50 protein-coding genes and 3 tRNA genes (2 of these 53 only partly in view) are annotated in these 57,671 nt (G+C 51.2%); 29 read left to right on the top strand and 24 right to left on the bottom strand.

All coding sequences use genetic code 11. The annotated features are described in order from the left end of the window. Together EDI29_RS02300 and wecA are read right to left on the bottom strand one after the other, a co-directional pair. Positions 1-758, bottom strand: partial view of a polysaccharide export protein gene (locus EDI29_RS02300; protein ID WP_137739534.1) — the 5' portion only. The gene continues 379 nt to the left of window position 1, outside the view; 758 of the gene's 1,137 nt are visible here — the first part of the coding sequence; the start codon lies at positions 756-758; the stop codon falls past the left edge of the window. A 117-nt stretch (positions 759-875) separates the two neighbouring features. Then, entirely contained in the window at positions 876-1,973 is a 1,098-nt protein-coding gene (gene wecA, locus EDI29_RS02295) for a UDP-N-acetylglucosamine--undecaprenyl-phosphate N-acetylglucosaminephosphotransferase (RefSeq protein ID WP_137739533.1), read from the bottom strand. Positions 1,974-2,703: 730 nt separating this feature from the next. Here wecA and EDI29_RS02290 point away from each other — a divergent pair. From EDI29_RS02290 to hepT, 3 genes are all read left to right on the top strand, one after another. After that, complete coding sequence (locus tag EDI29_RS02290; RefSeq protein ID WP_137739532.1) at positions 2,704-4,290, top strand: TerC family protein; 1,587 nt, start codon at positions 2,704-2,706, stop codon at positions 4,288-4,290. 97 nt (positions 4,291-4,387) lie between these two features. Beyond that, positions 4,388-4,771 (top strand): type VII toxin-antitoxin system MntA family adenylyltransferase antitoxin, encoded by a 384-nt coding sequence (gene mntA / locus EDI29_RS02285; protein ID WP_137739531.1) that lies wholly within the window; start codon positions 4,388-4,390, stop codon positions 4,769-4,771. Next, complete coding sequence (gene hepT, locus EDI29_RS02280; protein WP_137739530.1) at positions 4,768-5,187, top strand: type VII toxin-antitoxin system HepT family RNase toxin; 420 nt, start codon at positions 4,768-4,770, stop codon at positions 5,185-5,187. Before mntA ends, hepT begins: the two co-directional genes overlap by 4 nt. Positions 5,188-5,230: 43 nt before the next feature. Here hepT and dcuC read toward each other — a convergent pair whose 3' ends face one another. The 5 genes from dcuC to apbC all read right to left on the bottom strand — a co-directional run bounded on the left by dcuC (position 5,231) and on the right by apbC (position 11,376). Then, a complete protein-coding gene (gene dcuC / locus EDI29_RS02275) occupies positions 5,231-6,583 on the bottom strand; it encodes an anaerobic C4-dicarboxylate transporter DcuC (RefSeq protein WP_137739529.1) in 1,353 nt (450 codons plus the stop codon). A gap of 265 nt (positions 6,584-6,848) precedes the next feature. Beyond that, the gene (gene asmA / locus EDI29_RS02270; RefSeq protein WP_137739528.1) at positions 6,849-8,684 is read right to left on the bottom strand and encodes an outer membrane assembly protein AsmA; all 1,836 of its coding nucleotides are present in this window, start codon (positions 8,682-8,684) and stop codon (positions 6,849-6,851) included. A gap of 63 nt (positions 8,685-8,747) precedes the next feature. Beyond that, entirely contained in the window at positions 8,748-9,329 is a 582-nt protein-coding gene (dcd, locus tag EDI29_RS02265; protein WP_005974037.1) for a dCTP deaminase, read from the bottom strand. 108 nt (positions 9,330-9,437) lie between these two features. Beyond that, positions 9,438-10,079 (bottom strand): uridine kinase, encoded by a 642-nt coding sequence (gene udk / locus EDI29_RS02260; RefSeq protein WP_005974035.1) that lies wholly within the window; start codon positions 10,077-10,079, stop codon positions 9,438-9,440. A gap of 187 nt (positions 10,080-10,266) precedes the next feature. Continuing rightward, positions 10,267-11,376 carry an iron-sulfur cluster carrier protein ApbC gene (gene apbC / locus EDI29_RS02255; protein ID WP_137739527.1) on the bottom strand — a complete coding sequence of 370 codons (1,110 nt, stop codon included), beginning with the start codon at positions 11,374-11,376 and terminating at the stop codon, positions 10,267-10,269. A 223-nt stretch (positions 11,377-11,599) separates the two neighbouring features. Between apbC and metG the strand changes: the two genes are divergently transcribed. The 6 genes from metG to EDI29_RS02225 all read left to right on the top strand — a co-directional run bounded on the left by metG (position 11,600) and on the right by EDI29_RS02225 (position 21,267). Continuing rightward, positions 11,600-13,630, top strand: a complete 2,031-nt coding sequence (metG, locus tag EDI29_RS02250) for a methionine--tRNA ligase (protein WP_137739526.1) — start codon at positions 11,600-11,602, stop codon at positions 13,628-13,630. Between the two features lie 280 nt (positions 13,631-13,910). Next, positions 13,911-16,958 carry a formate dehydrogenase-N subunit alpha gene (fdnG, locus tag EDI29_RS02245; protein ID WP_137739525.1) on the top strand — a complete coding sequence of 1,016 codons (3,048 nt, stop codon included), beginning with the start codon at positions 13,911-13,913 and terminating at the stop codon, positions 16,956-16,958. A gap of 12 nt (positions 16,959-16,970) precedes the next feature. Then, a complete protein-coding gene (gene fdxH, locus EDI29_RS02240) occupies positions 16,971-17,879 on the top strand; it encodes a formate dehydrogenase subunit beta (RefSeq protein ID WP_014700652.1) in 909 nt (302 codons plus the stop codon). Further along, complete coding sequence (fdnI, locus tag EDI29_RS02235; protein ID WP_107169863.1) at positions 17,872-18,507, top strand: formate dehydrogenase-N subunit gamma; 636 nt, start codon at positions 17,872-17,874, stop codon at positions 18,505-18,507. The genes fdxH and fdnI overlap by 8 nt, the downstream gene beginning before the upstream one ends. A 418-nt stretch (positions 18,508-18,925) precedes the next feature. Beyond that, positions 18,926-20,002 carry a sugar ABC transporter substrate-binding protein gene (locus EDI29_RS02230; protein WP_137739524.1) on the top strand — a complete coding sequence of 359 codons (1,077 nt, stop codon included), beginning with the start codon at positions 18,926-18,928 and terminating at the stop codon, positions 20,000-20,002. A 14-nt stretch (positions 20,003-20,016) separates the two neighbouring features. After that, positions 20,017-21,267, top strand: a complete 1,251-nt coding sequence (locus tag EDI29_RS02225; RefSeq protein WP_137739523.1) for an LVIVD repeat-containing protein — start codon at positions 20,017-20,019, stop codon at positions 21,265-21,267. A gap of 55 nt (positions 21,268-21,322) precedes the next feature. Here EDI29_RS02225 and pgl read toward each other — a convergent pair whose 3' ends face one another. Together pgl and EDI29_RS02215 are read right to left on the bottom strand one after the other, a co-directional pair. Then, on the bottom strand, positions 21,323-22,321 hold the full coding sequence (gene pgl / locus EDI29_RS02220; protein ID WP_137739522.1) for a 6-phosphogluconolactonase: 999 nt from the start codon (positions 22,319-22,321) through the stop codon (positions 21,323-21,325). Between the two features lie 300 nt (positions 22,322-22,621). Next, positions 22,622-22,709, bottom strand: a tRNA-Ser gene (locus tag EDI29_RS02215). Between the two features lie 271 nt (positions 22,710-22,980). Here EDI29_RS02215 and EDI29_RS02210 point away from each other — a divergent pair. After that, positions 22,981-23,802: a pyridoxal phosphatase gene (locus tag EDI29_RS02210; RefSeq protein WP_137739521.1), complete on the top strand. Its 822-nt coding sequence runs from the start codon at positions 22,981-22,983 to the stop codon at positions 23,800-23,802. A 68-nt stretch (positions 23,803-23,870) separates the two neighbouring features. On the opposite strand, the gene glk is transcribed toward EDI29_RS02210, so the two are convergent. Beyond that, the gene (gene glk / locus EDI29_RS02205) at positions 23,871-24,836 is read right to left on the bottom strand and encodes a glucokinase (RefSeq protein WP_137739520.1); all 966 of its coding nucleotides are present in this window, start codon (positions 24,834-24,836) and stop codon (positions 23,871-23,873) included. A gap of 187 nt (positions 24,837-25,023) precedes the next feature. On the opposite strand from glk, the gene EDI29_RS02200 reads away from it, so the two are divergent. From EDI29_RS02200 to EDI29_RS02185, 4 genes are all read left to right on the top strand, one after another. After that, a complete protein-coding gene (locus EDI29_RS02200) occupies positions 25,024-26,268 on the top strand; it encodes an MFS transporter (RefSeq protein WP_137739519.1) in 1,245 nt (414 codons plus the stop codon). 139 nt (positions 26,269-26,407) lie between these two features. Further along, entirely contained in the window at positions 26,408-27,478 is a 1,071-nt protein-coding gene (locus EDI29_RS02195) for a sugar phosphate isomerase/epimerase family protein (RefSeq protein WP_137739557.1), read from the top strand. Next, entirely contained in the window at positions 27,475-28,626 is a 1,152-nt protein-coding gene (locus EDI29_RS02190) for a Gfo/Idh/MocA family protein (protein ID WP_137739518.1), read from the top strand. Before EDI29_RS02195 ends, EDI29_RS02190 begins: the two co-directional genes overlap by 4 nt. A gap of 124 nt (positions 28,627-28,750) precedes the next feature. Further along, entirely contained in the window at positions 28,751-29,731 is a 981-nt protein-coding gene (locus EDI29_RS02185) for a LacI family DNA-binding transcriptional regulator (RefSeq protein WP_137739517.1), read from the top strand. Positions 29,732-29,809: 78 nt separating this feature from the next. Here the strand turns inward: EDI29_RS02185 and EDI29_RS02180 are convergent, their stop codons facing one another. The 5 genes from EDI29_RS02180 to EDI29_RS02160 form a co-directional block, all read right to left on the bottom strand. Next, positions 29,810-30,673, bottom strand: a complete 864-nt coding sequence (locus EDI29_RS02180; RefSeq protein WP_193555630.1) for a sugar phosphate isomerase/epimerase family protein — start codon at positions 30,671-30,673, stop codon at positions 29,810-29,812. A 254-nt stretch (positions 30,674-30,927) separates the two neighbouring features. After that, positions 30,928-31,986: a molybdenum ABC transporter ATP-binding protein ModC gene (modC, locus tag EDI29_RS02175; protein ID WP_137739515.1), complete on the bottom strand. Its 1,059-nt coding sequence runs from the start codon at positions 31,984-31,986 to the stop codon at positions 30,928-30,930. After that, complete coding sequence (gene modB, locus EDI29_RS02170) at positions 31,986-32,672, bottom strand: molybdate ABC transporter permease subunit (RefSeq protein WP_137739514.1); 687 nt, start codon at positions 32,670-32,672, stop codon at positions 31,986-31,988. Before modB ends, modC begins: the two co-directional genes overlap by 1 nt. A gap of 2 nt (positions 32,673-32,674) precedes the next feature. Continuing rightward, positions 32,675-33,445 (bottom strand): molybdate ABC transporter substrate-binding protein, encoded by a 771-nt coding sequence (gene modA, locus EDI29_RS02165; protein WP_137739513.1) that lies wholly within the window; start codon positions 33,443-33,445, stop codon positions 32,675-32,677. 146 nt (positions 33,446-33,591) lie between these two features. Next, a complete protein-coding gene (locus tag EDI29_RS02160) occupies positions 33,592-33,747 on the bottom strand; it encodes an AcrZ family multidrug efflux pump-associated protein (RefSeq protein WP_010285329.1) in 156 nt (51 codons plus the stop codon). Positions 33,748-33,943: 196 nt separating this feature from the next. Between EDI29_RS02160 and modE the strand changes: the two genes are divergently transcribed. The 13 genes from modE (at position 33,944) to EDI29_RS02095 (ending at position 48,953) form a co-directional block, all read left to right on the top strand. Then, complete coding sequence (gene modE, locus EDI29_RS02155) at positions 33,944-34,735, top strand: molybdenum-dependent transcriptional regulator (RefSeq protein ID WP_137739512.1); 792 nt, start codon at positions 33,944-33,946, stop codon at positions 34,733-34,735. 53 nt (positions 34,736-34,788) lie between these two features. Next, positions 34,789-36,264, top strand: coding sequence for a molybdate ABC transporter ATP-binding protein ModF (modF, locus tag EDI29_RS02150; protein ID WP_107169848.1), 1,476 nt, complete (start codon positions 34,789-34,791; stop codon positions 36,262-36,264). A 198-nt stretch (positions 36,265-36,462) separates the two neighbouring features. Then, the gene (galE, locus tag EDI29_RS02145) at positions 36,463-37,482 is read left to right on the top strand and encodes a UDP-glucose 4-epimerase GalE (RefSeq protein ID WP_137739511.1); all 1,020 of its coding nucleotides are present in this window, start codon (positions 36,463-36,465) and stop codon (positions 37,480-37,482) included. A 369-nt stretch (positions 37,483-37,851) separates the two neighbouring features. Beyond that, positions 37,852-38,898, top strand: coding sequence for a galactose-1-epimerase (galM, locus tag EDI29_RS02140; protein ID WP_137739510.1), 1,047 nt, complete (start codon positions 37,852-37,854; stop codon positions 38,896-38,898). Positions 38,899-39,049: 151 nt separating this feature from the next. Next, a complete protein-coding gene (locus tag EDI29_RS02135) occupies positions 39,050-39,502 on the top strand; it encodes a hypothetical protein (protein WP_137739509.1) in 453 nt (150 codons plus the stop codon). 75 nt (positions 39,503-39,577) lie between these two features. Further along, on the top strand, positions 39,578-39,931 hold the full coding sequence (locus tag EDI29_RS02130; protein WP_137739508.1) for a copper-binding protein: 354 nt from the start codon (positions 39,578-39,580) through the stop codon (positions 39,929-39,931). A gap of 12 nt (positions 39,932-39,943) precedes the next feature. Next, positions 39,944-41,203, top strand: a complete 1,260-nt coding sequence (locus tag EDI29_RS02125; RefSeq protein ID WP_137739507.1) for a TolC family protein — start codon at positions 39,944-39,946, stop codon at positions 41,201-41,203. Beyond that, entirely contained in the window at positions 41,200-42,693 is a 1,494-nt protein-coding gene (locus tag EDI29_RS02120) for an efflux RND transporter periplasmic adaptor subunit (RefSeq protein ID WP_137739506.1), read from the top strand. Before EDI29_RS02125 ends, EDI29_RS02120 begins: the two co-directional genes overlap by 4 nt. Next, positions 42,690-45,827 (top strand): efflux RND transporter permease subunit, encoded by a 3,138-nt coding sequence (locus tag EDI29_RS02115; RefSeq protein ID WP_137739505.1) that lies wholly within the window; start codon positions 42,690-42,692, stop codon positions 45,825-45,827. The genes EDI29_RS02120 and EDI29_RS02115 overlap by 4 nt, the downstream gene beginning before the upstream one ends. Before the next feature lie 137 nt (positions 45,828-45,964). Beyond that, the gene (gene gpmA, locus EDI29_RS02110) at positions 45,965-46,717 is read left to right on the top strand and encodes a 2,3-diphosphoglycerate-dependent phosphoglycerate mutase (RefSeq protein ID WP_005973959.1); all 753 of its coding nucleotides are present in this window, start codon (positions 45,965-45,967) and stop codon (positions 46,715-46,717) included. A gap of 112 nt (positions 46,718-46,829) precedes the next feature. Further along, positions 46,830-47,744, top strand: coding sequence for a LysR family transcriptional regulator (locus tag EDI29_RS02105; protein ID WP_137739504.1), 915 nt, complete (start codon positions 46,830-46,832; stop codon positions 47,742-47,744). Between the two features lie 173 nt (positions 47,745-47,917). Beyond that, entirely contained in the window at positions 47,918-48,532 is a 615-nt protein-coding gene (locus EDI29_RS02100) for an FMN-dependent NADH-azoreductase (protein WP_137739503.1), read from the top strand. A 31-nt stretch (positions 48,533-48,563) separates the two neighbouring features. Continuing rightward, entirely contained in the window at positions 48,564-48,953 is a 390-nt protein-coding gene (locus EDI29_RS02095; RefSeq protein WP_137739502.1) for a DoxX family protein, read from the top strand. 211 nt (positions 48,954-49,164) lie between these two features. On the opposite strand, the gene aroG is transcribed toward EDI29_RS02095, so the two are convergent. Further along, positions 49,165-50,220: a 3-deoxy-7-phosphoheptulonate synthase AroG gene (gene aroG / locus EDI29_RS02090; RefSeq protein ID WP_137739501.1), complete on the bottom strand. Its 1,056-nt coding sequence runs from the start codon at positions 50,218-50,220 to the stop codon at positions 49,165-49,167. A 294-nt stretch (positions 50,221-50,514) separates the two neighbouring features. On the opposite strand from aroG, the gene zitB reads away from it, so the two are divergent. Continuing rightward, on the top strand, positions 50,515-51,477 hold the full coding sequence (zitB, locus tag EDI29_RS02085) for a CDF family zinc transporter ZitB (protein WP_137739500.1): 963 nt from the start codon (positions 50,515-50,517) through the stop codon (positions 51,475-51,477). A gap of 7 nt (positions 51,478-51,484) precedes the next feature. Here zitB and pnuC read toward each other — a convergent pair whose 3' ends face one another. Beyond that, entirely contained in the window at positions 51,485-52,210 is a 726-nt protein-coding gene (pnuC, locus tag EDI29_RS02080; RefSeq protein WP_137739499.1) for a nicotinamide riboside transporter PnuC, read from the bottom strand. 58 nt (positions 52,211-52,268) lie between these two features. Beyond that, the gene (gene nadA, locus EDI29_RS02075) at positions 52,269-53,330 is read right to left on the bottom strand and encodes a quinolinate synthase NadA (RefSeq protein WP_137739498.1); all 1,062 of its coding nucleotides are present in this window, start codon (positions 53,328-53,330) and stop codon (positions 52,269-52,271) included. A 215-nt stretch (positions 53,331-53,545) separates the two neighbouring features. Here nadA and EDI29_RS02070 point away from each other — a divergent pair, with 215 nt between their 5' ends. After that, entirely contained in the window at positions 53,546-53,944 is a 399-nt protein-coding gene (locus EDI29_RS02070) for a YjaA family stress response protein (protein WP_137739497.1), read from the top strand. A gap of 14 nt (positions 53,945-53,958) precedes the next feature. Here the strand turns inward: EDI29_RS02070 and EDI29_RS02065 are convergent, their stop codons facing one another. From EDI29_RS02065 to tolB, 6 genes are all read right to left on the bottom strand, one after another. Next, positions 53,959-54,675, bottom strand: a complete 717-nt coding sequence (locus EDI29_RS02065; protein WP_137739496.1) for a DUF554 domain-containing protein — start codon at positions 54,673-54,675, stop codon at positions 53,959-53,961. 292 nt (positions 54,676-54,967) lie between these two features. Continuing rightward, positions 54,968-55,043, bottom strand: a tRNA-Lys gene (locus EDI29_RS02060). 37 nt (positions 55,044-55,080) lie between these two features. Further along, positions 55,081-55,156 (bottom strand) — tRNA-Lys (locus EDI29_RS02055). Positions 55,157-55,331: 175 nt separating this feature from the next. Then, on the bottom strand, positions 55,332-56,108 hold the full coding sequence (cpoB, locus tag EDI29_RS02050; protein ID WP_137739495.1) for a cell division protein CpoB: 777 nt from the start codon (positions 56,106-56,108) through the stop codon (positions 55,332-55,334). 9 nt (positions 56,109-56,117) lie between these two features. Further along, the gene (gene pal, locus EDI29_RS02045; protein ID WP_010299226.1) at positions 56,118-56,627 is read right to left on the bottom strand and encodes a peptidoglycan-associated lipoprotein Pal; all 510 of its coding nucleotides are present in this window, start codon (positions 56,625-56,627) and stop codon (positions 56,118-56,120) included. A 40-nt stretch (positions 56,628-56,667) separates the two neighbouring features. After that, a protein-coding gene (gene tolB / locus EDI29_RS02040) for a Tol-Pal system beta propeller repeat protein TolB (protein WP_137739494.1) crosses the window boundary here: on the bottom strand, positions 56,668-57,671 show its 3' portion. It continues 289 nt past the right edge of the window; 1,004 of the gene's 1,293 nt are visible here — the last part of the coding sequence; its start codon lies off the right edge, out of view; it ends in the stop codon at positions 56,668-56,670.

Genomic DNA, 57,671 nt, shown 5'->3' with positions numbered 1-57,671 from the left:
TCATTACGGGGAATGTAGAGGATATCGCCAGGATAGAGGAGGTGATTTTGTGAAAGGTCGCCGTTTTGCATCAGCGCTTGAAGGGAGAGGCGCTGTTCCTTCCCATTGTGAGTCAACACAATATTACGCCAGTCGGCATTTTCCGTCAGGCCACCCGCTCGATTAATCGCATCCAGCACTGTTAGTGGCACGTTGGTAATCGGTTGCTGCCCCGATGTTGCCACTTCACCCGTTACATACGCTTTCTGTGAACGGAAAGCCGCAATGCTCACATCCACCTGCGGTGACTCGATGTATTGTGCTAAGCGCCCCATGATCTGATCGCGCACTTCAGTGACCGTTTTGCCTGCAACGCTAACCTTGCCGATGTAAGGATAAAAAATCGTACCATCGGAATGTACCCAGTTACCCGTATCTGCCGCAGTGCGGTATGTCCCTGCTGGTGTTGTTAATTCAGGGTGATCCCACACGGTCACCATAATGACATCACCAATACCGATACGGTATTCGTAACCCTGCAATTCTTTCTCCAGAGCAGGGTTCGTCTGTGCTATCAGCGGTTTAGGGCGCATTTTTTCGACTAAATAAGGCGTTAACGGGTAAACATTGACCAGTTTGTCGATATTAAAATCCGCATCTTGCTGTTCGACCACATTTTTACCGCTAGTAGAAAGGTGGGAACCAGGAACCAGAGTACAACCACTGAGTAGCGCTACCGACACCATCAAGGGCATCAATTTTCGTTTGTGCTTTATCATCCTGTCTATGCCATCGCTCTTGATTGAATATTGCGCAAATCCCTACAAAATAGCCCATCATTATAGAGAATAAATTATTAGACGAACCCATGGTCTACGGTACAAAACACTAGCAATTTACCGTTTTAACGGCGTAGTGCCCGTTTTATCAACGCTCGTTACACTAGCGTGTGGATTTCGAGTTGCTCTACGAAACCATGTCAACACACGCCATATACGACTGATCATCCAGAAATAACCGCAGAAAGCCATGAGGAATACACTAAACATAATAGACTCAGCGACACCAATACGCTCACCTAAAATACCGATAGCGGAAAATAGCATCGCCGCAAGAAGAATAACGACCAACGCCTGATGTGGCGTCAGGCCTGCACGCATTAAGATATGGTGCAAATGTTCTCGATCTGGCTTAAACGGACTATCGCCACGCCGAATACGGCGAACCATAATTGTTACCATATCCATGAGCGGAACAGCGATAAGCCAGAGCGCGGTGACTGGATGAATCACCGCATTTTCTCCCTGCGTCGCCAGCATCAGTAACCATATCACCGTAAAACCGATCAGCGTACTGCCGGCGTCACCCATGAATACCTTAAATTTCCGCCCCCACAATATACCTAAATTAAGGAGGATATAAGGCAACGTTGCAGCCAACAGGCACACGCTCCATAGCGCTAATTCATGATGACCACCAAGGTAGAACACGATAGCAAGCGCGCCAAACGTCACGCAGGATAGTGCCCCCAGCAAACCATCAATGCCATCAACCATATTGAAGGCATTGATGGCTCCCCATACCGCAAATAATGTCACCGTATAGCCAAAGATACCGAGGAAAAGTTCATACCCGAAGAGAACGCGTCCCAATGTCTCCAGGTACAACCCTGCATACATCATTAACCCAGCTACAGTCGCTTGTAACCCCACGCGAGGTAACACAGGAAGATCAAAACGATCGTCCAGCACACCAACCACCAGAAGCGCGGTGGCACAAATCATATACAGAGAGAAATCAGGTAACCACTCTGGTTGCAATACATACAAGACCCATAGAGATAGATAAATAGATACGCCACCAACAAGGGGAATATGCCCCTGATGCTTTTTACGTACATTCGGTTTATCGACTAAACCAACACGAATTGCCGCTTTTCTTGCTAAGAAAAGTGCGGCAAAAGCGCTTAGAAAGATCACTATGAATTCTTGCATTTTTTACACCATCATTAACCGTTGTATGTTTATGCGTCAGGCACGCTACCGCCCTTGGCTTGTAGCTACCAACGCACTATCAAAGTACGGCCCCTGTCCTGTGGTTTAAATTTTAAAGCGTTAAGTTACATATTTGTTATGATTTTTATTGTACAGATAGAGTATACCGTCAACCGGATACCCTTGTGACAACAGATACATTAGGCAAACCATATCCTCAATGTGAAAAGGTCTGACTTAGCCCAAAGAACTAACATAGTATTGACCACTCAAGTGGGAGCACAAGAACAAGATGTTTAGGGCGGGGTTTTTAGGAATAAGACTATGAACATCCATTGTGGCACAACCTCCATAAGTATAAAAAACCGACTAAAAGAATAAACTCAGCTTGTTTCAGTCATAAAAATGGCTGCTCAAGATGTAAAACCACATGATTGTGTGGAGATTAGCAGCAGCGCAGTATTCTATGCTCGGATACATGGCATGATCAAATGTTACGACCTGTATCCCCGCTATACAGCATAAAATTTTGTTTAAGGTCGATAATGGGATTTTTTTAACATTAGCCAACCTTAATCTGACATTCTGCATATAAAAAACGGACAAAAATACGTCATAATTTCTGCGCACAGCACCGCATACTGAAGAATATCCTCGCAAATTCTGGTTCATCTGTGCACGCCCTGATACGCTATCAAGGTTATCTTCATTTAAAGGTGAAAAAATAGCTATGGAGTGGATCGCTGATCCAACAATATGGGCCGGGTTGGCTACGCTGGTTGTCCTGGAACTGGTTCTGGGCATTGATAATCTTATCTTCATCGCCATTCTGGCTGAGAAACTCCCAAAAGAGCAACGCGATAAAGCAAGAGTCGTCGGTCTGTTACTTGCCCTGATTATGCGACTGGGCCTGCTGACGTCCATTTCCTGGCTGGTATCGTTGACTACCCCTCTCTTCACGTTCCTTGAGCACACATTCAGCGCTCGAGATGTCATCATGCTGGTTGGCGGATTATTTCTACTTTTTAAAGCCACTATGGAGCTCAATGAGCGACTAGAAGGAAAAGATGAGGAGCAGCAGGCTCAGCGTAAAGGTGCGCGTTTCTGGCCGGTAGTGGCGCAGATTGTGGTACTGGACGCCATATTCTCACTGGACTCCGTGATTACCGCCGTTGGCATGACCGATCACCTGCTGGTCATGATGTCCGCCGTGACCATTGCTATTTTCCTTATGCTGCTGGCCAGCAAGCCACTGACCCGCTTTGTCGCTGAACACCCGACCATCGTTATCCTATGCCTCAGCTTCCTACTGATGATTGGTTTCAGTCTGGTGGCGGACGCGTTTGGTTACCACATCCCCAAAGGCTATCTCTACGCTGCGATAGGTTTCTCGGTATTGATTGAGATGTTGAATCAGGTGTCCCTGTTTAACCGTCGACGCTTTCTTTCTTCTTCCGTTCCGCTACGCCAACGCACCGCCGAAGTAGTTTTGCGTATTTTACGCGGCAATCATGAAGAAGCCGAGCTAGACAATCAAACCTCGTCGATGATTGCAGATAACACTCGGGCAGGCAGGGAGGTGTTCAATATTCAGGAACGCCGAATGATAAAACGGGTATTGGGACTGGCTCAGCGGACCATTAGCAGTATTATGACGTCGCGGCATGATATCGAGTCAGTTGAGCTGGATATTACGCAGGATGTGCTCGCCAAGCTGTTAACAAGCAACCAGCATTCCCGACTCGTGGTCACCGACAGTAATACATCTGATGAACCACTGGGCATCATCAATGTTGCCGATTTACTCCAGCAGCAGCTAAATCGCGAACCATTCAACCTGCGCATTCTGATCCGTCAGCCGCTGGTTTTTCCTGAGCAACTCTCACTTTTACAAGCGCTGGAGCAGTTTAGAGAAGGAAGAACACATTTTGCGTTTGTCGTTGATGAGTTCGGTTCAATGGAAGGGATTGTCACATTAAGTGATGTGATGGAAACCATCGCGGGCAACTTACCGCGCGAAGGAGAAGATCGCGATGCTCGCCACAGCATCCAACAGAATGATGATGGCAGTTGGACCGTAAATGGCTATATTCCGCTGGAAGATCTGACGATGTATGTTCCGCTGACGCTGGACGAAAAGCGTGAATACTACACGTTGGCAGGGCTGCTGATGGAGCACGCGCAGCGAATTCCACAGGTGGGCGATACGCTATCAATCGATGGTTATCAGTTCACTATTTTGGCGGTAGAAAGCCACCGTATTGTGGAAGTTCGCATCACACCAAACGATGAACCACAGACTGATTTTGAAGTGTGATGAATGACTTATCTTCCCCCCTTTCCTGACTGGCTATAAATTGATGTTCGAGCAATTCTGTCAGACAATAAGATAATCGTAAAACCGGAGCTATTATATGTTCGACGAGATCGTTTCAACGCTGAAAAAACAGATTCCCGACATCAGGATGGTTTACCTTTTTGGCTCTCAGGCAACGGGCAACGCCAGAGCAGACAGCGATATTGATATCGCCATCATGGCGACGAGAACATTAGCTCCCGTTGAACGCTGGGAGTTATCTAATCAGTTAGCAAAAGCAATGGGACGTGATGTCGATCTTGTCGATTTATTGCAGGCCTCAACGGTATTAAAAATGGAGATCGTTCGTAACGGCAAGCTGCTTTATGATGCGGAAACCGCAGCGGGAGAATTTGAAATGACAACACTTTCAATGTACCAGCATCTGCAAAAAGAGCGTGCGGATATCATTCGTAGCTTTAATCAGGATCTAAAAGCATGACAGATATCTTGCTCAACAAAAGCAGCACCATACAAAGATGCCTACGTCGTATTCGTGAGGAATTCGATACTGAGGAAGGGTTTCGTCAAAACTTCACCAAGCAAGATTCCGTCATACTTAACATACAGCGTGCCTGCGAGGCCGCTATTGATATCGCTAATTACCTTATCCGTATCAAGAAACTAGGCATACCACAGAGCAGCCGGGATAGCTTCGCGCTTCTCTCCGCCAATCAGATAATTACCATTGATCTGTCTGACAATTTACAAAAAATGGTGGGATTAAGAAATATTGCCGTACATGACTATCAGGCACTTAACTTGGATATTGTCATTCACGTCATTTCCCATCGTTTAAGCGATTTTGAGCATTTTATCAAACAAATAGCCCGGTACAGCGACAGCCAGCACCTTTAGAGCACATAGCCTAAAGGTGCTGCTGTTTACCTAATTTCTGCTATCAGGCAGGCACCATAATTTCGGTAGCAACCACCACCACAATCAGCCCAACCAGAACCGGAACCGATGTGCGCTTCACCACCTCGAACGGAGAGATTTTCGCCATCCCGGCAACGGCAACCACTACGCCGGATACCGGGGAAATCGTACGACCCAAATTGGAAGCCTGAAGCATCGGAATGGCCAGGTAGGCAGGGTTGATGCCCATTTGCGACGCCAGCTTAGGAATCAACTCAACAAACGCATAAAACGGCGCATTGCCCGAACCGGTCGTCATCGCAGCCAGCATCGTGATTACCACCAACACCAGCATAATCACCAGCCCGCCGCTGCCAAATGACTGAGCAAGGCCAATCAGTCCGCTGATAAAGCCGATCGTGCCAAGCCCCTGAGCAAATACCCCAGCCGCAACCAGCAGAATTACGACGCTAGAGAAGGCATCAGCCATGCCACGATAGGCCACATCCAGCCCATCAAACACGTTTTTCGCATTGAACGAGCGAACAAACTCCAGCATCGCCGCCAGCACCATACAGATAACCAACACGGTAATAATATGAAGCTCCGGCCCCCATTTACCATCAAATATCAGTACACCCACGATCGGCGTAAACGGCAGAATGGCGTAAAAACGCGGCGCATTGGTCGTAATTTCACTCACATCCAGAATTTCATGGCTAATGTTCGCTTTGTTGTCCAGATAGCGCTGCCAGAAGAAATGCGCGACAGCCATACACACAATAGCAATGATGGAAATGGGTAGCGTGGCCTTAAAGGCAAAATCCACTAATTTCATCTGCGATGCCTGCGCGGCAAGCACCACGTCGCCCGATGTCGGTGACAGGATCAACGCCACGGGAGAAGCACAGATTGCCGCCGCAGCGCCGCGGCTAATGCCGACGTTCACCATGACAGGAAACAGCGTTGCCATTAATAACACCCCCAGCCCAGTGGCCGATGACACCGCTAGCGACATCAGACAGGCGACAAAATAGGCCGCAATCATCAGCAAATAAGGCGAGTTGATCATTTTCAGCGGGCGAGAAACCAGCTTAACGACGACATCATTGGCACCGATATGCGTCATATAGGCGGCAAAACCACACAGCACCATAATCATCATGCCGAGATCGCCACCGCGGCTCATCAGCAAAATTTTTACGTATTCAACAATATCCGTTGCGCTCCAGCCCGTCGCTTTCGCACTAGCTGGCAATACGTTTTTCCCCAGCATGGCGCTGATTGCCAAGAGTAACAGACCCCCCACCAACAACACGCCAGTCGCGGAGTACCCTTTTATAATGTAACGACCCACCAGAATCGTTACAGCAACACCAATCAAAAGTTCGAGCATAGTGAGTTTCGATACCTGAGTAATAATTATCTGACAGAAATTCTCCGGCAGCGGAATATGGCACCGCACCGAAAACAGGGGGCGGAGTTTACTGCTTTAGAAAATAAAAAAAGAGAAAAATATTAATATCCAGCGTTAAAAAAGAGACATCGAACACAAAGTTTGTCTGGGGAAGTATGACAAATGAAAGGAAAGCATTGAGGATAAGCCGCCGATTTGCTGACGAAAATCAGCAAATCGGCCTGGAACACAGTATGTCTGGAAATTAAAGACGGTCGAGCAGTTGCTTCAGATCTTTGCCCTTCTGGTTTTGCTGATTTTGGCTGGCCCAATCATTCAGGCGTTTCTTCAGTTCATCCTGTAGGCGTTTACGCAGCAACTGATCTACCTGCAACTGGTAATTCAATTTATCCCACTCGCCATAGACGCGTAACGGAATTGCCGTATTTTTCAACACGCTGACCAGTTGCTCATCCCCTTGCCACCCTTGCGTAATAGAAACATTCACGTTGACGTCACACGTCTGAGCTGGCAAATCGAATTGGCCGACACCGCTTAGAGACAGCAGCTCTGATCGACCATTGAGATCGGTAAGGCGCAATTTACCTGCATTCAATTGTACTTTTCCGGTCAGTTGTTGCAGTTCGGTATAACGCTCGTAGCGCTCTTGCCCACGCACATTGCCGTTACTGCGCGCCACAGCCATCTGCACCATTTGCTGAATATTCAAACCCTGTAGACGAACATTATTAGCTTGCAGCGCCGCCGTTCCTTGCCACTGCTGGAGCAAAGCAGGCAGCGCAACGCTATTACCGCTGAATTGTCCCGTCATCGACAATTTTCCACTGATCGCCTCGGCAGGCAGCGCAAACGCAGACATCAGTTGAGACAGTTCAATATCCTTGAGATCGGGTCGTAGCGTGATATTGGTTGATGATTTCGTCACAACCTTACCGGGAAATGAGAAATGCCCACTGCCCAGTTCGCCACTTAAGGTCGAAATATCGAGTAACCCCGGCTGATTCTCTGCCCGTAATGTGAATTGGCGGACATCAAGGCCACGGTAAATCAGCGATGCAGCCTGTAGCGACAGACGTGCAGTGAATCGCTGTAAGCTATCTTCTGGCTTGGTCGCTTCAGCTTCATTTGAAATGACAGGGGCTAATGGCTTAATCGCTACTGTAGGCGCGTTATTTTCTTTTACCGCCGCAATCCCCAGCAGAGAATCCAGATCCAGCTTCTCAGACAACAAATCCAGCTCGTAATGGGGGATATCACCCAGCGTCACACTACCCGCCCCCGACAACTGACTGTTATTGGTATTGAGTACAAGCTGGCTAAACGTGATTTTTTCAGGCTGCTGCTGATAGCTTGCCTGAACACTTCCTGTCCCACTGATACCGTTTGTCGGTATTCCAACCCCCTGAAGCTGGTAATCCAGTTTGGTTATGTTGGCATTGATCTGCTGGGGGAAACGCAACAAATCGACATCTGCGGCGAGAGAGAGAGCGATATCGCGCTGATCGCGATTGATACGGCTCGATAATTCGATGTTAACTTGGCGGTCGCTGTTCTGCTCCATTGCAAGATTAATATCGCGAACATTAATCTGTTCGTTATTACTGCGTTGCAAAATTAACAGACTATCAGCGACTTTTATCTTATTAATATCCAGGCGCCAACGTCGCTCTTCAGATGGAGTCTGCGAACCCGCCGGAGCAATTGGCGCATTATTGGCCTGTCTGGCTTCACTTTCTGGCGTCAGGCGAATAATCGCCCCTTTCAACATCACCTGCTTGACCGCAAGCTTATGCGACAACAGCGGCCACAGCTGCACATCAAGGCGCATATTTTCAGCGCTGACAATTGGCGTACTGGAACCCGGCGCACTTAATGACATACCGCCAGATAAAATACTCAGTTGCGGCCACACGTGCCAGCGCAGATCGCCATCAAGTTGCAGACGATAGCCGCTACGTTCCTCAACCTGCTTCACCATGTAAGCACGGAAGTCATTGGGATTAACCAGTACGACCAAGGCCGTCATTCCTGCCACCAGCACCACAAGCAGAATTGCCAGCGTCGTCAGAAATCTTCTCATGCCATCCTCATTGCGAAACGCGCGACTGCCTGATTTTTATATTACAGACCTATCGCCAGACGCTCAGTCTTTATCGATCCGGCTCGCTACCGCACCCTGCTGATCTTTATACTTGGCATCCTGACGGCGGTTGTACGGGCGAGCCGCCGGCCCGGAAAGGGGTTCAAAACTCAGAGCGCCAATCATCATGCCGGGGCGTAACGCCAGCGGCAACTTACCTGAATTATAGAACTCCAGCACAATTCTTCCTTGCCAACCGGGATCAATACGGTGTGCAGTGACGTGAACCATCAATCCCAGGCGGGCTAACGAAGAACGACCATCCAGCCAGCCAACCAAATTATCCGGCAGCGTAACGGATTCAAACGTCACTGCCAGGGCTAATTCTCCTGGATGCAAGAAGAATGCCTCACCTTCTGGCAAATTGATTTCATCACTCATGACGCGATCGAGTGCCGCACTGACTTCATCTTTCGGACCGCTTAAGTCAATGAAAGCCGCAGTGTGTCCGCGGAAGACGCGAAACTGATTTCCCAAACGAACATCAACGGTCGCACCACTGATCCTCTCAGTTGGCGGACGGGGCGTAATCACCAGTCGGCCATCATCCAGCCAGGCTTCAATGTCACGGTCACACAGTCTCATCTTATTCTCCATTCGACACGGGTATATCGGGATAAACCTCATACATACCCGTCATAACGTCACGTTGCGGCGCATTAGCTGTGCAGCGTGAATTAGTTAAGGTATCCACTATTCAAAGAACTGGCTTATCTTGGCTTTCAAGATATCAATCGCAATACGGTTTTTCCCGCCACGCGGTACGATAATATCGGCATACTGCTTGGATGGCTCAATGAATTGCAGGAACATCGGGCGTACGGTCTTTTGGTATTGTTCCATCACCGAGTCCATTGAACGGCCCCGTTCATTCACGTCGCGGCGCATGCGGCGCAGTAGGCAGATATCCAGCGGCGTATCGACAAAGATAGAGAAATTCATCTCATCGCGCAGACGCGCATCCGTCAGTAGCAAAATTCCTTCCAGGATAATGACCTTTTTCAGCTCAATATGCACCGTTTCCTGTTTACGGGTGTGCTCGACATAGCTGTACTGCGGGACTTCAATGGCCTGACCCGCTTTCAGCATTTGCAGATGTTTAATCAGCAGACTGTGATCCATCGAACTCGGGTGGTCATAATTGGTTTTTACCCGCTCTTCCATGGTCAGGTGGCTTTGATCTTTATAATAGCTGTCTTCAGATATCACCCCGATATGCTGATCACCAACCTGATCGCGCAATTCACGATACAAGGTGCTGGAAATAAGACTTTTACCCGAAGCTGATGCTCCAGAGATCCCGATGATGACGCACTGGTGAGACTGATCAGTCATGGTATTAACGACCTGATTAACATAAATAAAAGAGAGGGGAATGCGCCAACGGGCGCTTTGACGCGGCAATTATAGGGAGTTACCCCCTTTCACGCCACCCTTTCCGCGTATTGCGCACTAGGGAAACCGCATGCTGGCGCAGGTCAAACCGGGACAGAGCCCGGCTTTTTACTCACTGGCGGAAGCGTTACAGCGCCCGGAAAGAAATTTCGCCGGGAATCGTGTCACCCTGCCAGTAGAGCTGGGCGGCAACCTGCCCCGCCAGTTCGCGATACAGAGAGGTGAATTCACTGTCCGGCTGGCTGACCACCGTCGGTTCACCACGATCGAGGTCTTCGCGCAGGGAGATATGCAGTGGAAGCTGACCTAACAGGGAACAGTGGTATTTTTCCGCCAACTTCTGTGCACCGCCTGTACCGAAGATAGGCTCGAGATGACCACAGTTGCTACAGATATGAACGCTCATGTTCTCAACGATACCCAGCACCGGCACGCTGACTTTTTCAAACATCGCGATGCCCTTCATGGCATCCATCAGCGCGATATCCTGTGGCGTCGTCACGACGACCGCACCCGTGACAGGAATACTCTGCGCCAGCGTCAGTTGAATATCACCCGTACCCGGCGGCATATCTAACACCAGATAGTCCAAATCCGGCCAAAGCGTATCTTGCAGCAGCTGCAATAATGCTTTGCTCGCCATCGGCCCGCGCCACACCATCGCGTTATCATCCGTCACCAAGTAACCAATCGAGTTGGTTGCCAGGCCGTGCGCGATAATCGGTGCCATGTGTTGACCATCAGGCGAAGTGGGACGTTCACTGGCCGAACCCAGCATGGTAGGGATCGAAGGTCCATAAATATCGGCATCCAGAATGCCCACATTGGCACCTTCAGCCGCCAATGCCAGCGCCATGTTGACCGCCGTGCTGGATTTACCCACCCCGCCTTTCCCAGAACTGACGGCAATGATGTTTTTTACACCCTTCACGCCAGCCTGATCGTTAACTCGGCGAAGCGTAGCGATATCGTGCGTTAAGCGCCATTCAACCGCTTTTGCGCCTGATAAACGTAATAACTCATCGCTAACCGTTTCTTTTAATACTGCCAAACCACTGAGCCAGACAAACGGCATCGTCAGTTCGAGGTGCAACACATTATCCAGCAATGCACAATGACGTAGTGCATTCAGTGTCGTCAGATTATTTTTCAGTGTCGGGTGCTGAAAAGTAGATAAAACCCCGGTGACCATCGCACGCAATGCTTCAGGACGTTGTTCGGGGACTGTAGCGTTCATTCCGGCTCCTTGAAATTCTCATATTTGACCGTTGAGACCCTGTATAGCATACCAGAGCGAGGGAAGCCTGACGCCCTTCGGCATCAAAAACGTGGAAACGCTACGCAAAATAGAATCTGCCATGTGGTTTCCTGCGGTTTTTACTCACGCCAGCGGTTTACGCAGTAAGGCGCTATCGGTTAACATCGATCTCCCTCTATTCACAAAAGAAAGCAAGTTCCTCATGACTCAAGTCGCAAAGAAAATTCTGGTAACGTGCGCGCTGCCTTACGCTAATGGTTCGATTCACCTCGGTCATATGCTTGAACACGTTCAGGCCGATATCTGGGTTCGTTACCAGCGAATGCGCGGCAACCAGGTTCACTTTATCTGTGCGGACGACGCCCACGGCACGCCAATCATGCTGAAAGCCCAGCAAATGGGGATTGCGCCAGAGCAGATGATTGCGGCGATGAGTCAGGAGCATCAGCAGGACTTTGCCGGCTTCAATATCAGCTATGACAACTACCACTCTACGCATAGCGAAGAGAACCGTGAGTTGTCAGGGCTGATTTATCGTCGTCTGAAAGACAACGGCTTTATTAAAAACCGCACGATTTCTCAGTTGTACGATCCAGAGAAAGGGATGTTCCTGCCGGATCGTTTCGTCAAAGGCACCTGCCCGAAATGTAAGGCAGCCGACCAATATGGCGATAACTGTGAAGTGTGTGGCGCAACCTACAGCCCAACAGAGCTGATCGAACCCAAATCCGCAGTTTCTGGTGCGACACCGGAGATGCGTGAATCAGAACACTTCTTCTTCGATCTGCCCGCTTTCAGCGACATGCTGCAAGCCTGGACACGTTCTGGCGCATTGCAAGAGCAGGTTGCCAACAAAATGCAAGAATGGTTCGATTCGGGCCTGCAACAGTGGGACATTACCCGCGATGCGCCGTATTTCGGTTTTGAAATCCCTGATGCACCGGGAAAATATTTTTACGTCTGGCTGGATGCGCCAATCGGCTACATGGGTTCGTTCAAGAACCTGTGCGACAAGCGTGGCGATCTGAATTTCGATGATTTCTGGAAGAAAGACTCCGACGCGGATTTGTACCATTTCATCGGTAAAGACATCGTTTATTTCCATAGCCTGTTCTGGCCGGCTATGTTGGAAGGCAGCGGTTTCCGTAAACCGACGAACCTGTTTGTGCATGGCTACGTCACGGTCAACGGCGCCAAGATGTCTAAATCACGCGGCACCTTCATCAAGGCGGGTACGTACCTGCAACATTTGGATGCCGATTGCCTGCGCTATTATTACGCAGCAAAATTGTCTTCTCGCATTGATGACATCGACCTCAATCTGGAAGATTTCGTTCAGCGCGTGAATGCGGACATCGTGAACAAAGTCGTGAATCTGGCATCACGTAATGCCGGTTTCATCAACAAACGCTTTGACGGCAAGCTGGCCGACAAGCTGGCCGACGCCGAGCTGTACAAAACCTTCACCGACGCCGCTGCCAGTATTGCGGAAGCCTATAGCAGCCGTGAATCTGGGCGGGCTATTCGTGAGATCATGGCACTGGCGGATATCGCCAACCGCTATGTTGACGAACAAGCACCGTGGGTGGTGGCAAAAGCGGAAGGTCGGGATGCCGATCTGCAAGCCATTTGTTCAATGGGCATTAACCTGTTCCGTGTATTGATGACATACCTGAAGCCAGTTCTGCCTGCGTTAGCACAGCGTACCGAAGCGTTTTTGAACACGGAACTGAGCTGGGATGCGATCGCCACCCCGCTGCTGAACCATCAGGTCAATCCATTTAAAGCACTGTTTAACCGCATCGATCTGGATAAAGTCAGCGCCATGGTTGATGCGTCTAAAGAAGACATGGTCACCGCGCAGAAAACCGTGTCTGGTCCGTTAGCAGATAATCCGGTGCAGGATACTATTAACTTTGACGATTTTGCTAAAGTCGATATGCGTATCGCACTGATTAAGCAGGCCGAACTGGTTGAGGGTTCTGACAAGCTATTACGTCTGACGTTGGATCTGGGCGGCGAAACGCGTCAGGTCTTCTCCGGAATTCGTGAGGCTTATCCCGATCCGGCTAAGCTGGAAGGGCGTTTAACTGTGATGGTCGCCAATCTGGCTCCGCGTAAAATGCGCTTCGGCATATCGGAAGGTATGGTGATGGCAGCCGGTCCCGGCGGGAAGGATATCTTCCTACTGAGTCCAGACAGCGGCGCTCAGCCTGGTATGCAGGTCAAATAATAACCACATCAAGCCGGATTCTTATCCGGCTTTTTTTTGCAACAATTCAACCACAAATACCCGTTTATCTCCCTCCAATTGCCTCGTTGCCTTGCATAGTTTGTAACCATGAAATAACAAATTCGTTATGCATTACAATATATAACGAATAAAAAATATACCTCTTTGTAGGTGTAATGGGCATTTAAATACTTAAATTTTGATTTTGCGCAAAGCCCACATTTTGTGTGTTGTTAAATTGCTCGCAACAAAAATGACACATAATTACACAGGGAAACTAATGCAACTCAATAGAAGAGGTTTCTTTAAAGTTTGCGCGGGAGGGATGGCTGGAACCACTCTCGCGGTATTGGGCTTTACACCCACAGAAGCAATGGCATCAGTGCGTCAATACAAATTGTTGCGGGCAAAAGAGACACGTAACAACTGCACATACTGCTCAGTCGGTTGCGGTGTGCTCATGTATAGCCTGGGCGATGGCGCAAAGAATGCAAAACCCTCCGTTTTTCACATTGAAGGCGATGCGGATCACCCAGTCAGCCGTGGCTCCCTTTGCCCGAAAGGTGCGGGCCTGGTCGACTACATCCATAGCGAAAATCGTCTGCTCTACCCTGAATACCGCGCGCCGGGTTCCGACAAATGGCAACGAATTAGCTGGGACGATGCGATTGAACGTATCGCACGTCTGATGAAAGCAGACCGAGACGCTAACTTCCAGCGCACCAACGCGAAAGGTGAAACCGTCAACCGTTGGCTGACTACCGGTATGCTGTGCTCTTCTGCCGCCAGCAACGAAACGGGTATTCTCGATCAGAAATTTGCCCGCGCGCTGGGCATGGTTGCCATCGACTGTCAGGCTCGTTTGTGTCACGGACCGACCGTTGCCGCGCTGGCACCGACATTTGGCCGTGGCGCAATGACCAACAACTGGGTTGATATCAAAAACGCCAACGTTATCATCGTTATGGGCGGAAACCCGGCAGAAGCACACCCGGTAGGTTTCAAATGGGCCGTTGAAGCGAAAACGCACAACAATGCGAAACTGATTGTTGTTGACCCACGCTTTAACCGCTCCGCTGCCGTTGCCGATCTTTATGCGCCGCTTCGCGCAGGTTCAGACGCAGCTTTCCTGCTCGGCATCGTTAACTACCTTATTACAAACAATAAAATTCATCGTGAATACGTGGTGTCTTACACCAACGCCAGTTTGATTGTGCGTGATGATTTCAGCTTCGATGAAGGGCTATTCAGCGGTTACGACGAACAAAAACGTCAATACGACAAATCCAGCTGGCAGTATGAACTTGATGAATCCGGTTTCGCCAAACGCGATAACACGTTGTCACACCCGCGCTGTGTCTGGAATTTGCTGAAAAAGCACGTTTCCCGCTATACGCTGGAAATGGTGACGTCTCTGTGCGGGACATCAGCCAAAGATTATGAAGAGATTTGCCGCACGCTGGCCGAAACCTGCGTACCAAATAAAACTGCAACCTTCATGTATGCGCTGGGCTGGACACACCATACTAACGGTGCACAAATCATCCGCACCGCAGGTATGATTCAGCTTCTGCTGGGGAATATTGGTATGGCGGGTGGTGGTATCAACGCCCTGCGCGGCCACTCTAATATTCAAGGGTATACCGACCTCGGGCTGCTAACGATAAATCTGCCGGGGTATATGCCACTGCCGTCAGAAAAACAGCCAGACCTGAATACCTATCTGAGCCAAATCACACCCACCGCCGTGTTGCCCGATCAGGTTAACTATTGGAAAAACACGCCAAAATTCTTTATCAGCATGATGAAGAGTTTCTACGGTGATAACGCACAGGCTTCGAATAACTGGGGTTATGACTGGTTACCGAAGTGGGATCGCAGCTACGACGTTATGGTGCAAACCGAGCTGATGGTAGAAGGCAAAATGAACGGCTACATCGTTCAGGGCTTTAACCCCGTTGCCGCGTTCTCCAACAAGAACAAAGCGACCGAAGCGCTCTCCAGACTCAAGTATATGGTCATCATCGATCCGCTGGTCACCGAAACCTCTACTTTCTGGCAGAACTATGGCGAATTCAACGACGTGGATACGAAGTCCATTCAGACTGAAGTCTTCCGTCTGCCTTCTTCCTGTTTTGCCGAAGAAAATGGATCTATCGCCAACTCGGGACGCTGGTTGCAATGGCACTGGGCGGCGGCTGAGCCACCAGGAGAAGCCCGCCATGACGGGAAAATCCTCGGTAAGTTGCTGATGCGCCTGCGTGAGCTGTATAGAGAAGAAGGTGGTGCTTATCCCGATCCAGTGATGAACATCAACTGGAACTATAAAGACCCGGAAGATCCAACGCCGGAAGAGATTGCCCGCGAAGCCAACGGGATGGCGTTAGCCGATGTTTACGACGACAGCGGAAAACTGATCCTGAAAAAAGGTCAGCAGCTCGCCGATTTCTCACAGTTGCGTGATGACGGCACCACATCCAGCTTCTGCTGGATCTACGCTGGTAGCTGGACAGAAGCCGGTAACCAAATGGATAAACGCGACAATGCCGACGCAGGTCTGGGCTGCACGCCGAACTGGTCATGGTGCTGGCCGCAAAACCGCCGCATCCTCTACAACCGCGCCTCCGCCGACCTGCAAGGGAAACCGTGGGACAGCAAGCGTAAATTGCTGGAATGGACCGGTCAGAAATGGCAAGGCATTGACGTGCCAGACTTTGCCGCGACCGTACCACCGGGTAAAGACACTGGGCCGTTCATCATGCTGCCGGAAGGTCTGGCGCGTCTGTTCTCTGTAGACAAACTGGTAGACGGGCCGTTCCCTGAGCACTACGAGCCGATCGAATCGCCCATCGGTACCAACCCGCTGCACCCGTCGGTGATTTCCAGCCCGGTCGCACGTTTGTTTGCCCGAGATGCAAAAACCATGGGCACCGCGAAGGACTTCCCTTACGTGGCGACGACGTATTCGATTACCGAATTGTTCCGTCACTGGACAAAACACGCACGTCTGAACGCCATTGTACAACCGGAGCAGTTTGTTGAGATCGGTGAAAATCTGGCGAAGAGCAAAGGCATTAAAGCGGGCGATGAAGTCAAAGTCTCCTGCCAGCGTGGCTACATCAAAGCCAAAGCGGTGGTCACCAAGCGTATCAAAACGCTGGAAATTGCCGGACGCAGCGTGGAAACCGTTGGTATTCCCTGCCACTGGGGCTATGAGGGAACCACACGTAAAGGGTTTCTGGCTAACACACTCACCCCGAGCGTCGGCGACGCTAATTCACAAACGCCTGAATACAAAGCGTTTTTGGTTAATGTAGAGAAGGTGTAAGGGTAGCCAACTATGTCAATGCAATCACAAGATATTATCAAACGTTCGGCCACCAACGGCTTTACACCGCCTCCGCATGTGCGTAATGACAAAAGCGAAGTGGCAAAACTGATCGATGTCACTACCTGTATCGGCTGCAAAGGCTGTCAGGTGGCTTGTTCAGAGTGGAACGACATTCGTGACGAGGTCGGCCATAACCTCGGGGTTTACGATAACCCAGCGGATCTGAGTGCCAAATCCTGGACGCTGATGCGCTTTTCCGAAGTGGAAGAGAACGATCGCCTGGAATGGCTGATCCGCAAAGATGGCTGTATGCACTGTAGCGATCCTGGCTGTCTGAAAGCCTGTCCTTCCGCCGGCGCAGTCATCCAGTACGCCAATGGTATCGTCGATTTTCAATCCGAAAATTGTATCGGCTGTGGCTATTGCATCGCCGGTTGCCCGTTCAATATTCCACGTCTGAATAAAGAAGATAACCGCGTCTACAAATGTACGCTGTGCGTCGACAGGGTCAGCGTTGGTCAAGAACCAGCCTGTGTGAAAACCTGTCCAACAGGCGCTATTCGTTTCGGTACGAAAGAAGAGATGAAGCATCTGGCGGAAGAGCGCATTGCCGACCTGAAAAGCCGCGGTTACGAGCACGCCGGCCTCTATGACCCACAGGGCGTAGGCGGTACGCATGTAATGTATGTTCTGCACCACGCAGACAGACCATCGCTTTATCACAATCTGCCGGATGACCCGCAGATTTCTACGCCGGTCAATCTGTGGAAAGGCATTCTGAAGCCGCTCTCTGCATTAGGCTTTGTCGCCACGTTCGCCGGGTTAATGTTCCACTACATCGGTGTGGGTCCGAACACAGAGGAAATGGAGCATGAACATGAGGGAGAAGACAAAGAAGGGGGAGACAAACATGAGTAAGCCACAAATGATTTTGCGTACCAAGTTTATCGATCGCATCTGTCACTGGATTGTGGTGATTAGCTTTTTTCTGGTCGCGCTTTCAGGTATAGCCTTGTTCTTCCCGACCCTACAGTGGCTGACACAGACGTTTGGTACGCCGCAGATGGGGCGTATCCTGCACCCATTTTTTGGCGTGCTGATCGTCATTTGTCTGATCCCGATGTTCTTCCGTTTTGTTAGCCATAACATTCCGAAGAAACGCGATCTGCCGTGGTTCCTCAATATTGTTGAGGTATTAAAAGGCAATGAGCATGAAGTCGCTCAGGTGGGTAAATACAATCCAGGTCAGAAAATGATGTTCTGGAGCATCATGGGGCTGACGCTGGTTCTGCTGATCACCGGGGTTATCATGTGGCGTCCTTATTTTGCCCACCTGTTCCCAATTGATGTCGTGCGCTATGCCATCCTGATTCACGCGGCTGCGGCCATCGTGTTGATCCATGCCATCCTGATCCACATGTACATGGCATTCTGGGTTAAAGGATCGATTAAAGGCATGATTGAAGGCAAAGTCTCCAAACGCTGGGCGAGTAAGCACCACCCGCGCTGGGCGCGTGAAATGGAAGAAAAAGAAACGAAGAAGTAATTCACTCGCTTTTCATCTAACCGCCTTCACAAAGTCCGTAGTGCGGTAGTAACGGATAGATCGTAAAGACGCTGCAAGTACGTCCATGTAAGCTCGGATTGCGCCATCCATGGCGCAAACGCTTTACTCTTCTATTCCGTTACTCCCGTTTTCGTTCGACAAATAGGTTTGTCAACGGCCTGAAATGCCCGCCTCGCGGGCATTTTTCTTTTCATCCGCAGTCAGTACAAATCGTTATAACTTAAATCCAAACGTCATAACTTACCCCTCTTTCTCGCCTATCGCTCAACGGCTATGATGCAGTATCATTTTTAAATAGACATCCAGACATAAAGACAGCTATAAAGTAGTGACGCAAACTACATAACAATACTGTCACCGACACGACATCAATTTATAAAACGCCATGGAGCTGATAATGAAGAAATTTACGCCCGCCCTGCTTGCATTGAGCTTACTGACAGCGTTACCGACACTGGCTAATCAGAACGCCACCATTGCACCTGTTCCGGCCGCCATCGCCAATCATAATGGTCCAGTGCGCATCGCCGTTATCCGCAATCTGGGATCGGATGACAACACCACACAGTTTGTTTCCGGCGTGCTCGAAGAAGGCAAAAAACTGGGCTTCAAGGTCAGCACCTTCCTGAGCAACGGCGACGATGCTCGTTTTCAGGATTTCGTGAATCAGGCGATTAGCCAGAAATATGATGGCATCATCCTGTCGCAGGGCCGCGATCCCTACTCTACCGATTTGATTAAGCGCATCGTCGACAGCGGCATTGCCGTTTCCGTATTTGATACCGCCGTGAACGGCGAGATTCCAGGCGTGACCGTTACGCAGCAGGATGACGCCTCACTGACTAACGAATCACTCGGCCAACTGGTGAAAGATTTCAACGGCAACGCCAACATCATCAAACTGTGGGTTGCCGGCTTCCCACCGATGGAACGCCGCCAGCTTGCTTATCAACAGATCCTGAAAGCCAACCCTGGCATCAAGGAACTGGAATCGATTGGTGCCGTGTCTTCTGATGTACAGGGCGACACGGCCAACAAAGTCGGCGCGGTACTGGCGAAATACCCGAAAGGCAAAATCGATGCGATCTGGGGCTCGTGGGATGCCTTCAGCCAAGGCGCTTATAAAGCCTTGAAAGAAAATGGCCGGACCGAAATCAAACTGTACAGCATCGACATCTCCAATCAGGATTTACAGCTGATGCGCGAAGCGAGCAGTCCGTGGAAAGTCAGTGTAGCCGTCGATCCTAAGCTGATCGGTAAAGTGAATCTGCGTCTGGTCGCCAACAAGATTGCCGGTGAAGCGACGCCTGCAACCTACGAGTTCCGTGCCGCGGCGATTCCACAGGCGCTATTAGCCAGCCAACCGGGTGCGGTCAACGTCGCTGGATTGGCGAAAATCATCCCAGGTTGGGGTCACACGGATGATTTTATCGCACCGTGGTTTGCTACACTGGAAGCCAAACAGGCGAAATAATACGGAGATAATTCATGGCATCGACTCCTCTGCCCACACCCGATTACAGCCGCAATATGCGGCTGATTGGACACAGCGATCAGGGCGGCAGACCCGATGGCGTGCAGGTGATGGTTCATCGCGGCTACGCTTACATTGGGCATATGGTTTCACAAGGTGTGTCGATTGTGGATGTGCGCGATGCCAAGAATCCCAAGCCGGCGGGGTTTATTGCTGCCCCGCCCGGCACCTGGAATATCCATCTGCAAACCCACGATGACCTGCTGCTTGTCGTCAATGCGCGCGATTTGTTTGCCGACGCCAGCTTCGCCGAGGAAAAGGTCTATTACACCCGCTCCGTCGCCGATACGGTCAGCACCAAGCAACAAGGAAAAAGCTGGAGTGCCGGATTACGGATTTTCGATATCTCTACGCCAGATAAACCCCGCGAAATCAGCTTCCTACCGTTGGATGGTATCGGCATTCACCGCATCTGGTACGTAGGCGGACGTTGGGCCTATGTCTCTGCGCTGCTCGATGGCTACAGCGACTACATCTTTCTAACTATCGATTTGGCCGATCCGCAGCGTCCAGAGGTTGCTGGCCGCTACTGGCTACCCGGCATGCATACCGCTGGCGGAGAAACCGCAAGCTGGCCGGAAGGCAAGCGTTACGCCCTGCACCACGCCATCATCAGCGGCGACACCGCTTATGGAAGCTGGCGCGATGGCGGATTGACGCTGCTGGACGTAAGCGATCGCACTAACCCACAGCTCATCAGTCACCGTAACTGGAGCCCACCGTTTGGCGGCGGCACACACACGGCGTTACCGCTGCCGGACCGAGATCTGTTGGTCGTATTGGATGAAGCGGTGTTGGATAATCAGGAAGATGGCGAAAAATTGATTTGGGTGTTCGATATTCGTGATCCGAGCAATCCAGTGAGCATTTCCACCTTTCCACAGCCGAAAGAGGCAGATTATGTGAAAAAAGGCGCGCACTTTGGCCCACATAACCTGCATGAAAACCGGCCTGGCAGCTTCATCAGTTCGTCACTGATTTTCGCCACGTACCAAAATGCGGGGGTACGTGCTTACGACATCAGTAATCCGTATCAACCAAAAGAAACGGGCGCACTGGTTCCTGCTGCGCCAGCCAGAATGGTCGATAAACGTCCCGGCAGACCGCAGATTATTCAGTCTTGCGATGTGTTCGTTGATGCCAACGGAATCATCTACAGCACGGACTACAACGCGGGTTTGTCGATTATCGAATACCGAGGTTAATCGAAAAAAAAAGCCCTGCGGATCAATGCGGGGCTTACTGTTGTGCTTACTTTACTTAGTCCAGCGCCAGCACCGACACCCACATTGGCCCCTGACCGACGGCGTAACGCGCCAGCGGTTGCAGATCGCCCGTGTGCTGGTCGATGTGATACACCTCAATGTGCTGTGATTTCTGCCCTGCTGAAATCAGGAACTCACCGGTGCTGTCGATATTGAAACCACGCGGCTGCGTTTCGGTCGGCTGATGACCGGTCAGCGTTAACGTGCTGCCGTCTTCAGACACCTGGAAAACACTCAGCAGGCTAGCAGTACGATCGCTGATGTACAAGAAGCGACCATTCGGCGTAATGTGAATATCCGCTGCCCAGCGCGTATCGCTGAAACCAGCAGGCATCGCATCCAGCGTTTGCACTTTCTGTAAATCGCCGCTGGCTGCATCCAACTGATACACATCGACTGAGCTGTCCAGTTCATTCACACAATAGGCAAAGCGTTGATTCGGGTGGAAAGCCATATGGCGTGGACCGGCACCCGCTACCGTCGTCATTTCAGACTGACGGTGTACGCTCAATTCGCCCGTCGCACCCAGATCGTACAGGCGGATACGGTCTTCTTTCAGGCAAGGCGCCCACACCACGGAATTGGTTGGATCGATATTGGTAGAGTGACACCCTTCCAATCCATCCAGTTGCTGAATCGGCTCGCCAACAATGCCATCAGCATCAATCGGACTCACGCTAACGCAGGCACCGCTGTAAGACGCGCTGAACAGGAAACGTCCGTCGTTATCGGTAGACAGGTGCGTCGGGCTACCCGGCAAAGAAGCGACACCCGCTTGCGTCAATTTACCCTGTTCATCAATACGATAGCTCAGAACCCTGAAATCAGGACGAACCCCGACATACAGATGGCGCTTATTTGGCGCAATCACCATCGGCTGAACCTGTCCTGGAACGTCAACGGTTTGCAATAATGTCAGATTTCCCTGAGCACCGAGTTGCCAAACATGAATCTGCTGGCTTTCCGGGCTGGCGACATAAACCACTTGCTGCATCGTATTCTCCTTATTTTTCACGCGAATGTGGCGGCACAGGAAGGCTCAAAAGAGGTTCATCAGAAGGATAACGAACTTGCTCAACCTGACGCACGGCATACCATAAATGACCAATTACTCTATTCTACAGAGACATCGCAAGGCTACTATTGATTTAAGCAATGGCTGATTTAAGTAATGATTGATTTAGCTAACGGACGCTGATGGTGCGATAACAACTGAGTGATGAAAAGTGACAGTGCAGAATATCGAGAGAAGATAAAAGGATAACAAGGAAATACATGGGGGAAATATTGAAAGTGGCGGAGGAGTAGAGATTCGAACTCTAGAACACTTTCGCGTCGCCGGTTTTCAAGACCGGTGCCTTCAACCACTCGGCCACTCCTCCGCAATGACGCGCACTATAAACAGTACGCCGCGCGTTGTAAAGCGACGTTGTGGTCAATTGCTTAAAAAATAGATGATAACCCGTTGAAAGCATAGAAAATAGACAGCAAGATTGCCAAAACGTCCATTTATCCTTATTTCTCCCCGTCGCGCTGACGCTTTCTCACCAAACGGCGTGAGACACATTTATCCCATTGTTGTCTGTCTATTTTTCGCCGCGTCCTTTATCGTAAGGCTCATTCGATATCCACATTTTTATTTGCGAGACAACGATGACCTACCGAGTAATTGCGCTTGATCTTGATGGTACCCTTCTGAATCAACAGAAAAAAATCCTCCCCGAATCCCTTAGTGCACTTGCGCTAGCCCGTCAGCAAGGCATAAAAGTGATGATCGTTACAGGACGCCATCACTCAGCAATCCACCCTTTTTATCAGGGATTGCAGTTGGATACGCCAGCGATCTGCTGCAACGGCACCTATGTCTATGATTACCAGCAGAGCCGTGCATCACATACCAATCCACTCTCTGTCGAACAGGCAAAAAATGTCATCACCCTGCTAGAGGAATTTGATATTCATGGCCTGATGTATGCTGACGATGATATGTATTATCAATACTCTACGGGGCATGTGGTTCGCACGCTGGCATGGGCTTCCACGTTGCCGGAACAGCAACGCCCTCGTTTCGCACAGGTGGAAAATCTGCTGCGCCAGACGGAAGCCTCTCAGGCCATCTGGAAATTTGCAACCACGCATACCGATATCCCCACGCTGAACCATTTCGCCGCAGAAGTGGGAAAGCAGCTCGGGCTAGCCTGCGAGTGGTCATGGCAGGATCAGGTTGATATCGCCCAAACCGGCAACAGCAAAGGTAAGCTGCTCCAGCAATGGCTTGGCGAACAGGGCATCAGTATGAAAGATGTCGTGGCATTCGGCGATAACTTTAATGATATCAGTATGCTGGAAGGCGTTGGATTGGGCGTTGCTATGGGCAACAGCGCCGATGAAATCAAAGCACGAGCCGACCTGGTCATTGGCAGCAATGAAGAACCCAGCATCGCAGAGGTTATCCGTACCCGTATTCTGGCATAACCAATAATGGCGCAATCAGGCAAGCAAGGGCATCGCCTTTCCTGATTGCGTTCGACTACCAGACTGACTTATAGCGCGCTACCCAGTACCTGTCGCAGGTAAGCTCCCGCCCCCATTAACCCCGGCTGCTCATGGGTAATCAGGTACACAGGGATATCTTGCATATAGCTTTTAAACCGCCCTTTGTCTTCAAAAGCCGCGCGAAAGCCAGAAGCTTTAAAAAACTCAAGAAAGCGCGGTACGATGCCGCCAGCAATATAAACCCCACCAAATGTGCCTAAATTTAACGCCAGATTGCCGCCGAAACGCCCCATGATGGCGCAGAAGAGCGATAGCGCGCGGCGACAATCCACATCCGTATTATTGACCGCTCGTTCGGTAATATCCTTCGGTTCCAGCGCCTCCGGCGTGCGATCGTCAGACTGTACGATCGCACGGTAAATATTTACCAGCCCCTGCCCGGACAGCAAGCGCTCCGCAGAAACATGCCCTAATGATTGGCGCAGAATAGCGAGAATGTTGTCTTCTTCATCGCTATTGGCCGCAAAATCCACATGTCCGCCTTCACCCGGCAAGCTGATCCATTGATTGGCAACATGAACTAGGTGAGCAACACCTAACCCAGTGCCTGCACCATACACGGCAACGGGCTTACCCGGCACCGGTTCCCCGCCACCGAACTGGAGCAAACTCTCACGCCCCAACACCGGAACCGCCATGGAAACCGCGGTAAAATCGTTGATCACCTCAAAGTGGCGTAACCCCAGACTCGTTTTCATCTCAGCGATGGAAAATGCCCAGGTGTGGTTCGTCATCGCCACCCAGTCACCAGTGATCGGACAGGCAATCGCGATACAGGCATCCTGCACCGTAGCCTGCCGAGAATCGAGATAATCGCGGATCGCTCCTTCCAGAGAAGGAAAATCCAACCCAGAATACGTTTCGATTTGCGACAATTCGCCCGTCACGGCGTCACACAGCGCCAGGCGCGTATTGGTGCCACCAACATCACCCACTAAAACAAAGTGCGTCATTCTTCTTTTCCCCTCAAGCAAAGCAGATACCCGATCATTGCGCGAAAACAGCCCGTTACGCTATGGCTATATAACTTTCTAGTGATAAGGATCTCATTTATGGCTAAAAGCGGCGGTTAAGTTAAAAGTAATCGATTACATTATTAAAAAACAAATTGTAATCGATTACTTTTAAGAGAGATACCGCATGGTTTCTTCATCTGAAAACACAGCTACCAAATCGTTACAGCCGGCCTTCGTGGTTCCCAGATTGTCGTTCATGATGTTCTTAGAATTCTTTATCTGGGGCTCATGGTCAGTCACCCTAGGCCTGGTTATGACACAGTATAATTTGGCCGCCATGATTGGCGACGCCTTCTCTGCTGGGCCGATCGCCTCAATTCTTTCTCCGTTTGTGCTGGGCATGGTGGTTGACCGCTTCTTCCCATCGCAAAAAGTCATGGCGCTGTTGCACCTCATCGGCGCGGTCATCCTGTGGTTTGTGCCTACCGCGTTGATCAACGAAGACGGCTCACAGCTATTGATCCTGCTGTTCGCCTACACGCTGTGCTTCATGCCTACGCTGGCATTAACCAACAACATCGCGTTCCATAACCTGACTAACAGTGAGAAAAGCTTCCCGGTTGTGCGGGTCTTTGGCACCATCGGTTGGATCGTTGCCGGAGTCTGCATCGGGACGGCAGGCATCTCCGCAAGCGTCAATATTTTCTACGTCGCTGCGGTGTGTTCCGCCATTCTGGCGGCCTACAGCCTGACGCTACCGCATACCCCAGCTCCGGCAAAAGGCTTACCGCTGGCGTTGCGCGATCTGTTCTGTGCCGATGCGTTCGCGCTGCTGAAGAAAGGCCATTTTCTGGTATTTGCTATCTGCGCCATGCTGATCTCCATCCCGCTGGGCACCTATTATGCTTACACCGCGTCCTTCCTAAGCAATGCAGGTATCAGTGACGTCAGCACCGCCATGTCGTTTGGCCAGATGTCCGAAATCGTCTTTATGCTGATCATTCCTCTGCTGTTTAGAAAGCTGGGCGTGAAATACATGCTGTTCATCGGCATGCTGGCGTGGTTCGTACGCTATGCCCTCTTCGCCATGGGCGTGAATGAAGAAACGCGCTGGTTGCTCTATATCGGCATCCTGCTTCATGGTGTCTGCTATGACTTCTTCTTCGTCATCGGCTTCATCTACACCGACCGTATTGCCGGAGAAAAAATCAAAGGTCAGGCACAAAGCCTGGTGGTTCTTTTCACCTACGGTATTGGCATGCTGTTGGGATCGCAGGTTTCCGGTGCGATTTACAACCGTCTTTTCGACAACGGCACGTTAAACGCTCCCGAAATCTGGGCGACGTTCTGGTGGATTCCTGCGGTTGCCGCGGCCATCATCGCCGTCATTTTCCTCTTCTCCTTCAAATACAAAGAAGAGCAGGCTTAATCATTTAAGACGGCTTATTTAAGGAGAAACGGGGATGAGGTCGCCTTTGGCACTTCATCCTTACGCATTCTCCTCTACGGCTATCGCAATCAGTGCAACGGTATTCATGGCCATAACCCCGTTGCCAAAGGAGGTAATGATGAAAACGTTAAAAGGACCCGGTATTTTTCTCGCTCAGTATATTGGCGATCAGGCTCCCTTTAACACGCTGGAAAATCTGGCGCAATGGGCAGCCGAATTAGGCTTTAAAGCGCTGCAAATCCCCTGTAACCATCCACATATATTCAATCTCGCCACCGCCGCCGACAGCCAGACGTATTGTGATGATGTGAAAGGTCTATTGGCGCAGCATGGGCTGACCATCAGTGAACTGTCGACCCATCTGGAAGGGCAGCTCGTTGCCGTCCACCCTGCGTATGACGATGCCTTTGACGATTTTGCCCCACCGGCCTACCGCCGCAATCCGCAGGCTCGACAACAGTGGGCTATAGCCGCGATAAAACAGGCAGCAAAAGCCTCTTCACGCCTGGGGCTAAACGCACATGCCACATTTTCCGGTGCGCTGGCCTGGCCCTATTTTTACCCGTGGCCACCGCGTAAAGAAGCCCTGATTCAAGAAGCCTTTAAAGAACTTGGCCGCCAGTGGACGCCAATCCTCAACGCTTTTGACGAACACGGCGTAGATGTGTGCTACGAGCTGCACCCCGGAGAGGACTTGCATGACGGCGTGACCTTTGAACGTTTCCTTGAGGCCGTTAATCATCACCCACGCGCCAATATTCTTTACGATCCGAGTCATATGCATTTGCAGCAGATGGACTACCTCGGTTTTATCGATCGCTACCATGCGCGAATCAAAGCATTTCATGTGAAAGATGCAGAATTTACCGCTTCCAGCAAAAGCGGCCTCTACGGCGGCTATCAGTCATGGGCAGAACGCGCCGGGCGCTTCCGTTCACCGGGGGATGGTCAGATCGATTTTGGCGCTATCTTCAGCAAACTTGCCCAATACGATTATGACGGCTGGGCCGTACTTGAGTGGGAATGCTGCCTGAAAGACAGTAACTGTGGGGCGAAAGAAGGCGCTGCGTTCATCAAGCGCCATATTATTCCCGTCGCTCAGCGTGCTTTTGACGATTTCGCCGCCACCAGCGACGATCGTCCGTTGGTAAGAAAAATGTTGGGATTAAAAGAGGAGAACGCAGAATGATCCGCGTTGGCATTATTGGTTCCGGTTTTATTGGCCCAGCACATATAGAAGCGATTCGTCGCCTAGGCTTTGTTGACGTGGTGGCGCTGGCAGAAAACTCGCTGGATGTCGCTCAGCAAAAAGCCCGTCAGCTCAACATTCCTCACGCCTACGGCAGCATCGCTGATGTGTTAAATCATCCTGGCATTGATGCGATTCACAACTGCACGCCAAACCACCTTCATGCGGCGATCAATAAGCAGATTATTCAGGCGGGAAAACACGTTTTTTCGGAAAAGCCGCTGTGTATGACCAGCGAAGAAGCACGTGAGCTGGTGGCGCTGGCGGAAGAAAAAGGCGTTGTCCACGGCGTCAGCTTCGTCTATCGCCAGTTTGGCATGGTGCAGCAAGCTGCCAGCATGATTAAGCATCAGGAGATCGGACGCCTCTTTGCGGTGCACGGCGGCTATCTGCAAGACTGGATGCTGCACGACACCGACTATAATTGGCGTGTTGAACCGGAATACGGTGGCATTTCCCGCGCGGTAGCCGACATCGGCTCGCACTGGTGCGACACGGTGCAGTTTATTTCCGGCCGGAAAATTATCGAGGTTTTCGCCGATTTCGCCATCGTCCATCCGATCCGCAAATCCAATCGGAATGGCACCGCCACGTTCTCATCTTCCAATACACCGCCCGAATACGACGACAAACCGGTTAAAACCGAGGATTACGCGACCGTTTTACTGCGCTTTGAGGATGGCAGCCGCGGGTCGTTTACCGTTTCTCAGGTCAGCGCTGGACGAAAAAACCGTCTGACGTTTGAAGTGAATGGCAGTGAACGATCGCTAGCCTGGGATCAGGAAACGCCGCAGGAGCTATGGATTGGCCATCGTGATAAGCCGAATCAGCTGTTGTCGGATGATCCTACACTGTTGAATGCGGAAGCCGCCGCCGCTGTCCATTTCCCCGGTGGGCATATCGAGGGCTGGCCGGACGCATTCAAGAATATGATGGCGAATTTTTACAGCTATCTGCGTGACGGCAAGCAACCGGGTGTCGATCCGTTTAATTTCGCCACCTTCTACGACGGTGCGAACATCATGTTTATCATTGATGCCATCGTACAAAGCCATCAGCAGCAAAAGTGGGTGAAGGTCGCCAATTAAGGTATCAGGCCGTTTATTCGCTGAGGATATCCATCCCGCAGGGGCGACGCCTGCGGGAGGCAGCCAGAGATATTTATGGTAATCTGCTCAGCCAAGCATAAGTAGCGTGAGTGCCTTCTGAATTATGTCGATTCAAAAAATAGCACGGATAGCCGGTGTCTCAGTCGCAACCGTTTCACGGGTATTAAACAACATTGATACCGTGAAGCCGCAAAACCGGGAACGTGTTCTCAATGCGATAAAAAGCAGCAATTATCAGCCGAACTTACTGGCCCGTCAGCTACGTACCGCACGCAGCAACATGTTATTGGTGATGGTTTCCAATATTGCCAACCCTTTCTGCGCCGATGTGGTGAAAGGCATTGAGGCGGAAGCGGAAGAAAATGGCTACCGCATCCTTCTGTGCAATTCAGGTGCCGATATCGTTCGCGCCCACTCCAGCCTGCAACTGCTGTCCGGTAAAATGGTCGATGGCGTGATCACTATGGACGCTATTTCAACGCTTTCTGCGCTTCAGGACATGATTGGCGCGGCACCTTGGGTGCAGTGCGCCGAGCATGACGATACGTCGGCCATTTCATCTGTCGGTATTGATAACGCAGAAGCATCCCGTTTTGTGATTAATCACTTTATTGGCAAAGGCCGCCGCCGTATCGCCATGATTAACCACGATATGAATTACCTCTACGCCCAGCAGCGAGAAAAAGGTTATCGCGACGCGCTCGCGGAAAATGCGTTTGATTATGGCAAGGTAGAATATGCCAGCACGCTGAGCTATAAAGGCGGAAAAGCGGCAATGGCGGCGCTGCTTAACACTCCTGAACGACCGGATGCGGTATTTGTGGTGTCCGATACACTGGCCGCAGGTGCCCTATCCGCAATCTGTGAGGCAGGGCTGAGCGCGCCGCAGGACATTGCGGTAATTGGTTTTGACGGTTCGGAGTTGGGTTACATCACCTCACCCCAGCTTAGCACCATCCAGCAACCCTCGGCACATATCGGCAGAGAAGCCGTGAAGCTGCTCTTACAACAGATCGACCAGCCGGACAGCGCAACAGAAAAGCGCCTACTGGCATGGACGTTTGTCGAGCGGGCATCCAGCTAATTTACGCCGCATTCACCTTTCGCGATCCTACTTCTGACAACCTGCGGCTCGTTGACCGCAGGTTGCTATTTCCGTTTCTTACTGACTTCTCACCTTACTCAGCTTTTCATATAGAGACTGATAGGCGGCGGAAATAATGGCCTGTGGATCTTTCGGCAAATCATGCTCAGCAACATACCAATGGACACCCGCTTTAGCCGCCGCACGGAGAATATCTTCCCATGCCAAAATGCCCTCGCCCGGTGGGGCAAAGTTCATTTCATCATCGCGAATACCGATGGCAGTATTATCTTTCGCATGAATCGAGTAGATACGGCCTTTGTACTGGCGCAGAAGGCGTGCGGGATCTTGCCCTCCTCGGGATACCCAAGCAACATCCATTTCCAGCATCAGGTTCTCTGGCTCTGCGGCATCTAACATGATTTCCAGCGCCGTTTTACCGCGATACTGCTTCATCTCAAAGTTATGGTTGTGATAAGCCAACTGTATGCCCTGCTTCTTCAGTTCATGCCCAAAATCGTTCATTTCCGCACCAAAGCGCTGCCATCCCTCTGCGCTATTCGGTCGGTCTTCAACATTGAGCCACGGCACAATAATCATGCGGTTGCCTATCGCCTTATTAAAGGCGACAACCTCGGCCATATTACTTTTCAGCTCGCCAAACTGGACATGCGCAGCAATGGCTTTCAACTGATATTTTCCTAATAACCCTTTCATTTCTGACGCACTAATGCCGTGCGTCCCCACGAGTTCAACTGCCTTAAATCCGGCGTCTCGCGCCATGGAAAATTGCTCATCGAGCGTATTCAGGCTGCGCAGCGTGTACATCTGCAAGGCTATTTTCTGGTTTTCTGTTGGACGATCGGCAAGCGCCAGACCTGATGAAACCATCAACAATAGCGGTATAGCGAACGCACGGCGTAATAACGTCATACAGAGCATGTCCTTCTCCTATTTTTATCCCGTAGCACAGGTGAAAATAAAAAGTAATCGATTACTTTTATGATGAAAAAATAATAACGCGGGGATAATTTATCTGACTACTCTGTCCATACGGTAGGAAAAAGCGAATTGAAAATCACTCTCAATATTTATTCTGTTATCTTAGTCACAGAATGCTGGCGAAATTAACACGATAGACTGAGCGATATGCAGCACCTCCCTATCGCTCAGCCTGTTTTTACAACCGTATATGTTTACGCCGTAATCGACACGCTCTTAATCTGCGCATAGAGCGTTTGTCCAGGATAAAGCGCGAGATCGTCTCGAGCCCACGGCGTGATGCGGGACCACAACGTCTGCTGGCCAATCGCAAGCTTCACTTCAACCTGTTCGTCGACATCGATACACTCCACCACACTGGCACACAGTACATTACGAATACTGCTTTTCTCCGGGGGCTGTAGCACCAAAGAGACATCGGCAGCATTCACGCGAATGCGCAATGCAGCGTCCTGCGGCAGCTCGACTTTCCCGACCCACACCTGCTGATCGCCTAATGCCAATGCCGTCATCGCGTAATGCTCGTGCTGAGCCAACACGCGCGCACTGAGAATACTGCTCTGCTCGTCTTTTGGTAACCAAGGACGTAGTGCGCTACTTGCCCACACCTCTTCCAGTAAACCTTGTGCTTTCACTTTGCCTTTATCAAGCACCACAACATGGTCGGCTAGCCGGACTATTTCTTCCAAACTGTGGCTGACATACAGAATCGGGATATTGACCTCTTTCGCCAACCGTTCCAAATACGGCAAAAGTTCACGCTTTCTCGGCAAATCCAACGACGCCAGTGGTTCATCCATAAGCAGCAGTTCCGGCGCAGTCAGCAATGCCCGACCTATCGCAACACGCTGCTTTTCGCCACCAGACAGCGTCAGCGGATAGCGATTCAGTAAATGTTCGATACCCAGCAAATTGACGATGTCATCGAACTGCGATGCCATTTTTTCAGCCATACCGTAGCGCAAATTGCCGCGCACACGATAATGTGGAAACAGACGGGCATCCTGAAACACATAGCCGATATGCCGTTTTTCTGGTGGAAGAAAAACACGCTGCTGCGTATCCACCAGCACATGCTCATTAAGCACAATCCGACCACTATCGGGCCGAGTCAGGCCAACAACAGCGTTGATCAGTGAGGTTTTTCCTGCCCCAGATACGCCGAAAATGGCGGTAATACCGTTCGCGGGCAGTTCAGACTGAACATGGAGTTCGAGGCTACCCAGTTGTTGATAAAAATCGAGTTGTAGCATTATCCCCCCAACCGCTTGCGGCTCCAGTTTGTTAGCCATTCCGATGCTAACAACGCTGCCAGCGACAGGACGATGGCAATGATACATAGCCTTGCGGCATCCGCCTCCGCGCCCGGCGTTTCAATCAAGGTATACATCGCCAGTGGTATGGTTCGGGTTTCGCCGGGGATATTAGAAACAAACGTAATCGTTGCGCCAAACTCCCCCAGAGAGCGAGCAAATGCCAATACGGTTCCAACAACGATTCCGGGAAAAGAGAGAGGTAAAGTGATGGTGAAAAACACGCGCCAGGGCGTGGCACCTAACGTTCGGGCGGCTTGCTCCAGATGCGTATCGACAGCATCAAGCGAGAGACGAATCGCTCTGACCATGAGCGGAAACGCGACCACCGCAGACGCTAATGCTGCACCACGCCAGCTAAAACTAAAGCTGAAGCCGAACCAGTCATAGAGCCAGGAACCGACTACACCGCGTTTTCCCATCGCCACCAGCAGCAGATAACCAATGACCACGGGCGGCAGCACCAGTGGTAAATGGATAATACTATCCAGCAGCGATTTGCCAGGAAACCGACAGCGCACCAAAACCCACGCCATCAGTATCCCAAACGGCAAGCTGCAAGCCACGGCCACAACGGATACTTTGAGGCTCAGCTCAATAGCCTGCCATTCGTAATCACTCAGCATCGTTAACGCGGCGCAAAGCCATAACGTTTAAACACGGCTGCCGCTTCCGGCGTTTTCAGGTAGTCATAAAAACCCGTAACCGCAGGGTTTTTATGTTCTTTTACTACCGCCATCGGATATTCGACAGGCTTGTGGCTCGCTGCTGGGAACGTACCGACAACTTTAACTTTGTCGCTGGCAACCGCGTCAGAACCATAAACAATGCCCAGCGGCGCTTCTTCACGCTCCACCAGCGCCATGGCCGCACGCACGTTGTTAGCTCGCGCCATCAGCGGGGAGAGTTCATCCCAGGCTTTCAGATTCTGTAAGGCTTCTTTAGCATAGATGCCGGCAGGTACATGATCCGGGTCGCCAACGGCCAGGTGGCCGCCTTTCAACAGGCTTTTCCAGTCGGTTTTATTGTCAATATTGATATCTTTCTGCGCACTCGCCTTCGGTGCAATCACCACCAGTTCATTGCCCAGCAGGGTATGACGCGTGGCGGTATCCATCAGGTTTTTATCCTGCGCGTAGTCCATCCACTGTTGGTCAGCGGAGATGAACAGATCGGCAGGTGCACCTTGCTCAATCTGGCGCGCCAGTGTTGAAGAAGAGGCATAAGACGCCACGACAGCGACGTTTTTCTCTTTCTGATACTGCGTAGCGATCTCCTGCAACGCATTGGTTAGTGATGCTGCGGCAAACACGGTGACTTTATCTTCTGCTACAGCGGGCAACGCCATTCCTGCACTGAGGGTTAGTGCGGCAAACCATTTTAACCATTGCTGCTTCATTCTTGTCTCCTGACAATTATCGTTGTGTAAATAATGATATAACGAATGATGAAGCAGTGTCATGTGCTTTAAAGAGGTATATGTGGAGAGGTAGAAAAGAAATGTCCGGCCAGAAGCCGGACATCAAAATAGGAAAGGATCGTGAATCAGTGCTGATTCTTTGCGCGCTGACCGTCGGAATGACCGATGCGGGACAACACATTAAACACTTCGCCCAGGCAGTAAATTGCCCCCATGATAACTACCATCATCACAGGAACCATAGCAACTGCAAACAGCAGGCTCTTCAATAACTCCAACATGCTTACCTCACTTATTGCAACGGTTACCGTTACTTTAGCCCGTCTGATGCGCTATTTCACTGTAAGCCGAGATCGTCGTAATTGCTACGTAGTCTACCGCAGTAAGAGAAAATAGTGCGTCTATTTGTGCGATTTGCCCCTGATGAAGAAAATAGCGACAATACAGCGAATTAAACTTTCTAACGGTGATCCCACTATGCAGGCTGAAATTCTTCTCACCCTGAAACTCCAACAGCGTTTATTCGCCGACCCACGGCGTATTGAATTGCTCAAGCAAATTCGTCATACCGGTTCAATCAGTCAGGGAGCCAAACTGGCGGGGATTAGTTACAAAAGCGCATGGGATGCCATCAATGAAATGAACCAACTGGCCGAGCAAACTATCGTCGAGCGTATGACTGGCGGTAAAGGTGGCGGCGGTGCACAACTCACTCGCTACGGTGAACGCCTTCTCCAACTGTACGATTTGCTCGCACAGATTCAGCAAAAAGCCTTTGATGTCTTGCAGGAAGACGGGCTGCCGTTGGATAGCCTGCTGGCAGCCATCGCGCGTTTCTCGCTGCAAACCAGCGCACGTAACCAATTTTTTGGAACCGTGCTCGCACGCAGTGAAGAACAGGTACAACAACATCTGGATATTTTGCTCGCCGATGGTAAAACAACGATCAGCGCACTGATTACGCAGCAAAGCGCCGAACGTCTGCAATTACAGAAAGGGAAAGAGGTATTGGCATTAATTAAAGCACCGTGGATCGACGTATACGCCACCACATCTACCGCGCCTGCCGCTGATAACGTCCTAGCGGGGCGGATTCAAGCCATTCAGCAGGGTGTGGAGAACAGCGAACTTCTGATTACGCTTAACGGGGGCGAAACCCTGTGTGCCATGGTGCCAAATACCTTGCTTGAACAACAAAAACTACAGCAGGGAACGGATGTGAAAGCCTGTTTTAATGCTGACCGGGTCATCATCGCCACGCTTTGTTAATCTCACGTGGGATACGATAGACCTCGAAGCAAACCACTGACGAAGGGTAGAAAATGTCATTGTTGAAAATCACGCAGGGGTTATTTCGTCTCAGCGATACCCGCATGCTGCGTCTGGACGAACTGACGATTGAACAAAACCAGTGCTGGGCCTTTGTCGGAGCTAATGGAAGCGGTAAATCGGCACTGGCGCGAGCGTTATCCGGCGAACTGCCGCTCTTGAGTGGTGAACGCACCACGGGATTCCAACGCCCTGTGCGCCTGTCGTTTGAACAATTACAAAAGCTGGTTTCCGACGAGTGGCAACGCAATAACACCGATATGCTGAGTGAAGGTGAAGATGACACTGGCCGCACCACGGCAGAGGTCATTCAAGATAGCCTCAACGATCCCGCACGTTGCCAACAGTTAGCACACCAGTTTGGCATTGCGCATTTGCTGGAGCGCCGCTTCAAGTACCTCTCTACAGGGGAAACACGCAAGGCAATGCTGTGTCAGGCGCTGATGCCTCAGCCTGACCTTCTAATCCTTGATGAACCTTTTGACGGGCTGGATATTGCCTCCCGCCAGCAGCTTGCCGATGAACTACGGAAACAGGCTGACAGCGGCTATACGCTGGTGCTCATTCTCAACCGCTTTGACGACATCCCTGACTTTATCAACCATGTTGGTGTGTTAGCAGACTGTACGCTGACCCGCATCGGCCAGCGTGAAGCGATCCTCTCTGAGGCGCTGGTGGCTCAGCTCGCTTTTAGCGAAAAGCTATCTGGAAGTTCGCTGCCAGAACCCGAAGATCCACAGCGTTATATAACGCTTCCTCCCGACAAAGCGCGTGTTCTACTGCGCAACGGCGTGGTGCAGTATAACGATCGCCCGATTCTTCATGAACTCACGTGGGAAGTCTTGTCCGGCCAGCATTGGCAGATTGTCGGGCCAAATGGCGCAGGAAAATCAACGCTGCTCAGCCTGATTACCGGCGATCATCCACAAGGCTACAGCAATGACCTTACCCTGTTTGGGCGTAAACGCGGCAGCGGTGAAACCATCTGGGATATCAAACGCTACATCGGCTACGTCAGCAGCAGTTTCCATCTGGATTACCGCGTCAGCACCAGCGTGCGTAACGTTATCCTGTCCGGTTTCTTTGATTCTATCGGTATTTATCAGGCTGTTTCCGATCGTCAGCGTCACCTGACCGAACAATGGCTTACCCTACTTGGACTCAATGGTGCTATCGCCGATACGCCATTTCAGTCGCTCTCCTGGGGCCAACAGCGCCTGACGCTGATTGCTCGTGCGTTAGTCAAACACCCCACGCTGCTCATTCTGGACGAACCCTTACAGGGGCTCGATCCACTCAATCGGCAATTGGTGCGCCGCTGGCTGGATATCTTGATTGGAGAAGGGGAAACACAGCTACTCTTTGTCTCTCACCACGCGGAAGACGCGCCCGAGTGCATCACACACCGGCTGACTTTCGTTCCGCACAACGACATCTATCGCTATCAGATTGATGAGTTATGTAAATAATGCCTAAAAACAGGGATGATAACGCTACCACAAAATAAAATATAGGGTAGAAGACCAGGCTCATTTACACTATAGCTTACGCTTCACTACGTTTATTCGTAAAAAAACCATCGATAACAGAGGCAGATTCTCGCTGTAGATCACCTTTTTCAGTATCTAGCCATGTTATTTTGCAGCATTGCGATAATAGAGGTCATTATGAACGTTCTCATCACTGGTGGTAGCGGTTACATAGGGAGTCATACTTGTGTACAATTGCTGGCCGCCGGGCACACTCCCATCATTCTCGATAACTTGTGCAACAGCAAGGCTAGCGTCGTTAAAACCATTACACGCTTAACCGACAAAACACCCATTTTTTATCAGGGAGATATCCGCGACAGCGCACTGTTGGACGACATTTTCGCTAAACACTCCATTGATTCCGTCATCCATTTTGCTGGCTTAAAAGCCGTGGGTGAATCCGTACGTGAGCCGCTGAGTTACTATGACAATAATGTCAACGGCACGCTCGTACTGGTTGAGGCGATGAAGAAAGCTGGCGTAAAAAACTTGATTTTCAGCTCTTCCGCCACCGTCTATGGCGATCAGCCACGCACACCTTATCAAGAAAGTTTCCCAACGGGACATCCTGCTAGCCCTTATGGCCGCAGCAAGCTGATGGTCGAGCAAATTCTGCAAGACTTGCAGCACGCCGAGCCGGAATGGAGTATTACGCTGTTACGCTATTTCAACCCGGTTGGCGCACATCCATCTGGAGAGATGGGCGAAGATCCGCAGGGCATTCCCAATAATCTGATGCCATACATCTCTCAGGTTGCTGTCGGGCGTCGCGACTCGCTGGCGATTTTCGGTAATGACTACCCTACTGTTGATGGTACTGGTGTACGGGATTACATCCACGTTGTCGATCTGGCCGACGGTCATATCGCCGCCATGAATATCCTGCAAAATCGTGCTGGTGTGCACATTTACAACCTCGGTGCTGGCGTAGGCTACAGTGTATTGCAGGTCGTCGAGGCTTTTAGCCAAGCCTGTGGTAAACCGCTCGCTCACCATTTTGCTCCCCGTCGTCAGGGCGATCTACCTGCTTATTGGGCGGATGCCGAACGTGCAGCGAAAGATCTTAACTGGCGAGTCACACGCTCATTGCAAGAAATGGCGCAGGATACCTGGCGCTGGCAATCCAACCACCCTAACGGGTACGAAGAAGCGTAACGGCGTTTTTTACGTCGAGTGGCAGATTAAGGGAAGATAAGCAGAGTCGATTCAGACCGTCGACAAACCCATTTACGGAATGGGAACGGTGATAATGGGATAGAAGAGTAAAGCGTCCACGCCAAGGACAAAAGCGTCAGGAACGCTTTTGAACGTCGCTGGCGACGGCCCTGCAAGGGTGAATATCAGGGATGGGGTTCATATCCGCGCGGCTTGAGCTTACAGGGATGTACTTACAGCGTCTTTACGATCTACCCATTATCACCGTTCGGCGTACTTTGTCAGCAAACGCATTTCTGCTGCCTTCCCCAACCTTGCACACATCGGCCAACTCTTTCTATCTTGTCCAGGTCTCTACAGGAGCAAGTCATGTTGAATGAAAGTCTTAACACGCTGGCACCCGATGGTCAGCCGTTTCAATTAACGACCTTGCAGAATCAGGCAGGTATGCGCGTGTGCCTAATGGACTGGGGCGCAACCTGGCTTTCCTGTGAACTTCCTCTAGCTGGGGGGGCGGTGCGAGAAGTCCTATTGGGCTGCTCATCACCTGAACAGTATCCGCAACAACGTGCTTATCTTGGCGCATCGATTGGCCGCTATGCCAATCGCATAGCCAAAGCGACATTCAGCCGAGAGACCGAAACCTTTCATCTGGTCCCGAATCAGAACGAGCATCAACTACACGGTGGCCCGGAAGGCTTTCATGCCCGCCGCTGGCGAATTGCCAGTCAGGATGCAGCGCAGATCACTTATCAATTACACTCGCCAGATGGCGATCAGGGGTATCCAGGGCATCTCAATGTTCAGGTCACCTACGCACTGACCGAACATAATTCGTTAGAAATCTCTTATCAGGCGACCGTGGAGAAAGCCTGCCCCGTCTGCCTGACTAACCACGCCTATTTCAACCTGGATGGCGATCTGACTGACGTACGTAAACACCAATTACAGCTGTTTGCCGACTATTATTTACCGGTCAATAGTTCAGGGATTCCCAACGCCGACCTGACGCCGGTAAACGCGACCGGAATGGATTTTCGCCAGCCGAAAACACTGGAGGAAGATTTCCTGCGCGATAGCGATCAAATGGCCGTTGGTGGTTACGATCATGCTTATTTATTGCATCGTACCTGTGGTTCCAGCGAAAGCCCGGCTGCCAACCTATGGTCATCCGATGGCCGCGTGCTGATGAGCGTTTTCACCAGTGCCCCCGCCTTACAACTTTACAGCGGCAACTTTCTGGCCGGAACACCGTCACGAGACGGTGGTCAGTATAAAAACTATGCCGGTGTCGCGCTGGAAAGTGAGTTCTTACCAGACAGCCCGAATCACCCAGACTGGCCGCAGCCTGACTGCTGGCTGAAGCCGGGGAAAGTCTATCGCTCGGATACCACGTACCAATTTCTCATCCAGTAACCGTATGATTAAATATAATTAACTCATTGATAACATTGGCAGATGACTATCTGCCAATTTACAAACCGGCTTTACAAAACTATGCCATTCCCCGCTTGCCCCCTTCCTGCCCAGACGCTTACACTGCCACGACATCCAAAAAGGAAATGCCATGTCCGCATCATCACGGTCTCCATTATTCATTCATCATCTGCGTCACAAAGGCAGGTGGGGATGGCTATTGGCACTGTGCTGGCTTTTCCTAAACGCACAACTGGCTATCGCAGGTCATCAATGCGATATGTCGCTCAGCCAGACCTCCCCCGCGATCCAGCATCAGGCCCATCTGCAACAGGCCGGCATTCAGCCGTTATCCTCTCACGCTCATCATACGGAGAAAGCGTCTTACGCACTCGACCAGCAAACGCCGCTGTGTGAAAAGCACTGCGTGCCGGATAGCGTGAAGCAGGATAATGGAGCGCAGGTATTATTAGCACTGCCGGTCAGCGGTGAGTTGGTGTTAGCGGATAACTCCGTCACACCTAATCAGTCATGCGATGCCTGGTTCTCTCCCCCTGCGGCTGGCCCTCCGGCTGAGATCCGCTTCTGCCGATTTAGAGAATAACCCAAGCGATTGATAACCCCTGCGCCAGCGTGCGCAACACTATGTTTATCAATTATTTTTATTGGGATTATTTTTATGCGTATCACTTATATGGCGCTGATCAGCGGCCTTATTTTTTCTGTTTCTTCCTTCATCTTCCCCGTGTGGGCTAACGACCATCAGCACCACGCGATGATGCCGACTAATCCTCCTGCGGCCACGACCACCGTTTATCAGACTACCGGGATTGTTAAACAGTGGAACGCCGATAGGGTCACGCTCTCTCACGCCCCAGTTGCCGACCTAAAATGGCCAGCGATGACAATGGTATTCACGCTGCCAGCAACGGGCGAAATAACGCCACTCGCTGTCAATACACCAGTCACGTTCAGTTTTATCCAGAACGATAGCGGCTATACCCTGACCGTAATTACGCCACAGCAGCCTTAACCGGAGCACATCATGAACGTATCCAAACACGACGCCACGCGCGCGTGTCTGGCGATGTTGCTGTGGCTGCCTGCCGCTGTCTTTGCGGCAGATCTGAGTCTTGATCAGGCTTTACAGGCAGCGGAGCGTTACTCCGCCGATCTGTCAGCCAATCAACACCAGATTAACGCGCTACAAAACATGGCCGACTCCGCTACACAACTTCCCGATCCCAAACTGAAATTTGGCGTCGAGAACCTACCATTGGGCGGCAACAACGGTAGCCGACTCACGCGGGAAGGCATGACGATGCAGCGTATCGGCGTCATGCAAACCTATGTCAGCAGCCGTAAGCGCGATAGCAAGGCGCAGGCCATTCGGGTAGAAGCCGATGCGCTGCAAAGTAATAGCGAAAGTATTCGTGCTCGTCTGCAACGGGAAACGGCACAGGCGTGGCTGGATCTGGCGCTCTCACGCAAAGCGTTAAGCGAGATCACGGTATTGGTCAACGAAAGCCAGCGGCAGATCGCCTCGCAAAAAGCGAGTGTGGCGGCAGGCAGCGAAGCCAGTAGCGTACTGGATGCACGTCTGACACTGGCAGCTATGCAGGACAGGCTGGCCGACGCCGAGCGAGATATCCGTCTCGCGCACACCCGGCTGGTGCAGCTTACCGGTATCGCGGATATCAATGTAAACAGCGAACTTCCCCGCTTTGAACGGCTGCCTGCCTCACCGGATGTGCTGAGCAGCGCCATTCATCAACACCCGGAAATGAAGCAGGCACAGCGTGAAGCAGAGCTAGCTCAGGCTCGCTCTGCACAGTCAGCCGTCGCCGCCATCCCCAATGTTGATGTTGAGGTCTATTACGCGAAGCGTGGGGATGATTATGACGATATGGCGGGCATGATGGTGACGGTCGATCTGCCGCTCTTCACATCCAAACGTCAGGACAAAGACTACGCCGCTGACGTATCACGCAGCATGGAAGCACGTGACAGAGTACTGCTCACCGAACGAGAACATCAGGCGCAACTTGATACGCTAATTGCTCAATATCAAGCCGCACAGTCACGTTGGCTGCGTCAAAACAACGAAGTTCTCCCTCTCCAACAGCAACGCATCAAACTGATTCAGGCTCAATATCAATCCGGTAGCAGTAATCTTTCTGCCGTACTGGATGCCCGTCGGGCGCTACTCGAAAGCCGGATTGCCCTTCAGGATACCGCACGGGAGATGGCGCAATATTGGGCCGCCATCCGCTACCTGACGCCACAAGGAAACTCTACGCGATGAGCAAAATAGTCATGAGAAAATCACTGATGTTTAGCCTGGTGGTGCTGGCTATTCTCAGCGCAAGTGGCGTGGGCTATCTGGTAGGTAAACAGCAAACGCCGCACTCACCTTCTACCGCCGCGCCAGAACGATCGGTTCTCTATTGGTACGACCCAATGGTGCCGGATAAGCGTTTCGATAAGCCGGGAAAATCGCCCTTTATGGATATGGAACTGGTTCCACGCTATGCCGATGACGTGCAGGAAGACGGCGGAATCACCGTCAGCGCCCGGCAGCAGCAGAACCTCGGTGTTCGCACAGCCCGTGCGGAAATGCGTGAACTGTCTGACAGCAGAATGGGTTATGGCACCGTCACGCTCAACGAACGCGGATTACGCACGCTCGTCGCTCCCAGCGGCGGCATTATCGAAAAGCTCACAGTTAGCGCGCTGCAACAACAGGTGAAAAAAGGCGAGACGCTAGCCACGTTATGGAACCCAACCTGGGCGGCGGCACAGCATGAATATCTGGCGGTACGGCAGTTGGGCGACGACATGCTGACCCAAGCGGCACGCCAGCGACTAGCGCTGCTATTCATGCCGGAAGCCATTATTCGACAGGTAGAGCGTAGCGGCAAACCGCAGGATAGGATTGCGATTACCGCGCTGGAAGATGGCTACGTGAATAAGTTGGAGGTGCGGCAAGGTATGCAGTTAAGTCCGGCTCAGCCGTTATTCGAGCTTGCCAGCTTGAACCCAATTTGGGTCGATCTCGATTATCCCGAGGCGCAGGCGGCACAGCTAGCGATCGGCAGCGATATCAGCGCCACCAGCAATGCCTGGCCGGGTAAAACCTTCCACGGCAAAATCAGCGAACTGCTACCCATATTGGATAGCACGACGCGCACGTTAAAAGCCCGCGTGGTGCTGGACAACCCGCAACAGCAGCTCAAACCCGGTATGTACCTGACCGTGCAGCTTTCTCACTCTCAAGCACAACCGCGTCTGGCGATCCCACAGGAAGCACTGTTGGTCAGCGGTAGCCAAAATCGGGTTTTACTGAGCGACGGCGGCGGCCATTTCACCCCGCGTAACGTCACCGCGGGCGCATCGTTGGGCGACTGGGTGGAAATTATTGATGGGCTGAAAGAAGGCGACAGCGTGGTCACCTCCGGTCAGTTCCTGATTGATTCCGAAGCCAGCCTGCGCAGTACCCTGCCACAGTTTGCTGCTGAGACATTGGCAAACCCAGCAACGCCCGTTGGCTACCAAACTCAGGGAGTGATCAGGGCGATAAACGGCAATCAGGTCACCATTGAACATGAAGCCGTTCCGGCGCTCAACTGGTCACCGATGACAATGGATTTCACACTGCCATCATCAGGACTGCCACAGGGTATGGGAGTCGGCAGCACCGTCAACATCCAGTTCAATATGGATGACAGCGGGATTCATGTTCTGAATTTTTTACCCACTGACAATCCACATGCCAGCCACGGAGGCCACCAATGATCGCCTACGTGATTCGCTGGTCGCTTAAAAACCGCCTGCTGGTTTTACTGGCTGCGCTGTTCATGGCGGCATGGGGTCTGCTTTCTCTGCAAAAAACACCGCTGGATGCCCTGCCCGACCTGTCTGACGTTCAGGTCATCATTCGCGTTAGCTATCCGGGCAAAGCGCCGCAGGTGGTGGAAAATCAGGTGACCTACCCGCTGACCACCACCATGCTTTCCGTGCCGGGTGCCAAAACGGTACGGGGTTTCTCCATGTTCGGCGATGCCTACGTCTATGTGCTGTTTGAAGATAGTACCGATCCCTACTGGGCGCGATCCCGCGTGCTGGAGTATCTCAGCCAAGTGCAATCCAGCCTGCCTGCCGATGCGAAAACCTCGCTTGGCCCGGATGCCACCGGCGTCGGCTGGATCTACGAATACGCGCTGGTCGATCGCAGCGGAAAATACAGTCTGGCCGATCTGCGTGGCTTTCAGGACTGGTTGCTGAAGTATGAGCTGAAAACCGTTCCCGATGTGGCTGAAGTCGCCAGCGTGGGCGGCATGGTCAAGCAGTATCAGATCGTCGTCGACCCCGAACGTATGCGGACGCAGGGTATCACCCACCAACAGATCGTCAGTGCCGTTCAGGCAGCTAATCAGGAAAATGGTGGCTCCGTGCTGGAGTTAGGTGAAGCCGAGTACATGGTGCGCACCACCGGTTACCTGAAAACCGCGCAAGACTTTAACCATGTGGTGATTACCATCCGCAACGGTATTCCCGTGCTATTGCAAGATGTGGCCACGCTCCGCGAAGGCCCGGAGATGCGGCGCGGTATCGCCGAACTGAATGGTGAAGGCGAAGTGGCGGGTGGCATCATCGTTATGCGCTATGGCAAAAACGCACTGAATACGCTGCATGCCGTCAAAGCGCGGTTACAGGAGATACAAAAAAGCCTGCCCGCAGGCGTGGAGATCGTCCCAACCTACGATCGCTCGCAGTTGATTGAACACGCTATCGACACGCTGAGCTTCAAATTGCTGGAAGAGTTTGCCGTCGTCGCGGTCATTTGCGCCCTGTTCCTGTTCCACTTCCGCTCGGCGTTAGTAGCGATCATCAGCCTGCCGCTGGGGATTCTGGGGGCATTTATTATCATGCGTTATCAGGGCGTGAACGCGAACATCATGTCGCTGGGCGGTATCGCGATTGCCATCGGCGCGATGGTAGATGCCGCCATCGTAATGATAGAAAACATGCATAAAGTCATTGAACAGTGGCGGCATGAAAACCCAGGAAAGCAGCCGCAGAATAACGAGTGGTGGCAGTTGGCAGAACGGGCTGCGGTGGAAGTCGGCCCCGCACTGTTTTGCAGCCTGCTGATCATTACGCTGTCGTTTGTCCCGGTGTTCTCACTGGAGGCACAGGAAGGCCGTATGTTTTCACCGCTGGCCTTTACCAAAACCTATGCCATGGCCGTCGCTGCTGGATTAGGGATTACGTTGGTGCCAGTGCTAATGGGGTATTTTGTACGCGGCAAGATACCGGACGAACAGGCGAATCCAATTAATCGCTGGCTGATCGCGATCTATCACCCGATACTGCAAAAGGTACTGAGCTACCCGAAGGCCACGCTGCTGGTTTCCGCTCTGCTATTACTACTGACGCTATTTCCGCTCAGCCGTTTGGGAAGCGAATTTATGCCGCCACTGGATGAGGGCGATCTGCTGTATATGCCTTCCACCCTGCCCGGCATTTCCGCGCGTGAAGCAGGTCGCCTGCTGCAACAAACCGATCGGCTGATTAAAACCGTGCCTGAAGTTGAATCGGTCTTCGGTAAAGCAGGCCGTGCCGAAACGGCAACCGACCCTGCACCGCTCACCATGCTGGAAAGCACCATTCGGCTGAAACCGCGCGACCAGTGGCGCGAGGGCATGACCATGGACAAGTTAGTTGCCGAATTGGATCGTACCGTCAGCCTGCCGGGTATCGCCAACGTGTGGGTGCCGCCAATTCGCAACCGGCTGGATATGCTGGCGACCGGTATCAAAAGTCCGGTGGGTATTAAGGTTAACGGAAACAATCTGGAGGATATCGAACGCACTGCCGCGCAAATCGAGCAGGTGGTAAAACAGGTTCCGGGCGTGACATCTGCGCTGGCAGAACGGCTGGCGGGTGGACGCTATATCGATATTGATATCGATCGTCAGCGCGCCGCACGCTATGGCGTGTCCGTCGAGGAGCTTCAGTCGGTGGTCGCTACGCTCATCGGCGGGCAAAACATCGGCGAAACCATTGAAGGTCGCCAGCGTTATCCCATCAACATCCGCTACCCGCGTGAATTACGCGATTCGCTACAAAAGCTGCGCGATCTGCCTATCGTGACGGCCAACGGCAGCAGAGTGACGCTGACAGAGCTGGCGGATGTTCACGTCAGCGAAGGGCCACCGATGCTGAAAAGTGAAAACAGTCGACTGTCAGATTGGATTTATGTCGATCTACGCGGCCGCGATCTGAAATCCGCCGTTGAAGACATGCAACGGGCCGTCACCCAGCAGGTCACGCTGCCGGAAGGCGTGTCGTTAAGCTGGTCCGGTCAGTTTGAGTATCTGGAACGTGCCACGGAGAAAATGAAGGTCGTCATCCCCTTCACGCTGCTGATCATTTTCGTGCTGCTCTATATCACCTTCAACCGCATCAAAGATGCACTGCTGATTATGGCAACATTACCTTTCGCGCTAATAGGTGGCGTCTGGCTGCTCTATCTCCTCGGCTATAATCTTTCTGTCGCGGGTGCCGTTGGCTTTATTGCATTGGCAGGTGTATCGGCGGAATTTGGCGTCATCATGCTGCTGTACCTCAACCATGCAGTAGAAAAACATCAAGTGGCGGGTCAGGCGCTTTCGCGTCAACAGCTGATGGATGCCATCCACGAAGGGGCAGTTCTGCGCGTACGCCCGAAAATGATGACCGTGGCAACGATTATGGCAGGGCTGCTGCCCATCATGTGGGGAGGCGGTAGCGGTTCCGAGATCATGCAGCGCATCGCCGCGCCGATGATTGGCGGCATGGTCAGCGCACCTCTGCTGTCAATGCTGGTGATTCCGGCAGTTTATCTGCTATTACACAAGGGAGATTCCGGTTTGCTGAAACGGTAAAGCCCGAGCGTGATGTTACGCAAATAACCTGCGGATAAATCACGCTTGCCATCGACTATCGATTGCCGATAACCGCTCTCCCCCCCTATAATGAAATCAGTTATCACAGAAATCTTAGGATAGGAAGGAGTTTAGCTATGGCTGTAACTAAGCTAGTACTGGTAAGACACGGTGAGAGCCAGTGGAACAACGAAAACCGCTTCACAGGCTGGTACGATGTTGATCTGTCCGACAAGGGCCGTTCAGAAGCCAAAGCCGCAGGTCAACTGCTGAAAGACGAAGGTTTTGCCTTTGATTTCGCGTATACCTCCGTGCTGAAACGTGCCATTCACACACTGTGGAACGTACTGGACGAGCTGGATCAAGCCTGGTTGCCAGTTGAGAAATCCTGGAAACTGAATGAGCGCCACTATGGGGCGTTGCAGGGTCTGAACAAAGCCGAAACCGCTGAAAAATACGGTGACGAGCAGGTTAAACAATGGCGTCGCGGTTTCGCAATCACACCGCCAGAGTTGACGCGTGATGACGAACGTTTCCCAGGCCATGATCCACGTTATGCAGCGCTGAGTGACAAAGAGCTGCCGCTGACTGAAAGCCTGGCGCTGACCATCGAACGCGTTGTGCCTTACTGGACCGAAACCATCCTGCCACGCATTAAGAGCGGTGAGCGTGTAATCGTTGCGGCTCACGGTAACTCATTGCGTGCACTGGTGAAATACCTGGACAATATGGGCGAAGACGAAATTCTGGAACTGAATATCCCAACTGGCGTACCGTTGGTGTATGAGTTCGACGAGAACTTCAAACCAATCAAACGTTACTATCTGGGCAACGCGGACGAAATCGCCGCCAAAGCCGCCGCAGTAGCGAACCAAGGTAAAGCGAAGTAATTTACCGTTGAATGAAGAAACCCGGCCTGTGCCGGGTTTTTTTATTTCATCGTCTTCAGCACGGACATTCACAATCAATGCCTCATTGATAAAAAGACGAGGGTGACTTTGTATGATAAATGGAGTATCGCTTGATCAATTAAGAACATTCATCGTTGCTGTTGATGAAGGAAGTTTTTCCGCAGCAGCACGCAAACTCTATCGCGCACAGTCGGTCATCAGTGATTTGGTGAGTAACCTCGAAGCGCAAATGGGCGTTCAATTATTCGATCGCTCTGGACGATATCCCAAACTCACTCCGGCAGGGCAAGCCTTGCTGGCCGATGCACGCGGCATCGTAACCTCCGTCGATTTCATGAAAGCACGGGCAAAGGGGTTATCAGAAGGGCTGGAAGCAGAGCTTTCCGTTGTCGTCGATGTGCTGTTTCCTATTGCCACTGTCGCTGCTATTGCAAACGAGTTCAAACAGCGCTTTCCCGGCACGCCTCTTCGGGTGTTCGCCGAGGCGCTGGGAGCAACCTATCATCGCGTGCTCGACGGGACAGCGGCCATCGGGGCTGTCGCAGCTTTGCCAAGTGCTCTTGCTTCACTAAGCACTGAGCACCTTGCTGGCATCACGCTGGTTATGGTCGCTTCACGCAATCATCCGCTGGCTGCATTCAGGGGATTCATCCCTAAATCGGAACTGGTAAAGCACGTGCAACTTGTCCTTACCGACCGAACAAGCCTATCCGAGGGGATTGAATATGCCGTTATGTCCTCATCTACCTGGCGACTCACGGACTTATTTACCAAACATGCTTTCCTTCTTAGCGGACTAGGCTGGGGCGGTATGCCATTACACGTGGTACAGCGCGACCTTGCAGAAGGAGAGTTGGTTGAACTGATGCTTGAAGATATCCCGCCCGAGGGAATCTCTGTTCCGATGTCCACCATCTACCGAACAGCAGCGCCGCCCGGCCCTGCCGGGCGTTGGTTCCTTGACCGCCTGAAAAGTCTTCATGGGGAAGCAACCGCTGGCCAATAAGCGCTCAAAAAGGCGTTCAGGCTAACACCGACCTATCGCAGAAACCGATGGGTTCCTTCGGAAAATATCGGGTTTTCGGGTGTCTTTGGCGCAAATATACTGACATGGAAACGATCGGTGCCTGATCGTTGTGCTTATTCGTTATGCTACGAAACAAGTCAGGAAGTCACCCTATGAAAATTCTTCATATCGATTCCAGCATACTCGGCGACTATTCCGTCAGCCGACAACTTTCTGCCGATATTGTCGCAAGGCTGCGTGAGTTACACCCAGGTTCCGAGGTCGTCTATCGCGATCTTGTCGAAGATGCAGTGGGTCATCTTTCTGGAGCGTATATGGCCGTGGTTCGCGGTGGTGGCAATCCCGATCCGCAGTTGAGCGACGAAATTGCCCATGGCGATGCTTATATCAACGATCTCTTTGCCGCTGAAGCCATCGTCATTGGTGCCCCTATGTATAACTTTACCGTTTCTTCCCAACTCAAAACCTGGATTGATCGCGTCGTTATCGGTGGACGCACATTTGCCTACGGGCCCAACGGACCACAAGGGCTCATACAGAAAGGGAAGAGGCTGTTTATCGCTTCAACTCGCGGCGGAACCTACAGTAGCGATGGCGCTACCGCCATGCTTGAGCATCATGAAACGTATCTAAAGGCCGTGCTTGGTTTTATCGGTCTGACCGATGTAACGGTCATCCGCGCCGAAGGCTTGGGCCAGGGAAATGAAGAGACTAAATCTGCCATCATCAGCCAGACAAAGCTCAGTATTGCCAGTTTAGAAGCCTAACAACACTGACCTACCAAGAAAGGGAATCGCCATGGAAAAGAACGCTTCAATCATTTCAGCAATTGGTCGTGCTCTCATTGCAATTGTTTTTGTGATCAGCGGCCTTAGTAAGATCGGGGCATCAGAAGCCACCCAAGGCTACATCGCCTCGGTTGGTTTACCCTTTCCTCTTCTCGGTTATTTGATCGCCTTAGTGGTCGAAATCGGCGGAGGAATTCTTCTACTTATTGGTTACCACACGCGTGTGGTTGCGCTCGTTTTATCCGCCTTTGCTGTTGCTACTGCCGTGTTTTTTCATCATAACTTTGCCGATCAAAACGCGGTGATTAACTTTCTTAAGAACATCATCATTGTCGGAGGATTACTACAGATTGTGGCTTTTGGCCCGAGTAAATACAGCCTCGACGCAAAGAATAAATAATTGATAAATAAGTAATTATCTCTAGAAATAAAAAGGCAAACCGAAAGGAAAGGAAAGGAAAGGAAAGGAAAGGAAAGGAAAGGAAAGGAAAGGAAAGTGAGTATGCATCATTAACGGCAGTGTTAGCCTGGTTTTCATTTTCGCGAGCTGAAAATTCAAGGCTTTCACTGCCGTTTTTTTATTGGCGTGCCGGATAGCACGCCATTCGATGTTACTTATTGCGGCGCTCGCGTACGGCAGATGCTAACTGACGCAGTAGAGATTCCGTATCTTCCCAGCCAATACAAGCATCGGTCACGCTACGGCCATAAACCAGCGGCTCACTACTTTCCAGATTCTGGTTACCCTCAACCAGATGGCTCTCCACCATCACGCCCATGATCGCTTTTTCGCCCTGTGCGATCTGCCCGCAGACATCAGTACAGACTTCCATCTGTTTTTTGAACTGTTTGCTGCTGTTCGCGTGGCTGAAATCGATCATGACCTGCGGCGTCAAACCGGCTTTTTCCAGACCCACTTTCACATCCTTAACATGCTCTGCGCTGTAGTTCGGCGTTTTACCGCCCCGCAGGATGATGTGGCAATCGTTGTTACCGCTGGTATTCACGATAGCCGAATGCCCCCATTTGGTGACAGAGAGGAAGCAGTGTGGCGCACTGGCGGCGTTGATTGCATCAATCGCGACTTTGATCGTGCCGTCGGTACCGTTTTTAAAACCAACAGGACATGACAGGCCAGATGCCAGTTCTCGGTGTACCTGAGATTCGGTTGTGCGTGCGCCAATAGCGCCCCAGCTCATCAGATCCGCCAGGTATTGCGGAGTAATCATATCGAGGAATTCACCCGCAGCCGGTAAACCACTATCGTTAATTTCTAGCAGTAACTGGCGCGCAATACGCAGGCCATCATTGATCTGGAAACTATTATCCATGTGCGGATCGTTGATTAGCCCTTTCCAGCCAATCGTGGTGCGCGGTTTTTCAAAATAAACTCGCATAACCACTTCCAGTTCGTCACTCAACTCGTTACGCAGCGTCAGCAGACGCGCGGCGTACTCTTTCGCCGCTTTCGTATCATGGATCGAGCAAGGACCAATCACCACCAGCAGGCGATCGTCATTGCCGTTAAGAATTTTATGGATAGCTGTACGCGCGAACGATACCGTTTCCGCGGCCTTATCCGTGGCTGGAAACTTTTCTAGCAAAGCAACCGGCGGCAAAAGTTCATTGATCTCTTTAATTCTTAAATCGTCATTTTGGTAATTCATAAATAAATCCATCGGTTCCGAAACGGTATGTTAGCCCCATCCAATACGCGCCATCCCGTCTGTGCGGGCAGACTGAGAAACGGGATGTTTCATATTGAAGATTGATTATTATATGTCAAGCTGGTGTTATCAGGACGCTGAAATCAGTGGAATTTACGCGATCAAATGCTCTCAGATGCCGCATCCATCCTATTTTCACTAGAAAATAGCCCAACCGACAGGTCGGTGAACACAGGATAGGTTTTCTCTGTGGGTTTCAATAAAATGGGATAAAACCGCAACTCAGGGTGATTTATGGCACATAACCACAGCCACACGGAATCGGGCAACAGTAAACGTCTGCTGGCCGCGTTTATCATTACCGCCACGTTTATGGTGGCTGAGGTCATTGGCGGTCTGTTGTCCGGCTCCCTCGCTCTGCTTGCGGACGCGGGTCATATGCTGACGGACGCCGCCGCGCTGTTCGTCGCACTTATCGCCGTGCGTTTCGCACAGCGTAAACCCAATGCGCGCCATACCTTCGGCTATTTGCGGCTCACTACCCTCGCCGCCTTTGTGAACGCACTGACGTTGATACTGATTACTGCCTTCATCTTCTGGGAGGCGATTCAACGCTTCTATGACCCCCAGCCCGTTGCTGGTGTCACTATGCTGCTTGTTGCTATTGCCGGGTTGATGGCAAACATCGTGGCCTTTTGGCTGTTACACCACGGTAGCGAAGAGAAAAATATTAACGTCCGTGCGGCAGCCCTACATGTGCTGGGCGATCTGTTAGGTTCCGTCGGTGCGATTGCTGCTGCCGTCATCATCCTTTATACCAACTGGACGCCTATCGACCCGATTCTCTCTATTTTAGTATCATGTCTGGTACTACGCAGTGCATGGTCGTTATTGAAAGAAAGTATTCACGAACTGCTGGAAGGCACACCGAGCCAACTCAGCGTTGAGGTTTTACAGAAAGATCTGACGCTGAATATCCCTGAAGTCAGGAATATCCACCATGTTCATTTGTGGCAGGTTGGCGAAAAACCAATGATGACGCTGCATGCTCAGGTGGTTCCACCTCACGATCACGATGCGTTATTAAGGCGTATTCAGGAATATTTACTGAAGCAGTATCAGATTGCACACGCGACAATTCAGATGGAATATCAACGCTGTGATGATGACCATTGCTCTTTTCATCAGGAAAGCCATCATTCAGCTATTCCTGATGGTGAAAAGCATGATGTAGAAGGCCATCACCACAAGCATTAAGTTTGGGTTACACGCCGTGTGAAACCGCGCTGACGCGATTTTCCTGCGCGCTCTTAATCCACAGCCAAGAGCCGTTCAGGGCAATCAGCGTCAGGATCGCGTATTCTACCGCCATCGCGTACACGCCCTGATAAGCAAAAATAACCACGCTTATCACATCAATCACCACCCACAGCAGCCAGTTCTCGACGTATTTGCGCGTCATCAGGATCATCGCCACAATCGACAGTACCATCATGGTGGAATCCCAGAATGGGAATGCATCCGGCTGAAGGTTCGGCATCTGCACAGACAACCCTAGCCCCTGCATACCGGAAACGGCAATACGCGTCAGCACGGCAAACACCGCGTCAATGTAGAACGTCATCAAGCCAATCGCGACAACGCACGCTACCGACCAGCCAATGAGTTTCTGTACCGGTAGCCAGCGGATGCGTAGCTCCACTTCCTGTGCATCTGTCTTGCGTGTCCAGGCATACCAGCCATAAATATTGGCGGCGAAGAAGAAAATCTGCAGTAACAGGCTGGCATACAGCTGGATCTGGAAAAAGATCACGGCAAACAGCGTGACGTTAATCAACCCAAACAGATAGTTGATGGTTTTTTCCTGACTCGCAAACCAGATACACAGCAGACCAAACAGCGTGCCGATCGCTTCAATCCAGGAAAGCGCATATCCCCCTTCCCCCAAAGGGATATGAATTAAAATATTGCTGGTACTCAAAAAGTCCATCTCACCACCCTGTCTCAATTATTGTAAGAAATTTCTATTAAGATGCCCTGGATCTCCGTCAGGCATTCCCTTTCACACGTAATTTTAGTGAAGCCGCGAAATCCAGCATGCGATTCAGCGGGATTAACGCGCCTTCTCGCAGGGCTGCATCAACATGAATCTCATGTGCATGACCACCTTGCTCCAGACCGTTAGCAATCGCCTCCAGCCCGTTCATCGCCATCCACGGACAGTGGGCGCAACTGCGGCAGGTTGCCCCTTCGCCCGCGGTGGGCGCTTCCAGCAACGTTTTCTCTGGGCAGGCCTGCTGCATCTTGTAGAAAATACCGCGATCGGTCGCCACAATCAGCTCGCGCTGTGGCAGTGTTTTCGCCGCCTGAATCAACTGGCTGGTTGACCCAACGGCATCAGCCATCTCTACCACGCTCTGCGGCGATTCTGGATGAACCAAAATTGCCGCATCGGGGTACAGGATCTTCATGCGCTTCAGCGCCTGCGTTTTAAATTCGTCATGCACAATACACGCGCCCTGCCAGCACAGGACATCTGCCTGCGTCTGTTTTTGTACATAGCTTCCCAGATGACGATCCGGTGCCCAGATAATCTTTTCTCCCAGGCTATCCAGATGTTCGATCAACTCCACCGCAATGCTGGATGTAACCACCCAATCTGCACGCGCTTTTACCGCAGCTGAAGTATTGGCATACACCACCACCGTTCGGTCCGGGTGCGCATCGCAAAAACGGCTGAATTCATCGACGGGACAACCGAGATCGAGCGAGCACTCTGCTTCCAAGGTAGGCATCAGAATCGTCTTTTCTGGATTGAGAATCTTGGCCGTCTCTCCCATAAAGCGGACTCCCGCCACCAACAGCGTCGATGCCGAATGGGTGCTACCAAACCGCGCCATTTCCAGCGAGTCCGCCACACAGCCGCCCGTTTCTTCCGCCAGCGCCTGAATTTCAGGATCGGTATAGTAATGCGCAACCATGACCGCGTTTCTTTCCCGCAACAGTGCCTTTATCCTGCTACGATAGTGCTGTTTTGCATCAGCCGATAATGGCTTGGGCTTTGGCGGAAAGGGATAAATGGTTTCATTGCTATCAAAAAGCATACTCATTATGGATTTCCACGATGACAACTCGGGTTGCAACACCTGATACTGATTTAACATCAGCATCGGAGTTTTTTATCCTAAACAAAATACCGAAAACACGTCGTAAAGTCGCGGTATTTTTTCCAGGTTACGCACCGTTTTGTTTATTATGCTTAAAATAATGAGATGAAATGCGTGAAAGGCATTATCCGTAGAAGAGAGACAAGGAGATAAATGGCATGGCTAGCCTCTATATCAGAATATATCGCGATACGCTGATGGTCAGAAACGTGGACACTCAAAAAGAGGTAACCGGGCAATCAGAAATACCTTTTACCACCACGCGCTTACTGCTCGGGCAGATGATCCCGGCAATGAAGCTATTGGATCGACTCACGCGCAAGGTGGCACCCAAACGACTGATCGATCTGTTCTCGTCACATAAGGTCATCATCCATGCCATAGAGATGAATGAAGGCGGACACAGCCAGGTCGAGTTTGCCAGCTACATAGAGCTAGCCAAGAGTATCAGCCCGCAAGGAAAGCATATTTATGTGTGTAGCAAAAATGTGCCGCTTACTGACCAGGAAGTGATACAAATTTTTAGCGGCGACATGCTTTCGATCGTCAGCCGCTAATCAGACGTTATGCGTTAGGCGAAGAAGCGGTGCCAATAGAGGGAGAGCGGAATAATCAAAACCAAAGCGGGAAGAAAGTTAACCACCGCAAAGGATTTGATCTGCGCAATCCGCAGCCCAACGGCAATCATGATAATCCCGCCACAGGCAGAAAAGTCACCCATCGTGATGTCTGTCATAAAGGGCATGATCAATTTGGCGGAGAAGAACAACAGCGTCTGGACAATCATCTGCGGTATCGCAATCGACATCACGGCCAGGCCAAGCGTGATGGAAAAAATCAGTGCGGTGAAAATATCCAAAGCAGATTTGATAATCAGCAGCTGATAATCACCGGTTAACCCTTCCGTCAACGCCCCAACCACACCTGTACCACTGGCACAAAACAAGACGATTAGCGCGGTAAAATTCTGAGTATACACATCCTGCGGTAAACGGTGCTCCTGTGCAGGCAAAACGCGGTTTAATCCTTTTTGAATCATCGTACCTGCCCGCTGCACGGCGGATTCCATCCGTAGCAGTTCTCCTAACGCAACGCCAATCACAATAGCCAGCGCCACCGCCGGCAGTTGCTGGACTTTAACAACCAGCGTAATACCCATTGCAATCGATACCATCGCAAACGCCGGAGGCAGGCCATCCTGCAAGCGTTGGGGAATAAAGCGACGCAAAGCAATGCCCAGACCACTACCAATCAAGATAGCGGCACCATTAATCAACGGACCAATCATATATCTTCCTAAACAGGGCGATACGCGCTTCCCTGTGGCAATGACTCCATCCCTGCTCGATAGGATTAGAAAACAGTTCCTGACGGGTTATACAGTCCATAGAGAGGGGCAAAGACCTAATATACTCCAAAGCCTTAACGAGCAGGGAATGATAATGGTTTTATCTTATCGACACAGTACGTGCGCTAGCCACAACGTGAGTGTCTTTGAGGAGGAAATTTACTACCGATATGGTGGGTCGTGCAGGATGACTTAAAATGAATTTGTTTAAGGAAGGAATTCTACTACTTAATGGTGGGTCGTGCAGGATTCGAACCTGCGACCAATTGATTAAAAGTCAACTGCTCTACCGACTGAGCTAACGACCCGCAATGCGGAACTGCTTACTGGTATTCTTCTTGAAATTGGTGGGTCGTGCAGGATTCGAACCTGCGACCAATTGATTAAAAGTCAACTGCTCTACCGACTGAGCTAACGACCCAATTCCATGCTGCTTTAGCGTTTTGCTGTTTGCCTTGGCAACGGCGGCACATATTACTGATTTAAATTTCCAGCGCAACCTATTTTCTTAAAAAATTGTTTGATTGCTTACTCTTAAGACGTTTAGGCACAAAAACCGCGCATGATGCGCAATTTTTGTGCCAATTAATACGGTATTACGATCCCGCTAAACGCTTTTGCGCTTGCTTTGCACTTTCCGTATTGGGGTACATTTTTACAACTTGCTGGTAAACGGCTTTGGCTTTATCAGCCTGACCTTTTTCCTGCATGATCACCCCAACCTTCAGCAAGGCTTCGGAACTTTTTGGTGACTTGGGATAATTTTTAACAACATTGGCGAAATAGTACGCAGCATCGTCCTTTTTCCCCTTGTTGTAATTCAACTGACCAAGCCAATAGTTGGCATTGGGTTGATACGTTGAATCTGGATATTTTTTGACAAATGCCTGAAATGCGCTGATAGCCTGATCGTACTGTTTTTTCTCCAGCACGAGCGCAGCGGCGGCATTGTAGTCACTATTCGCATCACCCGTACTGGCTGGTGCAGCCGTGTTGGCTGCACCCGTATCAGTACCCGCAGCAGCGGCTGGCGTACTGTTTGTCGTCGGTGTAGAAGATGATTGCGAACTGAATCCATCAATCTGCTGATAAATCTGTTTTTGCCGTTCAACGATCTGATTCAACTGATACTGACTTTCCTGAATCTGCCCACGGAGGCTATCCATGTCCCGCTGATTATCAGAGATCTGCTGTTGAAGTTGAGTTAAAAGCTGACTGTGAGCGTTAGAAATACGCTCTAATTGAGTGACACGGTCTTCGACCGAGCCTGAGCCGACATTACTGATTGGCGCTTGGGCAGTAGCGGCCCAAGGGACCGCTACGCCAACCAGTAACGACAGACCCAACAGGTGACGTCTGAAGTTACTGCTCATGCGATTCTCTTAATATACCAGAACGGCACGACGGTTTTTGGCATAGGCCGCTTCGTCATGACCGAGAACAGCTGGTTTCTCTTTACCGTAAGAAACGATAGAGATCTGATCGGAAGAAACGCCTTTACCCTGCAGGTACATTTGTACCGCGTTGGCACGACGCTCACCCAGAGCGATGTTGTATTCTGGCGTACCGCGTTCGTCCGCGTGACCTTCGATAGTCACTTTGTAAGACGGGTTGCTACGCAGGAATGCAGCGTGGGCGTCCAGCATCTGAGCGAATTCAGAGCTCACATCGTATTTGTCCAGACCGAAGTAAACGATGTTGTTGCGCTGTAATTCTTGCATCTGCAAACGAGCTTGCTCAGAAGAAGACATGTTACCGCCATCCATCATGCCGTTGTTACCCGCACCCATGGAAGATTGGTCATTGTCCGCGTTCTTGTTGGAGCTACAAGCGGCCACTGCCAGTACCGGCAGAGCCAACATCAGGCCTTTCAGCACTTTATTGAATTGCATTTCTTATGTCCTTTGACGAGTTTATTGTACATATCTGTACTTATAGATACGGCGACCAGGCAGGGAATTTAACCTGTCCATCAGTAGCCGGAAGACGCGCTTTGAAACGGCCATCGGTCGAAACCAGCTGTAGCACTGAACCCAGCCCTTGTTTGGAACTGTAGATCACCATCGTGCCATTCGGTGCGATACTTGGCGTTTCGTCCAGGAACGTGTCCGTTAATACTTGTACGGCACCCGTTACCAGATCCAGTTTGGAAATATGCTGAGCTCCACCATTCGAGCTCACCGTTACCAAAAATTTCCCGTCGGCGCTCACATCGGAATCCTGATTCTGAGAACCTTCCCAGGTCAGGCGTTGTGGTGCACCGCCGTTAGCATTCACTTTGTAAACCTGAGGACGGCCAGCCTGGTCTGAAGTATAGGCCAAGGTTTGGCTATCTGGGAACCAGGTTGGTTCCGTGTTATTGCTGCGGCCATCCGTCACCTGACTGATTTGACCCGAGCCCAGATTCATCACATACAGATTCAGGCTACCACTCTTCGACAGAGCAAACGCCAGTTTACTGCCATCAGGAGAGAAAGAAGGCGCACCGTTGTGACGAGGGAAAGACGCAACCTGACGGATCGCGCCATTTGCCAACGTTTGGATAACCAGCGCAGAACGGCCGCTTTCAAACGTTACGTAGGCAAGTTTGCTACCGTCTGCGGACCAGGCTGGAGACATCAGCGGCTGTGGCGAACGATGAACAACGAATTGGTTGTAGCCATCATAGTCGGCAACGCGCAGTTCATAAGGGAACTGACCACCGTTAGTCTGAACAACGTAAGCGATACGGGTACGGAACGCACCTTTAATACCACTCAGTTTTTCAAACACTTCGTCACTGGCGGTGTGTGCAGCATAGCGCAACCACTGTTTTGTGACTTTAAACTGGTTCTGCGCCAATACGCTGCCTGGGTTACCGGAGGTATCAACAAGCTGGTAAGAAACCAGATAGCTGCCATCGGCACTCGGCTGAACCTGACCAACCACAACCGCAT

It is taken from the genome of Pectobacterium polonicum, from assembly GCF_005497185.1.
Taxonomy (GTDB): domain Bacteria; phylum Pseudomonadota; class Gammaproteobacteria; order Enterobacterales; family Enterobacteriaceae; genus Pectobacterium; species Pectobacterium polonicum.
This window is presented reverse-complemented; position numbering and strand designations above follow the sequence as displayed.

What these genes read in the sequence shown, in the direction of transcription:
- EDI29_RS02195 (WP_137739557.1), top strand. Translation starts at nt 26,408, where the DNA reads ATGAAAACGTTAAAAGGACCCGGTATTTTTCTCGCTCAGTATATTGGC.
- dcuC (WP_137739529.1), bottom strand. Translation starts at nt 6,583, where the DNA reads ATGCTCGAACTTTTGATTGGTGTTGCTGTAACGATTCTGGTGGGTCGT.
- EDI29_RS02210 (WP_137739521.1), top strand. Translation starts at nt 22,981, where the DNA reads ATGACCTACCGAGTAATTGCGCTTGATCTTGATGGTACCCTTCTGAAT.
- modB (WP_137739514.1), bottom strand. Translation starts at nt 32,672, where the DNA reads ATGCTGAGTGATTACGAATGGCAGGCTATTGAGCTGAGCCTCAAAGTA.
- wecA (WP_137739533.1), bottom strand. Translation starts at nt 1,973, where the DNA reads ATGCAAGAATTCATAGTGATCTTTCTAAGCGCTTTTGCCGCACTTTTC.
- gpmA (WP_005973959.1), top strand. Translation starts at nt 45,965, where the DNA reads ATGGCTGTAACTAAGCTAGTACTGGTAAGACACGGTGAGAGCCAGTGG.
- EDI29_RS02070 (WP_137739497.1), top strand. Translation starts at nt 53,546, where the DNA reads ATGGCTAGCCTCTATATCAGAATATATCGCGATACGCTGATGGTCAGA.
- aroG (WP_137739501.1), bottom strand. Translation starts at nt 50,220, where the DNA reads ATGAATTACCAAAATGACGATTTAAGAATTAAAGAGATCAATGAACTT.
- EDI29_RS02100 (WP_137739503.1), top strand. Translation starts at nt 47,918, where the DNA reads ATGAAAATTCTTCATATCGATTCCAGCATACTCGGCGACTATTCCGTC.
- EDI29_RS02200 (WP_137739519.1), top strand. Translation starts at nt 25,024, where the DNA reads ATGGTTTCTTCATCTGAAAACACAGCTACCAAATCGTTACAGCCGGCC.
- udk (WP_005974035.1), bottom strand. Translation starts at nt 10,079, where the DNA reads ATGACTGATCAGTCTCACCAGTGCGTCATCATCGGGATCTCTGGAGCA.
- pal (WP_010299226.1), bottom strand. Translation starts at nt 56,627, where the DNA reads ATGCAATTCAATAAAGTGCTGAAAGGCCTGATGTTGGCTCTGCCGGTA.
- EDI29_RS02095 (WP_137739502.1), top strand. Translation starts at nt 48,564, where the DNA reads ATGGAAAAGAACGCTTCAATCATTTCAGCAATTGGTCGTGCTCTCATT.
- EDI29_RS02160 (WP_010285329.1), bottom strand. Translation starts at nt 33,747, where the DNA reads ATGTTGGAGTTATTGAAGAGCCTGCTGTTTGCAGTTGCTATGGTTCCT.
- asmA (WP_137739528.1), bottom strand. Translation starts at nt 8,684, where the DNA reads ATGAGAAGATTTCTGACGACGCTGGCAATTCTGCTTGTGGTGCTGGTG.
- fdnG (WP_137739525.1), top strand. Translation starts at nt 13,911, where the DNA reads ATGCAACTCAATAGAAGAGGTTTCTTTAAAGTTTGCGCGGGAGGGATG.
- EDI29_RS02230 (WP_137739524.1), top strand. Translation starts at nt 18,926, where the DNA reads ATGAAGAAATTTACGCCCGCCCTGCTTGCATTGAGCTTACTGACAGCG.
- EDI29_RS02135 (WP_137739509.1), top strand. Translation starts at nt 39,050, where the DNA reads ATGTCCGCATCATCACGGTCTCCATTATTCATTCATCATCTGCGTCAC.
- fdnI (WP_107169863.1), top strand. Translation starts at nt 17,872, where the DNA reads ATGAGTAAGCCACAAATGATTTTGCGTACCAAGTTTATCGATCGCATC.
- apbC (WP_137739527.1), bottom strand. Translation starts at nt 11,376, where the DNA reads ATGAACGCTACAGTCCCCGAACAACGTCCTGAAGCATTGCGTGCGATG.
- EDI29_RS02225 (WP_137739523.1), top strand. Translation starts at nt 20,017, where the DNA reads ATGGCATCGACTCCTCTGCCCACACCCGATTACAGCCGCAATATGCGG.
- modA (WP_137739513.1), bottom strand. Translation starts at nt 33,445, where the DNA reads ATGAAGCAGCAATGGTTAAAATGGTTTGCCGCACTAACCCTCAGTGCA.
- dcd (WP_005974037.1), bottom strand. Translation starts at nt 9,329, where the DNA reads ATGAGACTGTGTGACCGTGACATTGAAGCCTGGCTGGATGATGGCCGA.
- glk (WP_137739520.1), bottom strand. Translation starts at nt 24,836, where the DNA reads ATGACGCACTTTGTTTTAGTGGGTGATGTTGGTGGCACCAATACGCGC.
- EDI29_RS02190 (WP_137739518.1), top strand. Translation starts at nt 27,475, where the DNA reads ATGATCCGCGTTGGCATTATTGGTTCCGGTTTTATTGGCCCAGCACAT.
- hepT (WP_137739530.1), top strand. Translation starts at nt 4,768, where the DNA reads ATGACAGATATCTTGCTCAACAAAAGCAGCACCATACAAAGATGCCTA.
- EDI29_RS02180 (WP_193555630.1), bottom strand. Translation starts at nt 30,673, where the DNA reads ATGCTCTGTATGACGTTATTACGCCGTGCGTTCGCTATACCGCTATTG.
- pnuC (WP_137739499.1), bottom strand. Translation starts at nt 52,210, where the DNA reads ATGGACTTTTTGAGTACCAGCAATATTTTAATTCATATCCCTTTGGGG.
- cpoB (WP_137739495.1), bottom strand. Translation starts at nt 56,108, where the DNA reads ATGAGCAGTAACTTCAGACGTCACCTGTTGGGTCTGTCGTTACTGGTT.
- EDI29_RS02125 (WP_137739507.1), top strand. Translation starts at nt 39,944, where the DNA reads ATGAACGTATCCAAACACGACGCCACGCGCGCGTGTCTGGCGATGTTG.
- pgl (WP_137739522.1), bottom strand. Translation starts at nt 22,321, where the DNA reads ATGCAGCAAGTGGTTTATGTCGCCAGCCCGGAAAGCCAGCAGATTCAT.
- EDI29_RS02115 (WP_137739505.1), top strand. Translation starts at nt 42,690, where the DNA reads ATGATCGCCTACGTGATTCGCTGGTCGCTTAAAAACCGCCTGCTGGTT.
- galE (WP_137739511.1), top strand. Translation starts at nt 36,463, where the DNA reads ATGAACGTTCTCATCACTGGTGGTAGCGGTTACATAGGGAGTCATACT.
- fdxH (WP_014700652.1), top strand. Translation starts at nt 16,971, where the DNA reads ATGTCAATGCAATCACAAGATATTATCAAACGTTCGGCCACCAACGGC.
- mntA (WP_137739531.1), top strand. Translation starts at nt 4,388, where the DNA reads ATGTTCGACGAGATCGTTTCAACGCTGAAAAAACAGATTCCCGACATC.
- modE (WP_137739512.1), top strand. Translation starts at nt 33,944, where the DNA reads ATGCAGGCTGAAATTCTTCTCACCCTGAAACTCCAACAGCGTTTATTC.
- EDI29_RS02065 (WP_137739496.1), bottom strand. Translation starts at nt 54,675, where the DNA reads ATGATTGGTCCGTTGATTAATGGTGCCGCTATCTTGATTGGTAGTGGT.
- EDI29_RS02105 (WP_137739504.1), top strand. Translation starts at nt 46,830, where the DNA reads ATGATAAATGGAGTATCGCTTGATCAATTAAGAACATTCATCGTTGCT.
- nadA (WP_137739498.1), bottom strand. Translation starts at nt 53,330, where the DNA reads ATGAGTATGCTTTTTGATAGCAATGAAACCATTTATCCCTTTCCGCCA.
- modC (WP_137739515.1), bottom strand. Translation starts at nt 31,986, where the DNA reads ATGCTACAACTCGATTTTTATCAACAACTGGGTAGCCTCGAACTCCAT.
- zitB (WP_137739500.1), top strand. Translation starts at nt 50,515, where the DNA reads ATGGCACATAACCACAGCCACACGGAATCGGGCAACAGTAAACGTCTG.
- EDI29_RS02290 (WP_137739532.1), top strand. Translation starts at nt 2,704, where the DNA reads ATGGAGTGGATCGCTGATCCAACAATATGGGCCGGGTTGGCTACGCTG.
- modF (WP_107169848.1), top strand. Translation starts at nt 34,789, where the DNA reads ATGTCATTGTTGAAAATCACGCAGGGGTTATTTCGTCTCAGCGATACC.
- galM (WP_137739510.1), top strand. Translation starts at nt 37,852, where the DNA reads ATGTTGAATGAAAGTCTTAACACGCTGGCACCCGATGGTCAGCCGTTT.
- EDI29_RS02185 (WP_137739517.1), top strand. Translation starts at nt 28,751, where the DNA reads ATGTCGATTCAAAAAATAGCACGGATAGCCGGTGTCTCAGTCGCAACC.
- EDI29_RS02120 (WP_137739506.1), top strand. Translation starts at nt 41,200, where the DNA reads ATGAGCAAAATAGTCATGAGAAAATCACTGATGTTTAGCCTGGTGGTG.
- metG (WP_137739526.1), top strand. Translation starts at nt 11,600, where the DNA reads ATGACTCAAGTCGCAAAGAAAATTCTGGTAACGTGCGCGCTGCCTTAC.
- EDI29_RS02130 (WP_137739508.1), top strand. Translation starts at nt 39,578, where the DNA reads ATGCGTATCACTTATATGGCGCTGATCAGCGGCCTTATTTTTTCTGTT.